Genomic DNA, 57,671 nt, shown 5'->3' with positions numbered 1-57,671 from the left:
GTCAATAGAGGCTCGCCCGAGGATGCCCCGCCCGGGTGTCCCATGCCAGTTTAACCCTGTACTTCCTTCCTCCAGTTGCCGGATAGCCACCATGATTGGGGGCGCAACATGAGAATCTTGCCCTGCGCTGCGATTGGAGACCAGTCCCACAACACCGTACACGTCGTCACTCATAAGCGCTGCTCGCGCAATTGATTCGGTATGAACCGCCCCGGGTTTGGTGGAAGCCCCAACTCTTGTGAATGGAGCCACACCAGAGTCGTGATGGCAGTTTGGCGGCGAAAATGGAAATTACAATCCTTCGCCATCCTATAACCGTTGCGAAACGGCTTATCTAGCGTTAGGAATGTGCGATATCCAGACCGGAAACCTTGTTGCGTCCTGACAGCGGTATGCGATGCAAAGGTAAATTTAATTCGGACTGCGGCGAAGTGACGGATTTATTTCGTTCGAAGTGGAAGCAAAATTGTCAATCCGATCGGCGATTCCCTTCTGCCACGGAGAGTCCGGAGTGACAGATTTTATTTGGCCCATGCTGAGCGCGTCACGGTCCGCTACAGAAAATGGCCGTTAGCAAGAGGGGGACTACTTGATGGATGACAGCGCCGCTGCCGGCCTGGCGCGCGTGCGCTTCTACTGACTCGGTGGGGCCGATCACTACCACGCCATAGGCTGAGTCCGTAACAGGCTGGCCATCTCCCCGTTTGAACAGTGCATCACCGTGTTCATACCCGAGGACGGCGTAGACGCGAAAGCCAAATGCCGTCAGGTTGCTGCCGTGCACCGGTCGAAATGCGTTGACCGAGTTCGCTTCGACGCGCATCGGCTTCGGATCGATGTACTGGTCCTTCAGGAGCGGGGCGATGAACGCGTGTGCGTTCGATCTACAGTCGAGTTGCGGATCGAGCGCGTAAGCGTAGGACGAGACCGGAGGGAGCCCCGCGGCGATAGCAATAAGCGCCGTCACCCAGGCGTGGATTGCGGAAACCTTCATCAGTCTCTCCATTCAATCGAGCTTACTCCGCAGTGTGAGCGAACTCGACCCGGCACCAACATGTTCTGCACCCGCTCCAGTTTCATGGCCAGCGCTCAGATGCGCATTCCAGGTCAGCGTGAAGGTTTCCATGGTGGCGCTCCGGCACCATTTCTTCAAGATGACGAAGACTCCGCGAACAGGCTACCCCGACACTGAAACCAATCGGACTCCTCATTGTTCGCCAGTGCCGATGCCAACACGTGAACAAAACGCTGAAACGCATCGAGCGTTCCATGGACGCTTCGGTACTCGGTGCGACCGATCCTGCCGTCAAGTACGACCAGCATTCCAGCATCCGCCGCCAATTCCAGGATGTTCATTCCGTTCTCCCGAGATCGCCCGACAGCGACCCATCGCTCATGCCGCAAGCGGGTAAGCGCGCATCGCCGGCGTGCTCGCCTTTGCCGGGAACACGTTCCACGAACCGTCATCGTGCCGGAAGAAAACGATGGTCAAACCTTCGTCCGGCCGCATCACGCCGATGCGCACGTAGCGCCTTCGATCCGATGGTGTGCGACTGAACTCCATCACGCGTACCGTCACCACCGCAGAGTGCCCAAACCACTTTGCGACCAGCGATCGCAAGCACATCTTGCCGGAACCCATCTCGCTCTCCTCTCACCGCGGCGCCACCATCGTGTCCCGGCAATTCGTGGCGGGAACATTGCAACGTCTTGTCGGTTACCTTACCGTCAAATATAGGTTATATAACCTATAAAGCAACCTCTTAATTTGGGGGACAGGGGTAAACGATATCGGCCCGTGGAAACGTTGTTTCGTCGGACATTTGGCGTGTCGATGTTTGGCAAAAACCGGTTTTTCAACCTATACTTAAGTCAGGTTAGATAACCTATTAAGTTGAGCGATTTCCGAAGCAGCCGCCGCGCAGTCGCACCGCCAACTCGCCAACGCGATGCCCGGAAAGCGCAGAACCGCAACGTTGATTGTTGTCGCACAAGGCAGGCGCGACCCCACGGGCCGCTGCCAGACGTGAACTTTGCGCGGAACAGCGAGACAGTCGGCGCCTCAGAACGGAGTGCTCGTGAAAAAACTGACCCTCACTTCCGCAGCGATATTTGATCCACGAACCGCGACACCCACGAGACTGCGCGGCAATCGGGAGAGCCGGGTGCCTGAGATCATCGATGTATCGATCAACGTGCTGATCGCGGCGGGTTACGCAGGGTACACGATCAACCGCGTGGCCAATGATGCGGGCATTCGCCTGAGCACGTTACAGCACTATTTTTCGACCCGTGAAGCGCTGTTGCGCGCCACGATCGAGGAGATCGCAAAGCGGTACTTCGAACGCTTTCGAGGCTTTGCCGAAAACAGAAACCGCGCCCCGCTGGCGCGGCTCGAAGCGATCATCGACGACGCTTTCGCCGAGTTTGTCAAACCTGGGTTGCCTGCAGGGATCTTCGAGAGTTGGGGATTGGCGCTGCATGAACCGTTCGCGCGCGATGTCGTCGTAGAGATACAGAAACAGTTCACGAGGCTCTTTGCAAAGCTCGTCGGCGAAATCAATCCGGTACTGTCGATGGAAGAACGCGAATTGCGCGGTGCATTGATCGTGTCCAGTTGCCAGGGCCTGGTTATTTTCCTTCGCTGGAGTGACGACAGCCCCTCGCAACTGCATGCCTTCCGCAAGGCTGTCAAGGTCGTATGGAGTGGCCTCGGCAAGGCTGACGAATGAGCACGCGCGGCGGGGCTTCCAGCTGTAAGCGTTGAAGCCGCGCAAATCGGAACATCGCGCTTAGAAACGAGTTCTACACCCGGTATATTTGGAGATATCGGGTGCGACTCTTATCAATGGGCGAAGCGGCAGAGTATTCGCTCGCGCGTGCAGGCACCGCCGGATCAGTCGACATTGAGATTCCCGCTGAGCCGCGCATGGAACGCTCGGCTGCGTTCATCGAGCCCGATGAATTGAACAGCGATGTCATGCTGCCGGTATTTCATTTCAATCGAATCGAGCGCGGCGACCATCGATGCATCCCAGATCTGGGACTTCGAAAAGTCGATCACGACGCCATGCGGATCGCCCGCATAGTCGAAGCGGTCCACGAGGTCGTTGCTGCTGCAAAAGAAGAGCGGGCCATGCACTTCATAGCGCACGCTCTGCCCATCTGCGGACACGGTGCGAGTTGTGCGGATCACGTGCGCGACGCGTCGCGCGAACAGCACCATCGCCGGCAGCACGCCGCCCACGACGCCGATCGCAAGATTGCCCGTGCAGACGGTCAACGCGACGGACACCAGCATCACCGAGGTTTCCATCAACGGCATGCGTCTGAGCGTGGCAGGACGCAGGCTGTGCCAATCCACGGTCTTCATCGCGACGATCATCATCACCGCGGCGAGCGCGGCCATCGGGATGCGCGCCATGATCGAGCTCAGGCCGGTCATGAGCAAGAACAACGTGAAGGCGGCCGCGAGCGTGGACACGCGCGTGCGCGCGCCGCCGATGCCAACATTCACCACGGTCTGACCGATCATCGCGCAACCAGCGATGCCGCCAAACGCGCCCGCGCAGAGATTACCGAGCCCGAGCGCCCACGATTCGCGCGTCTTGTTTGAGCGCGTTTCCGTGATTTCATCCACCAGCTTCGCGGTCAGCAGGGTTTCGAGCAGGCCAACGAATGCGATGCTGATCGCAGTCTGCCAGACGATCCTGAGCGTGCTCATATCGAATGGCACAGTCCATGCCGTGAGGCCAGGCAGATCCGCCTGCGCAGGATGGTCGCCGCCCACAGTCGGCACGCTCCATTGCAGCGCGATGGCAAGACCTGTCGCGACCACGATCGCGATCAGCGGCGAGGGCACGGCGCGCGTGAAACGAGGCGCGCCCAGCACGATCACGAGCGCGATCGCAAACAGCGCGTAGACCGCAAACGGTTTGTCGATCACATGCGGAATCTGCGCGCAAAAGATCAGAATACCGAGCGCGTTGACAAAGCCGAGCATCACCGAGCGTGGAATGAAGCGTGTGATGCGCGCAAAGCCAAGCAGCCCGAATGCAACCTGAATCAGTCCGCCGAGCAGCAAGGCGGGAAAGATATAGCCCGCGCCATGCGCACGAACCATCGAACCGACGACGAGTGCGACGGAACCCGCGGCTGCGGTCACCATCGCGGACCGTCCGCCGAACAGCGACAGGATGATCAGCAACACCACCGACGCAAGCAACGCTGAACGCGGTTCGACGCCTGAAATAAAGGAGAAAGAGATGACCTCGGGAATCAGCGCGAGGCTCGTCACCACGCCCGCGAGCACTTCGCGCAGCAGTTCGGCGCGCGATGCGGGCAATGCAATGCGCGACGTGGCGCGCGGTGTATCGATCCTGCTCACAGGATGTGTCATGACAGTACTCGTATTGTTGAGCCGTGAGATGCGGCGCACGGATCACGCTCGTACGATGCATCGGAAGCCGATATGACTCGTCGACGTATCGAGCGTCTGGCCCTGACGTGCAGCGGGCCGATAACGCAGGCAATAGCTCGGCGCGCACAAATGCGAGCCGCCCTTGACCACGTTGCGCACATTGGGATCGTCGAGTGCGGACGACGGAATGCAGCACGACTTCGTTTCCTCGACGCCGGGTGCGTTGCCGTAACGCGTGACCGTCCATTCCCACACGTTGCCCGCGACATCGTAAAGACCGTAGCCGTTGGGCGGATACGACCTCACCGGCGAGGTGCGCTCGTAGCCGTCGAATGCCGTGTTCTGCCACGGAAACTCGCCCTGCCACGTGTTCGCCATTTGCCGGCCGTCGGGCGCGAACTCATCGCCCCACGGATACGCCGCGCCATCCAGACCGCCGCGCGCTGCGTATTCCCATTCAACTTCATTGGGCAGCGCCTTGCCGGCCCACGCCGCATACGCGCTCGCATCCGCGAACGACACATGCACGACCGGATGATCCGCGAGACCCGTGAGATCGCTCTGCGGCCCTTGCGGATGACGCCAGTTCGCGCCGGGCACATACGCCCACCAATTGCGGTAATCACGCAGCCCCACGCGGGATGGCGGCTGCGTGAACACCAGCGATCCGGGGCACAGCAGCGCCGGATCGGCATCCGGATAGAGCGCGGGATCGGGCTGGCGCTCCGAGATCGTGAGATAGTGGGTCGCATCGACGAACGCCTTGAATTGCGCGTTCGTCACCGGATGCGCGTCGATCCAGAAATCCGGCGCCGTGGCGGGCCGCGCCGGACGCTCCGCGCGATAGAAAACATCGGAACCCATCGTGAAGTCGCCGCCCATGATCCGCATCATGCCTTCGGTTCGGGCAGTTTCCTTCGATGGAGCCTCGGCTGCGGTCTTCGCGGAAGAGCAGCAGCATGCACGCTTCACGGGTCGTGCGTCCGTCATCGGCGCGCTCATGGCTTTACGAGTTGAAGACCGACTTCGGCACGAATTCGAGCTCGGAGCCCGGCGGGATCAGCTCTTCCTGCTTCACGCTGTCCTCGAACTCACGCACGACGCGATGCGCATGCTGCATCACCCACCACCGCACGTAGCGCTGATTGACCGCCTCGCGTTCCTTAGGGTCTTCCTGCAGATGCGTGATACGCGCGAAACCGAGCGGCAACTCGGGATCATGGAAATGCTGCTGGCGCTTGAAGTTGATCTTGAAGTCCTTCCACTTCACCGCGTGCAGTTCGTCATTGAGCCACACCATGCACGACTCGCGGTTCGACCCTTCCTGTTCGCCGAGGAAGAACTTCGTCTGGTCCTTGCCGTCTATGAGCCGATCTCTCGGTGTTTCTTCGCCAGCGAAGCTCAGCAGCGTCGTGAACATGTCAGTGACGTGAATCATCTCGTTGCTCTCCACGCCCGCCGGAAATGCGGCCCGGCCAGCGCGCGAGCAACGGCGTGCGGATGCCGCCTTCCGCCGAACTGAAATACGAACCGTCGAAGAAGCCGCCCGTGCCGCGGCCCGCGAGATGGTCTTCCGCGCCGTTGTCGCCGCACAGGATCACGATGGTGTCGTCGGCCACGCCCAGACGTTCGAGTTCGTCGAGCAGCACGCCAAAGTCGTGATCGAGCATCAGCAGGCAATCGCCCCATTCGCCGTTGGTGCTCTTGCCGACGAATTCGTCGCGCGGCGACATCGGGAAGTGCATCAGCGAGTGGTTGAAGTAGAGGAAGAACGGCTCGTCGTTTTTCACGCAACGCTGCATGAAGTCGATGCCGCGCTTCTGGTACTCCAGGTCACAGGTCTTTTTGGTTTCCATCGTGAGCTGTTCGTCGAGCAGCGGCTTCGTGCCTTTGCCCTTGAAGCCCTCGTGCATGTGCGAATAACCGTCGCGCTCGGGAACGTAATGCGGGTCTTCCAGCCACATGCATTCGTCATAGGTGCGCAGCGGGCCATACCATTCATCGAAGCCGTGATCAGTCGGAAAGCGGCCGTCTTCCGCCCCGATGTGCCACTTGCCGAGGCACGACGATTTGTAGCCGCCCTTCGCCAGCAACTCCGCAATGGTGATTTCCCACGTAACCAGACCGCCGCCATTGCCGCCGAGCGCGATCGTGTGATTGCCGGAGCGGATCGGGTAGCGGCCCGTCATCAGAGCGGAACGCGTCGGCGTGCACTGCGGTTCGACCACGTAGTGCGTAAGCTTGGTGCCTTCCTTGCAGAACGCGTCGATGCGCTTCGTGTCGGCGCCGCGCAGCTTGCCGCCGCCGTAGCAGCCCAGTTCACCCATGCCCAGGTTGTCGACGTGGAAGAACAGGATGTTCGGTTTCTTGCTCATTGCAAAACTCCATCAGATCGAGAGCGTTATCTCCGCTCCCGGTTAGGGATACGAATAGGTGTGTGTGGTGATACCGGTATGCGCTTTCCGGCGGACTCAGAACATCTCTTCGACGCCGTTCTGGCGCATTTCCATGCTGAAACCTTCGACGCCGCCGGACTCCAGTTCCGAACCCATCGCCGCGAGCGATTCCTCGCGAATCAGACTCTTGAGCCGATGAACCAGTTCGGTGAACTCCGGCATGTCGAACATCGCGGGCGTACGCGGACGTGGCAGCGGCACGCGAATTTCCGCCTTGATGCGACCCGGCCGCGCCGTCATGACGTAGATGCGGTCGGACAGGAACACGGCTTCCTCGATGTCGTGCGTGATGAACAACACCGAGAGCCGGAAGCGCTGCCACATGTTCGTCAGGATCTCCTGCATGACGGTGCGTGTTTGCGTGTCGAGCGCGCCGAACGGCTCGTCCATCAGCAAGACCTGCGGATTCGCAGCGAGCGCGCGCACGATGCCGATGCGTTGTTTCATGCCACCCGAAAGCTGATCCGGGTAGTGGTTCTCGAACGCGAGCAGCCCTGCGAGACCGAGCAGCGTGCGCGCCGTGCCTTCACGTTTGATGCGCGACACGCCCGCCATCTTCAGGCCGAATTCGACGTTCTCGCGCACGCGCAGCCACGGAAACAGCGAGTACTGCTGGAACACCACGCCGCGCTCCGCACCCGGCTTTCGGATGGGTACGCCGTCGAGCGTGGCCGTGCCGCGCGTCGGCTTCGTGAAGCCCGCCACGATGCTCAAGAGCGAAGACTTGCCGCAGCCCGATGGCCCGATCAGAGAGACGAACTCGTGCGGCTCTACTGTGATCGACACGTCCTTGACGGCTTCGGTCTGCGCGTCGCCCGAGGCGAACACGACGCCGATGTTGCGGCAATCGATGCGTCCTTTGTTTGCGTTGCCTCAGCCGCGCTTTTTTCAGCGCGACAACTGACAATCCTCCCGGCATCGCCGTTGTCACGTCGAAAGCCTTCTACGTCGCGGAGCGCGCGTGGACATCCCTGCCCCGTTACGACACCCCTCGTCGTCGAACTGCGTTTTTTCAAACCCCGTTTACCACGCGCAAGACAGGAAACGCCACTAAACAGACCCTTTTGCGCGTCGCAGATTGCCGCGGCGCATCGCAGCCTCCATGCTCGCGCGGCGCACAATTCGCGCCGACCTTAGCGCGTCGTATCGATCAGCACCTTGCCGCGCACGTGCCCGGTCATGCTTTTCATCATCGCCTCACCGGCATGTGAAAGCGGATACACTGAATCGGTTTCCAGACGTAGCGCTCCTGATTCATACAGCGCGGCAATTTCCGCCAGTTGGGCACCATCCGCGCGAGCGGCAAAGTTCTTGCCCGTCGCACCGACTTCCCGCGCGCGCTTCGCGTCAGGAGCACTGACCGTCGAGACAAGCACCCCTCCCTGTTTAAGCACGGCCCACGAGCGCACCTGGGTCTCACCACCGATCAGATCGAGCACGACATCGACATCCGATACGGCCCGTCCAAATTCTTCGTTGCGATAATCCAGCACCCTGGTCGCGCCGAGACTCTCGACGTAATCCACATTGCGTGCCGAAGACGTACCGATCACTTCTGCGCCCGCGATCCGCGCGAGTTGCACAGCAACGCTGCCGACGCCACCCGCTGCGCCATGAATCAGTACCCGTTGCCCTGCCTTGAGATTGGCGTGCTCATGAAACGCCTGCCACGCAGTCAGCGCAACGGCAGGCACGCCACCCGCTTCGAGCGCGCTCAGATTCCGCGGTCTGAGCGCGAAACGGTCCGCTGTTGCGACCACACGGGAGGCATATCCGCCGACGATGCCAATGAAGCCGAATACTTCGTCGCCCACAGCAAGGTTCGTGACATGCTTGCCTCGCGCAACAACGGTTCCGGATGCGTCCACACCTGGCGTGAACGGCAACGGCAGCGGAATAAATGCCTTCATCATGCCGTTGACGATTTTCCAGTCAACCGGATTGACTGACGTACCTGATACATCGACGAGAACCTCATCGTCGCCGGGATGCGGGTCAGCCACGTCGGCTAGCTGAAGCGTTTCAGGACTACCATAAGCGGCAACACGGATTGCTTTCATCAAAATCTCCATGAGGTGTGAATCACGCCACGCTCAGGCATGCTGTGCCTGACACCACATGGCGCGGGAACTGTTCAGGCTGGAATCACAATCCGACGTGGATTTCGGCGATCGGCGCATCGAGTGCGATTGCCGCCTTGATCGGGTCGAAGTACTCGCGCAGATGCGCGATCTTTCCATCGCGAGCCTGCAGGAACACCACGTATTCCTGCTCATAGACACGACCGGTCGGCTTGATCGTGGCGCTCGCCTTCACCTGGGCGACCGCATCATCCGCGTTCGCGCCGGGCATGATCGAGAGATCGAAAAAACGGAAATTCGATACCGCGCCGATGAACCACGACACGTGGTTAATGACCTCAGCGCGTCCGATGAGGCTCGCCGGATGCCCGAGACCCGGCGCATACGGCAACTCCCACACGATATCGTCGGCGATCAGCGAGCGCCAGCGGACGTGATCGTCAACCAGTGAAGCAAAGTGCTGTTTCAACAGTTCGGACGCGGTGGACATGGCATTTCCCAGTCGTTGAAGAGATGAAGGAACAAAGGCGTTGAAACTACTGCGACACGGCCATGCGAGCGACAGACTTGCGGCTGCGGCCGTCAATGCTAAATGCGCCTGCGCCATACGCGACGACCTGAATCAGCCCACCGGCCATTGCCACATTCTTGAGAAAATGGAACATCTGGTTCTGGTCGCCGAGCGCGTGATGAAAGATCAGCGCGGAAACGATCGAGAACGCTGCGAGCGCGGCCGCCGTCAGCCGCGTCCGGTATCCGATCACGAGCAGCGTGCCGCCGGCGAGTTCAAGCGCGAGCGAAGCGAGGTACCCGAGAATCGGCGCCGGCAAGCCGACCGATGCGATATAGCCGATCGTTGCGCCAGGCGCCGCGAGCTTGCCGAATCCGCTAACCAGAAAGATCAGCGCGAGCAGCACGCGCCCGGTGAACGGCAGAAAGGAATCGAGACGATTAGAGGTCGAGATCATGAGAAAACTCCAGTAAGTGATGGAAGATTGATGAATCAAATAGAGCAACGGCAAAGCGCGTGATACGACAGCAAAAAACGGATCGTGCTGAGAGACGGACATCCCCATCCCGCTACCGGATGCGGCCTGCCGAGCGCAATTGCGCGCCAATGCGGGCGATCTCGGCCTCGCCTTTCTGAAGGGCTTCGTCCGACGTGTGCACCGAGTAGTAGCCGAGTGCGAGGTCATGCGGATGCGGAACCGCCGAACCAACGACAAAGTCGGTGTCACCTCGTGCAACGAAGTCGAGCGCGTGACCGCTGGCGTCGAACACAGCCAGCTCGTTAGTCAGCTCAGCGCCGGCCACCGCAAGCGTGCCTTCGTTGACATGCGTCCAGACGACGGCGTGTGTCGCAGGTGGTTGATAACGCCAGCGCTCTCCCGAACGCAGACGGACATGCAGAAGGTTCATCCCCGGTGGCGCAGGAACTGAACTGCGCGCGCCATTCCATTCGCCAATCACGAGCCGCGCGAGACCCTGCTTCGACACGGCCTCCGGCGGCAAATATTCGCTTTGCGGCGCGCCATTTTCGAGCGCACGCGGCAGCGCGACCCAGATCTGATATCCGCGAAAACGGTCGCGGCCTGCGGGGCTCGCGTCGTGCCAGATGCCGTTACCTGCTCTCATCCACTCGATGCCACCGGCGGCCAGCACACCCGATGCGCCCGTGGTGTCTTCATAGCGAAGCTCACCGGAAAGCAGCACAGTGATCGTGGCGATGCCCGAGTGCGGATGCATCGGGAACAATGCTGCGCCGTCCGGCGTGAAATCGAAGTAATCGATGAAGACGAACGGCTTGATCAGTTGACCAATATCGGACGGACTGACCACCCGCGTGACCGGGCCGTGCCGGCGGCCGCTGGTGCGCGCAATGAGGCCGCGCTGCCCATCGAAGGGCATGCCGGTGGCCGTTTCCGGACGTTCGCGGGTTGATTGCTGAGTCATGTGAATCTCCGTTGAGCGATGCGATGGACGAAGATTAGACGCACCCGTTATATCGTGGTAGCCTGTATTTTTCGATTTAATCCATCGCCGGAGTAGATAGATGCTTGATGGCGTATCCATGGATCAGTTGCGCACTTTCATCGCCGCCGCCGACGAAGGCAGCTTTTCCGCCGCCGGGCGCAAGCTGCGTCGCGCGCAGTCGGTGGTGAGCCAGACGCTCGCCAATCTCGAAGGCCAGATCGATGTGCAATTGTTCGACCGCACCGGCCGCTATCCGCAACTGACCGAGCAAGGCACAGCGCTGCTCGCGCAAGCGCGTCTGGTGGTCGACAGCATGGACGGCTTCAAGGCTAAGGCGCGCACGATCGCCGAAGGGCTCGAGCCGGAACTTTCGGTTGTGGTGGATGTGATGTACCCGATGGCGTCGCTAACTGCTGCGGTCGGCGCGTTTCGTGAAGTGTTTCCTCACACACCGTTGCGGCTTTACGTGGAAGCGCTCGGCGCCGTGTTGCAGCCGGTGCTGGATAAAGTCTGCCGGCTTGGCATCAGCGGTTCCATGCCCGCAATACCCGACGCGCTCGACGCGGAGAAGCTGCTCGATGTGCCGATGGTCACCGTGACCGCACCCACCCACGCACTTGCATCGCACCGCCGCGTGATCCGGCTACGGGAACTCAGCGAACACGTTCAACTGGTGCTGACTGACCGCACGTCGCTGACCGATGGCAAATCATTCGGCGTGTTCTCGCCGCTCGTCTGGCGGCTGGCGGATCTCGGGGCCAAACACGCTTTCCTGCGTGCTGGATTCGGGTGGGGACATATGCCGGAGGCGATGGTGCAAGCCGATCTGGAATCCGGTGCGCTCGTGAAACTGCGGATCGAAAGTTTTCAGCCACGCACACCGCCTATCGCGATGTATGCGGTCTATCGAAAGGATGCGCCGGCTGGACCGGCCGCACGGTGGTTCGTGCAACAGCTCCGGCTGAACGAAGCGGATCGCCCTGCGTGAGCGATGCGCAGCCGCACCGGCCAACAGTGCGCCAGCGCGGCAAGCGGCAAGCGTCATCCGCGACAAGTTGCCGCCATCACGGCCTGCGCAAGCCTGTACATTCAGGTGGAATCCATCGCCCGATCAAATAGATTGATAAGGCGCTTCTGGCCACTCGTGCAACGTAATCCCCTCGCGTTGCCTGTATGGCGTGCCACCTCGCGTCGTCAATGTCGGATTCTCACCATCCCAAGCTAGCACCCACGTCAGGCTTTGGATCAGCGCACAAGAAAACTTCCCCCGGAATTTATGTTGACAGACTATTTTTTCGTGACGATAGTGACGACCTGTTTCTGACATATCACCTGTTTTTCAGTAGTTGACAACTCTGCCGCACGGCGCAGGATCCGACAACCCTGCCCGGAAACTTAGCCAAAGGCATTGTGTTGTAGTTTTTTTACATTTGATTAGTTATACAAATTATGTACACCCTGTACGGAACTGTTTCAAATCCGGGCGGGCCTGCACTTACAGGATCTTGCATGTCGGTACAACTCTCTCTACGCAACATTCGAAAATCGTTCTCCAACAAGCTTGGTTCTGTTGAAGTGCTCGGCGGTCTTTCTTTCGACATCAATGAGCGTGACTTCATCAGCATTATTGGACCCTCAGGCTGCGGGAAGACGACCGTATTCAATGTCATCGCCGGCTTGCTGCAACCTGATTCTGGTGAAATTACCTATCGCGGTCAGCGGGTCGATGGGCTTCGGGGAAAGGTTGGGTACATGATGCAGCGCGACCTGTTGCTGCCATGGCGCACCGTGCTGCAGAACGTGCTGATCGGCCCGGAGCTTTCGAACATGCCGCCTGCGCAAGCGCACGACATGGCGATGGAATATCTCAACACATATGGCCTTGCCGGCTTCGAGAACGCGTACCCGCGAATGCTATCGGGCGGCATGCGGCAGCGGGTAGCCCTTATCCGAACCCTTATCAACGACCCCGACATCATCCTGCTCGACGAACCCTTCTCCGCGCTGGACTACCAGACGCGGCTGTATCTCGAGGGGGTGCTGATGGAGGCAGTCGATACGTTCAACAAGACCGTCGTCCTCGTGACGCACGATATCGACGAAGCGGTTGCGTTGTCCAAGCGTGTTGTTGTATTGGGCGGCCGCCCTTCCCAGGTGAAAACGGTCTATGACATCGATATCGCGGCCCGTTCGCCCATCGGGGCACGCAGCGATCCCAATTTCTCGGGTTACTTCCACGCGCTGTGCGGCGAACTCGATATCCAGACGGAGGTCAAGTCGTGATGCCATCCATTTCGTATCATTCCACGCGAGATGTTTCGAAGATCCGGTCGTACAAACTGATGCTCGATAGCGGCTGGGGACGCACGCTGCTGCAACTTGCGTCCGTGATTGTTTTCTTCGCGATTTGGGAAGCGGCGTCGCGGCTTGGCTGGGTGTCGAGCTTTCTGGTCGGATCGCCTGCGAAGATCCTGGATGCGCTTGCGCGGGCCTGCACATCCGGTCAACTTTTCGTCGATACCGGGTACACGCTGTTCGAGGCGATCCTAGGATTCGTGTTCGGCACCGCGGTCGGGTCGGTCTGCGGTCTCGCGCTTTGGTATTCCCCTTTCGTCGCTCGCCTGACCGAGCCGTTTATCGTGGCGATTAACAGCGTCCCCAAAATCGCCTTCGCGCCGATTGTGATTCTGTGGTTCGGCACAGGACTCGTATCGAAGGTCGCGCTGGCTATCTCGCTCACGGCGATCGTCGCGCTGATCGCCGCGTATGAGGCGGCGAAAGACGCCGATCCGGACCTGCAGGCCCTGCTCGTGACGCTCGGCGCAAACAAAAACGATGTGTTCGCCAAGGTCGTCGTGCCATTCACCCTGCCCTATGTCATTTCGACGTTTCGCATCAATGTCGGATTCGGGCTGGTGGGCGCCGTAGTCGGCGAATTCATCTCATCGGAAAAGGGCCTGGGTCACATGATATTCACTGCCTCCAGCCTCTACGACCTGAACACCGTGTGGGCCGGCCTGTTCGTCCTGATGGCAATCGGCTTCGTTCTGTACTTCCTGATCGACCTCGTCGAGCGAAAACTCCTGCCGTGGCGCCAGGCATCGAATACTTCGACGCTCAAGGTCTAGCCGCTCCTTTCCTATTCACTCACCGGAACAAATCGATGAACGCAACCAGAATGCTCGCCGCGCTGAGCACCGCTTTCACTTTCGGCCTGGCAACCATGTCAACGTCGGCGCCGGCCCTTGCAAGCGACGCGAAGGTGACGGTGTCACAAGCCTTTCAGTCGATGCTCTACCTGCCCCTCTATGTCGCCATCGACGGCGGTTTCTTCAAGGAAGAAGGTCTCGAAGTATCGAAGCTGACGACGGGCAGTCCGAGCGCCGCGCTGTCAGCGGTGCTGTCGGGCAGTGCCCAGTTTTCCCTGCATGGCCCGGAATGGACCGCGGTGGCGGCCGAAAAAGGCGCTGACGTCGACATCATCGCGAATGTGGTGAACGGCTCTGCCGTATGGATCGCCACGGCGCCGGACGTAAAGTTCACGAACATCACGGACGTGAAGAATCAGGTCGTCGTGACCGGACAGATGCCCACCACCAGCACCTCGCTGTTCTTCAAGCTATTGAAGGAAAATGGCATTTCCCAGAACGACATCAAGCTTATCCAGGTGCCCGTCGGCTCTGAAATCGGCCCTCTGGTCGCCGGGCAGTCCAAGATCGCGGTGATGTACGAACCGGGCCTCGATCAGGCCGTCGCGAAGGGGATGAAGGTCGTCCTCGGGTTCCCGCAGCTTTACGGCGAATATGCCTTTTCCACCATTTCGGCCAAGCGGAATGTCGACCCAGATCAGGCAGCGCGACTCGTGAAGGGTCTTCAGAAGGCGCTCGTCTACATGCAAACGAATCCCGCCGGTACCCTCGGCATTGCGCGACGGGAGTTCCCTACGCTCGACGCATCTGTTGTCGACGCGGCGGTCAAGCGCATGCTGGCCGAACACGTGTACCCGAAGAGCGTCGACATCACGCCGAAGGCGCTCGCGGCTGCCATGGATACGCAGATTGCGTTGGGCAATCTCAAGACGCAACCGAAGTACGACGCGTTTGTGGTGCGCACTTTTATCCAGCCTGCACTCGCAGCGAAATAATATCGAAGCGTGGGTGATATGAATTCAGTCCTCCAGATTCGCGAAACCATTCGCTCAGGAAAGCGCACCGTCGAGCAATGCATCACGGACGCGTTCAACACCGCCGTCGAATCGCAAGCCCGCTTACGTGCGTTCTGCTATTTGCCGGCCATGACGCCCGTCAACCTCGCTGGGCCGATTGCACCACTGGCTGGCGTGGCGGTCGCCGTGAAGGACATTATCGACACCGCCGACATGCCGACGGAGTTCAATTCCCCGGCGTACAAGGGCCGCCGGCCGGAAAGGGATGCGTGGGTCGTCGCCCGTCTGCGCGCAGCAGGCGCATCCATCATTGGTAAGACGGTAACGACCGAGTTTGCATGGCGCCGCACCGGCCCGACCATGAATCCCTGGAATGCGGAACATACGCCTGGAGGATCCTCGAGCGGATCGGCTGCCGCGGTCGGCGCTGGCGTCATTCCTCTTGCACTGGGCACACAGACGCAGGGGTCGGTGATTCGACCCGCCGCATACTGCGGCGCTGTCGGGTTTAAAGCGACTTACGGCGCGATTGCGCGGACTGGCGTATTACAGCTCGCGGGTTCACTGGATCACCTCGGCATGTTCACCCGCAGCGTTGCAGACGCAGCCCATGTCTTCAACGTTCTGAGAGGCGCCGACGATGCGGATCCGCATGACGCATACGTTTGCCCGTCGGTGAGAATGTCCCGTGGTCGCCGCATCGGCGTACTGTCAAAACAGGTCGGCGGAGCGATTGATCCCGCGCAGCAAGCGGCGCTCGATTCGCTGGCCGCCCGTCTGTCCCTTGACGGCGCACAGATCGTGGAGGTTCGCCTTGCCGACGAACTCTTCAATGCGGCAGATCATGCCCTGACACTGATGGCCGTGGAATCAGCGATTGTTCACGGCGATCTCGTCGATCGCGCGCCGGACCTCGTGAGCCCTGAGATGCAAGCACTCGTGGCGACCGGCCGCAAGATACCCGCTCAGGAATACGCGAAGGCCAAGGAATTGCAGACTTCCATGGCGCACCGCTTTCAGACATGGCTCAAACAAACGGAATCGCTCGACGCATTGCTCGTGGCACCGGCGAGCGGCGAGGCGCCCCGCGGTCTTGAACATACGGGCGACGCTTCGTTTTGTGCCGCCTGGACGTTTCTGGGCATGCCGGCCGTTACCGTACCGGTGAGTTTTGGACCGGCCGGTCTGCCGCTCGGAGCGCAACTCGTCGGTGCAGCCCACGAAGACGAGGGATTGCTAGCGCTAGCGGGATGGGCGGAACGCCGGACAGGTTGGTCCGAAGCGGTACGGCTGCGTAGCGATGCGGTAACCGGATGAAAGGGTAGTCCAAACGCCAGTTGAAGTCGTTCGGACACCCGCCCGTTGAAAGCCTGCGAGAGGCCTCGCCCCTACGAGGTCCTGCGCGGGCCGTAGCTCATTCGATCACGCGTCTGGCTCAGAACTTTGATCGAATACCGACTCCGAATGTATCGCCCGTCGAAATGTGCGTGTATTTGTCGTTGAGATACGCAGCATAAACGTCGGATTAGACTGCGCAGCGTCGTCACGGCACGCGGCAAATCGTGACGGCAACCTGCCTGCACGATCAGCCGCCGCGGGCCGTGTCAGGATTCCAGGGTCGCGCGGGTGAAGGTTTCGACGTTATCGATCAGCCGGTCGAGCGCGTCGCGTGCGGCGTCACGATCGCCTGTCGAAATCGCCGACGCGATGCTCGCATGCAGGCGCGCCGCCTCCGGAAGATTGGCGAATTTCTCGTAATGCGCGTACCAGAAGCGACGCGATAACCCTTGCATCAACTTCATGGCTGACGTCGCATATTCATTGTCCGCGGCCTCCAGCAGCAGGCGATTGAAAGTCCGGTCGAGCGACAGGAACTGATCGCCGTTGTTGTCGCGTCCGGCGGCTTCCATCTGCTCGGCCAGCGCCGCAAATTGGGCGCGATGGACCGCGTCGGCGTTTTTTGCCGCAGCGCCGGCCAGAAGACGTTCGACTTCACGCCGCACTTCCAGCAGCCGCAACTGCTTGCGAACATCGATTTCCGCAACGATGATGCCGAGCTTCGGCATGATGACGACGAGCCCTTCGCGCGCAAGCTGCTGCAGGGCCTCGCGCACCGGCGTGCGACCGAGGCCCAGGAGTTTTGACAAGCCGTTCTCCGACACGATCTGCCCGGGCTTTAACTGCATCGTGGCAATGCCTTCCTCGATGCGGACGTAGGCCTGGTCGGCGAGGCTCTGCTCATCCACATCATCGGGCGAAGGTAACGGAACAGGACCGTTCATTGTCAAATCTCTCTTTCCTTTCGTTGACCCGGCTCGCGCCAGGCTTTACCCGCGCTCGCCGAGAACCGCTCCTTTCGAGAGCGGCTGCACCAGTTGCCGATACATCGCCAGCCAGCCCTTTTCCGACGTCGGCGCCAACGGCGGCAACGCCTCGAGCCGTGCCTGCAATTCCTCCGGCGACAGTTCCAGTGAAATCGTCTTGTGATTCAGATCGATCGCGATCGTATCGCCGTCCCGCACCACTGCAAGCGGACCGCCTTCGGCTGCTTCCGGCATGACCTGCCCGATCGTGATTCCGCTGTTCAGCCCAGACAGTTCGCCGTCGGTCACCACCGCAACCGTTTCGCCCAGACCGGCACCGACGAGCGCTGCCATGAAGCTCGCCGCGAACACGGTGCCGGGGCCGCCTTTCGGTCCCAGCATGCGCAGCACGACCACTGAACCGGCTGCGATTTTACTCCTTTCGATCGCACCGATTGCGTCGTTCTCGTCCTCGAACACGGCCGCCGGGCCGATGAAGCGGCGCACACTCGCGGGCACGGCGGAAAGCTTGACGACCGCGCCATCCGGCGCGAGATTGCCGCGCACGATAATGAGCCCGGGTTCCGCACGGAACGGCCGCGACAGCGGGGCGATGACGGTCTCGTCGGGTGCGGGACGCTCCGCCAGATTGGCTGCAAGCGTGCGGCCGCTGACCGTCAGCACGCTGGTATCGAGCACGCTCTGCAACTGCTGCATCGCGCCGGCGCATCCGCCTGCCGCCGCGAAATCTTCAATCCGGTCCGGACCGTTGGGACGCACTTTGGTGATCTGTCCGACGAGCGATGCAGCTTCCTCGAACTCCTTGATGATGTCGACGTCGCATTCGGATTCGATGGCCGTTGCCAGCAGATGCCGCATGACATTGACCGACGCACCGATCGCCACCGCCGTACGCACGGCGTTACGGAACGCAGCCGCGGTCATGATCTGGCGCGGCCGTAGATCCTGCGCGACAAGATTCATGATCGCCTCGCCGGCACGCGCGGCATAGGCATTCAGTTCGTCGCTGCCCGCGCGGATCGGCGCGTTGCCTGGCAACGCCATGCCGAGCGCTTCGGCCATGCAGTGCATCGAATTCGCGGTCGCGAGTCCGGCGCACACGCCTGGCCCCTTGATCGCGTGACAGGTCATCTCGGTGAGGTTTTCGAGCGTGATCTTCTTTGCCTTGAACGCACCGACTGATTTGTAGACCTCTTCGATATCGACATGATGGTCGCCGCATTGCGAGCCGAGCTGGAAACCGCAGGTCAGGATCAGACTGGGTACGTTCAGCCGGCCCGCGGCCATCAATTGCGCCGGCGTGGTTTTGTCGCATGACGCGAGCAGAACCATCGCATCGAGTTCAGCGCCTTCGACCTGAACCTCGACATCGTTGACGAGCAGATCGCGCGTCGGCATCAGATAGCGGCCCTGCTTGCCCGCACTCGTCACGAAGTCGGACGGCGCCACCGTGCGGATTTCCAGCGGCACGCCGCCTGCCGCACGAATCGCATCCTGCACGACCTGCGAAACGCCATCCAGATGCTGATAACACACTGACAGTTTGCTCGACGAGTTGACGACGGCGATCTTCGGTTTATCGAAGTCTTCTTCCGACAAACCCATAGCGAGCCATTGCGCGCGCCGCACAGCCCAACGCGTGGTGCCCGGAGTGAAATTGCTGCGAAGCTTGCGATCTTCCATCTTGTGTCCTTCAGTTGAGTTGTGCGCCGTCGCGGTTGAGCAACAGGCGGACGTCTTCGCCCGCGATGCGCCGCACGTCGAGATGTTCGTTGACCGCGAGTGCCGCGGCATGGCCGATTGCGTGTCCGTATGAGAAGCATTGCGCCGTCACGCGCGCTGAAGCCACCGCTTCGTGTTCGGCCGACAGGCAGCGTCCCGCGACCAGCAGGTTGTCGCCGTTCTCCGGCACGAAACAGCCGAACGGCACTTCGTAGTAGTCGTTCAGCAGCCATTCGACCCGCGGGCGGCTACCCGAATGCAGCTCGATCGGCCATGGGGAGCGCGCAATGCCATCGGCAAATTTGGCGCCCACCAGAATGTCGGCATTGCGCAGCGTCCTCGCGCCGGCCACCTGGCGCGTTTGACGTACGCCCACCTGGACGCCGGTGTCGTTGACCCAGCTTGCATCGCAGCCGGTCAGGAAATCGCGAAAGAAGCGCGCGTATTCGCGGACCTGCGCGCGCCCTTCGAATTCGGCATCGGTGAAGTCGCGATGCAGAACCGGATTGAGTTCCCTGCCGTCCGCCCCGGTCACACGCGTGCAGTTGCAGAGCAACTCGCCCGGGCGCGTAGTCGGGAACATCCAGATCTTGCCGCGCGGCAAGCGGTATCCGTTGCCGTTGGCCTCGGTAATCTTCGCGCTGACATCGGTCGGCATGATCGTGTCTTGCCCGTAGGCCGCCAGAAAGCGCGCAACGTCGACGCCGCCGAGCCGGAAGATCATCGTCGGATTCTGCACGTGGCCGTCGTCGCCGATGGTGGTCCGCCAGCCCGCCATGGCGACGAGATCGGCGTCACCGCTTGCATCGATAGTGACTGGGGCGAACACGCGCACCTTGCCCTGCTTCGTATAGAGCTGCGCGCCTCTAACCGCTGTCCCCTCAAGCAGGACGTCAGTGACGGTCGCGTGGTAAATCACCGTGACGCCCGCTTCACGCAACAGTGCATCGCCAACTTCGCGCCACACCAGCGGGTCATGCACGAGAGTCCAGGTTTTGCCGTACTTGAGTGGCGCGCCGAGACCGTTTTTTGCCCGCATCATGCGGATGAATTCGTCGACGAAACCATGCACCACCTGCACCGGCCGACCGTTTCCTTCAGTCGCTTCGTACAGGCCGCACACGGTGCCGGACAGACCCGCGACGGCGCCGCCGCCGCAAAAGCCGTAGCGCTCGGCAAGCACGACGCGGCATCCCTGACGCGCCGCCGTGACCGCGGCAGCCAGTCCGGCCGCGCCGCCGCCTGCGACGAACACGTCTGCTTCGATTGTCTCCACCGGCCGGGCGTCGACCGCCCCTGCCTCCTTGTTGTGATCCACGAGCCCTCCAGATGGCCTTGCAGTGTGGTTGACACTGTACATATTCAAACAGTATCCTGTCAACATTCAACTAATATACAAGCAAGATATCGTTTTTATTCATACAGTTGGAGGAGACAAGGAATGAGGAAGGAAATCCCTTATCGCTGGGTTATCGCGATCGTGCTGTTCGCCGCGTACAGCATCCAGTACCTGGATCGGGTCAAAAGCAGCGTGCTCAATCCAGCCATCGCACACGACATAGGACTGAGCACCGCCGACATCGGCACCGGCGCCTTCCTAATGCTGCTGTTCTATGGGCCGTCGCAATACATTTCAGGTCTGTTGACCGATCGCTTCGGCGCTAAACGGGTGTTGATCTTCTCGGTTGTGGCCTGGTCCGTGATGACCATGTATATGGGCCTCATCCAGACGCGCGAGGAATATCTCTGGCGGATGGCGTTGTTCGGCGTACTGGTCGGCACCGAATATGTCCCGTCGGCACGCATACTGATGCGCTGGTTCAACAAAGAAGGACGGGCACGTGCGCAGACGGTGCTGGCTTGGGCGTGGATTCTCACGCCGGCCTGGGCAAGCGTGCTGGCGACACAGTTCGCCGCGCACGCGCATAGCTGGCGCGTGGTGTTCTTCGTCACCGGCGCGCTCGGTGTGATTCCGTTGGCGATGATCCTGCTGATGGTGTTCGATCGCCCGGAGCAGTACCGGCACGTCACCGAAGACGATCTGGAATACGCGTACCGTGATGAAATCGCCGCCGGCACGCTGACGAAGGGCCAGTACGACACCGCACAGCAGACCATCCTCAAAGGCAGTGCGATCAGCTTTTTCGATCTGTTCAGGAATCGCACCTATGTCGCAGTGGTGTTCGTCGACATCGTCATGCAGATCACGTTATACGGCGCCCTCACGTGGATTCCGCTCTATCTTTCGGATACCTTCGGATTCAAGCTGCAGACAATGGGATGGTGGAGCGGGCTTTACTTCGTCGCGGGCGCGCTCGGAAGCTTCATTTCGTCGTATATGTCCGATAAGGTGTTCCGCGGCAACCGCAAGATCATGATCCTCGTCTGCTTCATCGGGCTTGCGCCGTTCGTGGTCCTGCTCGGCTCGCTCCAGCACGCCAACCAGATGCTGCTCGCCGTCGCGCTGTGCGGTATGGGCTTCTTCGGCAACATGGCGTGGGGGCCGTTCCTCGCTTTGCCCGCCGAGATTTTTTCGCCGGAGGTGTACGGCAAGGCGATGGGATTCGTGAACGGCGCCGGGTATTTCGTTGCGGCATTTTCGGCCAAGATCTTCGCCGCGCTGGTGACGGTCGACGCACTCGGCAGGAAGGACTACACGAACGGGTGGTACTTCATCGCGATCTGCGTGGCTGCGGGCGTCATCGCGGCCAGCCGGATCAGGACAGAGCCGCGTGCAGTGAGCCGGCGCAGCGCGCAATCCGCGACGCTGGGATCATAAGCGGGAGAAGTCGGGATCACGCGATTGACGGACGGGCGCGGCGGCCCGTCCGTTACTGAAGCGGCATGTCCCGCAGCAAAAGCCTACTGCCGGGCAGTGCGCGACAGCGGCACAGCAGAGGCATCGAACGTCTCACCCAGCGGGCGAACCCGCATACCGGGCGCGAGATGCCGCCATGGCAGGTCACCCGGATCGGCCAGCATCGCGCCGGGGGCTTTGGCGACGAGCGTCGCGCTCGCAATCGGATCGAAGTCGGCATGGAAGTGCACCGAGCTTTTGTTGACCAGGATGCGCATCTTCTCCGGATCAATGCCGGCTACCCGGTACAGATTGCGATCCATCATCTGCGGCGGCCGCTCGCTGCTCACCACCACGCGCACGTCGTCAATCCTGAGCAAGGCGGTCGGGCCCAGCGTGACCACCATGCCGTTGAGCATCGGTCCGTCGAACACACAGTGCCCTTCGGATAAACGTTCCACTTCGAAGGTGCCGAAAAAACGCGCGCCGCCGGGCGCGCCCGATTCGCCACCGAGTTCGATGTCGATGCGAGCGCCGACACCTGCGCGATGCGCGGCGCTCGCCGCCTCCGGATCGTGCACCACGCCAAAGGCGGCGCGCTGTGCGCGTTGCGCCAGCAGTGCACGCAACATGCCGGTGGTGTTCGATTCGCCGCCAGCGCCAGGATTGTCCTGCGTATCGGCGATCACTACCGGCCTGTTCGCGCCCTCCGACAGCCGCATCGCTTCGGCGACCGCCTCCTCGGGCGCGAGAAAACGCACGGCCCAGTCAGCTTCCGAGTGCATCAGCGAGTCATAAAAGCCGTTGACCACACGTTCGACCGCCTCGGCGTCGGCGCCGTAGCCCCACACTACAGGCCCGCATTCGTCAAAGTCCGCCGCAGGGAAACCCGGCGTAAACGACATCGATGCGAGTCCGCCCCGCTCCGCTGCTTCTAGCCGCTCATAAGCGGGCTGGGCGGGCGGGACCAGCGTGCACATCGCATTGATCGGTATCAGGAATGGCAGGCGGCGCCAGGCGCAGCGCCACCGCTCGCCAGCCAGACGCGCGCGCAGCAGACGCGCCGCCCGTCGGCCCGTTTCCGCCATGTCGACATGCGGATAAGTCCGATAGGCCACGATCGCGTCGGCCGTTTCAAGCATGCGCCGCGTAACGTTGGCGTGCAGATCCACCGACGCCACCAGCGGTACGTCAGGTCCGATCACCGCGCGCACGCGCGCCAGCAGTTCGCCCTCACCGTCGTCCGCCTGTTCGGTCACCATCGCACCGTGAAGGTCGAGATACACGGCGTCCGGGAGGGACGATCGAGAGGCGTCAACGATCTCGCCGGCAATTCTCTCGAATGTTTCGCGCGTCACGTGCGCGGATGGCCCCGCACCGGCCCAGAGCACCGGGATCAGCGTATGACCGTCCGGCTCGATTTCGTTGATGAAGCCGCCGACCGGAATATTGATGTGCCGCAACTCGAGCATCTGCTCGCCGCGCTTCAGCGAAGGAAACGTCTCGCCGTTGACGAAGTTCTGATAATGCGCCTTGAGCGCGACAAAGGTATTGGTTTCGTGCTGGAAGCCGGCAATGAGAATTCGCATGGAAGATGAACGTTCGTGGATCGATGGGTCGTTGCATGGGTCATTGGGTCGAATCGACGGGCAGGCGGTTCGCAATCGTCAGGAGCGCGCCGGCAACCAGCAGTCCGACCATCACGAACAGTCCGGCCGTCATCGTGCCGGTCATGTCTTTGACCCAGCCCATGATGATCGGACTGAGAAAACCGCCGAGCAGCCCAACGGTATTGATATAGGCAATACCGCCCGCAGCTGCGTCGCCCTTCAGGTAGCCAGATGGCATCGCCCAGAACACCGTGATCCGGCTGATGGTTCTGCGTGCGCCGACCTTGGGCAACAACAGGTTGCTCGGAATTTCGAACAGCACATAGCCCAGAAAGAAAATTCCGGCGCCAAGCCCATAAGCCGTATCGGTGAGGCCGATGTCAGACTGCATCTGCAGCTTGGCAAAGCCGATGTTGATGCGGTCCAGATACGCGAACATGTAGCAGATCATCAGAAACGGCAGCACGCGCCATCCTATCTGGCGGTAAAGCGCGGCCTTTTCCATGTTCATTCCGGCGTCGGGTCTCGGCGCGTACAACTGCTTCCCGGTTGTTTCACCCAGTACTTTCATCGGTTCCCTCTTTCAGGCGTGGCGTGGAGCTGGCTACATGGTCGTCATCCAAAAAACGCCATGACAACAGCAAACGTCACCACCCTGCGCTGCCCAAAAGGCAGCACAGGGCGCCTACTTCCTCATTCGGCGCTGGCGCCAGCACGCGATCGGCAATCCAGCTTCGGTCATTAGTTGACTTTATTTTTTGACGCATCTAATTTGCCGACATGTGACATATCAGATGTCGATGGATTGCTACTGTGCGCGGCGCGACACCGTCGCGCTCCGAAAAAAGTCATTGGACAGGAACTCATCATGTCAGTGCGTCGCCCCAACCTGGGTGAAATCCGAAACCTTGCCGAGCAAAATCATTTCGACGTCGGCGCCGACGAGGAGAGCGCTTATGGCGCGCTGTTCGAAAGGGTTCTACAGAATTACGACGCGTTGGCGCAATGGCCGCTCGCGCCCATCCCGCTGAAATATCCACAGCGCAGCGCCGGTGAACGCCCCGCCGATGCCGACAACTTCTGCAACGCGATCGTTCGGCGCTGCTCGGTACGTGGCGCTGCCGCAGGCCGGCTCGCCCAGGTACGCGTCGGCCTCAAGGACAGCATCAGTCTCGCGGGCGTGCCGCTCACCTGCGGTTCGCGCGTGTTCGACTACACGCCGGCGCAGGACGCCACGATCGTCACCCGCATACTCGACGAGGGAGCCAACATCGTTGCGATCCTGAATATGGACAATTGCGCGTTCTCCGGTGCGGGCGACACCAGCGCCTACGGACCGACGTTCAATCCGCACAGTAGCGCGCATCTCGCGGGCGGTTCCTCGGGTGGCTCCGCCGCCGCGCTATTTGCTGGAGACATTGATCTGACCATCGGCTGCGACCAGGCAGGGTCGATCCGCATTCCAGCTTCCTGGTGCGGCGTGGTGGGCATCAAGCCGACCTTCGGACTCGTGCCGTACACCGGCATTCTCGGCTTCGACCTGAGCTTCGATCACACAGGCCCGATGGCGCGCACAGTACGCGAGGTCGCGGTGGCACTCGACGTGCTGGCCGGTAAAGATTCCTTCGATCCGCGCCAGGGCATCGTGCCCCTGCAGCACTACACTCATGCAGCCGGCGCAATCGACCTCAGCGGACTGCGCATCGGCATTCTCGAGCAAGGCTTCGGCACCGACGGAGCGGAAGACGACGTTGACGCGTGTGTGCTCGATGCAATCAACGCGCTGAGCGCGCGCGGTGCTACCGTCGTGCGCGTGAGTTGCCCGGCGCATTCCGCCGCCGGCGCCATCGTCTGGGGGGTGTTTGCCGAGGGCGTCAGCGCGACGTTCCAGAACAACGGCCAGGGACATCACTGGAGCGGCCGCTACGATCCCGACCTCAGCGTTGCGTTCGGCACGGGCATGCAACAACACGCGCAACACCTGCCGATGCAGGCGAAATTCAACCTGCTGCTCGGCTCGTACATGCGCGAAAACTACCAGGGACGCTTCTATGCGAAAGGCCAGTCGCTACGCGCGGCATTGCGGGCCGAATACGACCGGCTGCTGCAGGACGTCGATATCCTGGTGACCCCCACCACGCCGATGAAAGCCCACCGGTACAACCCCACTCTGAATGCGGAGGAACTGGTGGTGGCCGGCTGGAACATGGTCGCCAACACGGCGCCATTCAACATGACCGGCCATCCGTCGCTGAGCGTGCCGTGCGGCGTATCGCAAGGGTTACCGGTCGGCATGATGCTGACCGGCCGCCACTTCGACGATGCCGCCTTATTGCGAGCCGCCGCCGTCGTCGAAGCCGCAACCCGCTAGCCGTATTTCGCAATGCGTGCCCCCTTCTCCGCGCCGGCAGCATGCAGGCGCGTCTCCCGCCTCCCAGGTCCAGAACGCTTTCATATGGAGTCCAAATAATGGATCGTCGTACGTTCATCAAGTCCACCGCCGCAGCCGTCGCATCGACCGCAGGCGCCGGCATCCCATTCGCCGCCTTGGCGGCAGACGAAATCCTGGTGGGCAGCATTCACGACCAGTCTGGAGGAATGGATATCTACGGCAAGCCGATGCTGGATTCCCTGACCCTCGCGGTCGAGGAATGGAATGCCAAGGGCGGCCTGCTCGGCAGAAAGCTGAAACTGCTCTCTTACGATCCGCAGTCGAATCTGCAACTCGCCACCCAGTTCGCGCAGCAAGCCGCCTTGCGCGACAAGGTCGCGGTCGTTCAGGGCGGCATTACGTCCGCATCGAGAGAGGTGATCCGTCCGGTGATGAGGCGCTATCACACGCTCTACTTCTACAACACGCAGTACGAAGGCGGCGTTTGCGACCGCAACACATTCTGCACGGGTGTCACGCCCGGACAGACGACCGCAAAGCTCGTACCCTACGCAATGAAGCAGTGGGGCAAGAAAGTGTATGTGATTGCCGCCGACTATAACTACGGTCAGATCGCGTCGCAATACATCAAGAAATATGTACTCGACAACCAGGGCTCGATCGTCTCCACCGACTTCTTCCCGCTTGACGTGACCGACTTCGGCGCCGTCATCTCGAAGATTCAGGCATCGAAACCCGACATGGTCGTATCGGCGCTCGTGGGCGGCTCGCATATGTCGTTCTACCGGCAGTGGGCTGCATCGGGCATGCACAAGAAGATTCCGCTCGCCTCCACCACGTTTGGCACCGGCAATGAGCAGATCACCCTTTCGCCGGCGGAATGCGACGGTTTCCTCGTCGCATACAACTATTTCCAGAACCTCGACAACCCCGAGAACCGGTCATTCAAGCAGCGCATGCGCGCACGCTTCGGCCAGAACTATACGAGCTTCAGCGAGTTTTCGGTTGCCACGTATCAAGGCTTCAACCTGTGGGCCGAAGGTGTAAGCAAGGCAGGCTCGCTGGACCGGATGAAAATGATCGAGGCGCTCGAATCGGGCATCGGCTTCGCCGGCCCGAGCGGCAAGATCAGCATCGACCCGGCTACTCACCATTGCACGCTCGACGTGAGTCTCGCCGAAGTCAGGGCAAAAGACTTCGACGTCAAGCAGACCTTCCCGCAGCAGCACCCCGGCGACATGAGCGCTGTCTGCAATCTGAAGAAAAATCCTGACGACAATCAGCAGTACGTCATCAAACTCTAATCGTCACGCGCAGCAAGGACGGCCATGGATATCTACCTCGTCTTTCTCGTCCAGATCCTGTATGCGATTGCGTCGCTCGTGATCGTCTCGGCTGGCCTCGCGGTCATCTTCGGCATGATGAAGGTGATCAATCTCGCGCACGGCGAGTTTATGATGCTCGGGGCATACACCACGATCATGGCGACGCGACTGGGCGTGAGTATCTGGCTCGCGATCTTCGTCGTCGCGCCGCTGGCAATCGGCATCGCCGGGATCGTCGTGGAGCGGCTTTTCATCCGGCATCTGTACGGCCGCATGGTCGACACCATGCTCGCCACGTGGGGGCTGTCGCTACTGCTCACCGGCATCATGACCGCAGTAGCGGGCAATACGACAGTGGGGATTTCAGCGCCGCTCGGCAGCGTGTCCATTGGCAGCTATTCGATCAGTCTGTACACGCTGGCGGTGATCGGCTGCGCCATCGTCCTGACGCTGCTGTGCCGCTGGGTCCTGTTGCGCACGCAATGGGGCCTGATTGCCCGCGGCACGATGCAGAACCCGGCCATGGCGGCCGCGCTTGGCATCGATCCGTCCCGTGTGTATTCGCTGACGTTCGCTGCCGGCGCCGCGCTCGCCGGCTTCGCCGGCGCGTTGCTGGCACCGCTCACCGGCGTGGTGCCGACAATGGGCGCGGCATTCATCGCGAAGGCATTCATCACCGTAATCAGCGGCGGACCGGCCGTGCTAACGGGCCTCGTTAGCGCCGCGTCGCTGTTCGGCACGGTGAATCAGCTTGCCACCTTCGGCACGACGCCGGTGCTCGGAGAGGTCGCGCTGCTGGTCGTCGCTATTGTCATGCTGCGGCGGCTGCCGCAAGGCATTACCGGCCGCTTCTTCAAGGGATCACTATGAACTCGTCCGAACCTGTCTCGCTGCCTCGCCCGGGTGCGATGGCACGCTACCGGCAATCGTGGGCTAGCGCCGGCGTGTCCGCCGCCGTGGCCCTCGGATTGATGGTGCTTCTGCCGCGAATACTCGATGACTTCACGCTGATTCAAGCAAGCGTCTATGTGGTGATGTCGATACTCGCGCTCAGTCTCGGCTTTATCTGGGGCTTTGGCGGCATTCTGTGTTTCGGCCAGTCGGCGATGTTCGGCATTGGCGCATATACCTATGCGATAGCGGTCGGCAACCTAGGCGACAGTACGGTGCCATTGATGCTGGCGATCGCGGTGCCCGCCCTGTTCTCAGCCCTGCTCGGCTATGTCATGTTCTATGGCCGCATCTCCGACGTGTATGCGGGCGTCACCACGCTCACCGTCACGCTGATCCTGTTCAATCTGGTCAACTCGACCTCCGGCCCGGAATGGAAAATCGGCAATACGCTGCTTGGCGGCTTCAACGGCATCCCTGGCATCGCGCCGCTGAACTGGCCCGGCCAGCCCGACTCCGTGCTCGAACCGCGTGGACTGTTCGAGTTTGCGATGGGCGCGTTGCTGCTGATCTATCTCGGCCTGCGCGCCCTGTTGCGTTCGAAGACCGGCCGTGTGATCGTCGCCGTGCGCGAAAACGAACAGCGTGCGTCGCTGCTCGGTTACGACACGCGCGCCTACAAGCTGCTGGTCTTTACCATCGGCGGCGCGATTGCAGGGCTGGCAGGATGCCTGTTCGCCACGTGGGGCTCGTTCACCAGCCCCAATGTATTCGGCCTCGCACAGTCCGCGCAGATCATCATCTGGGTCATGGTCGGCGGCGCCGGCACGCTGGTGGGTCCGGTGCTCGGCTGTGTGGCGATCCAGTGGCTGACCGCGCAGATCGGCACGCAGCAGACCGTCAACGCCAGTCTCGTGCTTGGCGCCATCGTGATGGCCACCGTATTGCTGCTACCCAGCGGGATCGTGCCCAGTTGCGGAGCGCTTATCGAACGGATCATCCGCCTGCTCGCCAAGAGACCCACCGCGCACGATGCGGCGCCAGGCAGCACCTCTTCCGCACCGGAGCGCTCCGCATGAACGCTTTACTCGAAACGCGAAACCTCAACGTGCGCTTCGGCGGCGTGCACGCCGCCCGCGATATCAACTTCACGCTGGCCGAAGGCGAGTTGCGCTGCGTGATCGGGCCGAACGGCGCCGGTAAGAGCACGTTCTTCAAACTGCTCACGGGCCAGGTGAAGCCGACCTCGGGTGAGATCCTGTTTCGCGGGCAGAACGTCGCCGGTGCGCAGCCTCACACGCCCGCCGCGCTCGGAATCGGCATCAAGACACAGGTGCCGAGTCTGTTCAACGGCCTGACCGTGTTCGAAAACGTCTGGCTTTCTGTACGCCGCAAGCGTTCATCGGCAGACGCTGCGCGCATCGCGCTCGAGACGCTCGAGCGTGTCGGCATGGCGCCGTATCGCGACGCTGTGACGGGACTGCTCGCGCATGGTCAGCGGCAGTGGGTCGAACTGGCGGTGGTGATCGCGGCCGACCCGCAACTGATCCTGCTGGACGAGCCCGCCGCCGGGATGAGCGATGCTGAAACGGTACGAACCGCCCAGTTGATTCTCGAGATTAACCGGCAGCACGCCGTGATCGTCGTCGAGCACGACATGTCGTTCATCCGACGCATTGCGAAACAGGTGACGGTCCTTCACCAGGGCGCCATCCTGATGGAGGACACGCCGGAGCGCGTGTTCGCGAATCCGCTCGTGCAGCAGATCTATCTCGGCAAGAAATCACACTGACAGGAGCCGGCCATGCTGGACGTTACCGAACTGCGTGCGGGCTATGGACCTATCCCGGTACTGCACGGCATCTCGTTTCAGGTCGCCGACGGCGAAGCCGTAGGCATTCTCGGGCACAACGGCATGGGCAAGACCACGCTGTTGCGCACGATCGTGGGCGCACTGCGCGCCACCCACGGAAGCGTTCTGCTGGGCGGCGAGGACATCACCCGGCTGCCCACTCATTCGCGCGCCCGTCTCGGGCTGGCCTATGTGCCACAGGGGCGCGAAATATTTCCGACCCTCAGCGTGCTCGACAACCTGAATATGGGCGCCGTCAGGCAGGGCCCGTCCAAGGCAGAGGTGCTCGATACCTTGCTGGAAGACTTTCCCCGCCTCAAACCGCTGCTGCAACGGCCCGGCGGTCAGTTGTCCGGTGGCGAGCAGCAGTTGCTGGCGCTCGCGCGGGCGCTCGCCGGCAAGCCGCGCGTGTTGCTGCTGGACGAACCGACCGAAGGCATCCAGCCTTCCATCATCGAAGAGATCGCCGAAACGCTCGTGCGGCTACGCGCGAAAACCGGTCTGTCGATCGTGCTGGTCGAACAGAATCTCGAGTTCATCGTCTCGGTTTCCGAACGGGTGCTGGTCATCAAGCGAGGCAAAATCAGCGCCGAAATTCCGCACGAGCATCTCGGCGATCCGCAGCTCATGAACGAACACGCCGGCGTGCACCTTTGAGTGCTGAACGGGTTGCGAAAAGCCGCGCCCACGCCGATTGAAGCCTTAGCTGCTCACTTGATATACTAGTCGCCGACTCGTTCTATACAGGAAGGCAATCGAATGACATCCAGAAAGGCCGTCCCGGTGCAGGAAGACGATCCAGCGGCCGACCAGCTTTTGACCGATATCGCGTTTTCCCGCATCGAACAGATGATCGTCACGCGCCAATTGCCGCCGGGGCACATGGTGTCCGAAGTGCAGCTGGCCGACGAACTCGACATGGGCCGCACGCCGGTGCGCGAAGCGCTACAGCGCCTTCGTCAGCTCGGCTTTGTCGAAATGCGGCCGCGACGAGGCACCTCGATCTGCAATGTCGACGTACGCCAGCAACTCGAATTGCTCGAAGTACGCCGACCGCTGGAGGAACTGATTGTCCGGTGCGCCTGCATGCGGGTCACGCCCGCCGAACGCACGGAACTGAAACGCCTGGCGAAGCGGATCGTCGATGCAGCAAAACGCAAGAACGTCGACGAGTATTTCCAGGTCAACCGCGCCATTCACGACGCTCAGGTACGCGCCACGCACAACGCGATGTTGTCGCATACGATGCTGGCGATCCACGCGCAGTCGCGGCGCTTCTGGTATCAGACCGTCGAAGAGGCCGATGCATTTCTCGAAGCGGCCAAATTGCATGCTGCCGTGCTCGAAGGCATTGCCGCCGGTACGACAGCGGAGGCCGTCGCTGCGTCCGCCGACCTCATGTCGCTACTCGACCGGCTGACGCGCTCGGCGCTCGATTCCTTCTCCCTCGCGCAGTGATAAAAACGCCGTGCGGGCCGGCGCTCGTGCGTAGTGGAACTGGCGCGGAAAGTGCTACAGGACGCGCAGCGCCTGGCGCCGCGCGAGCATGTTCCTACGCCAGTTCGGGTTGCGAAAGCCGTGCAGACGCGGGAGCGGGATCGAACAGCCGCGCATCCATCAGCGGTAGCGGATCGAGAATACGGGCAGGCGGAAAACTCATCAGACGCAGTATGTCGTTTTGCAGATCGGCGCCCGGCGCGATCTCGATCAATACAAGCCCCTCCGGCGTGACCTCGAACACCGCACGCTCGGTGACGACCAATGCGCTCTGCCCACGCCGGACCCCTTCGGCTACCGAATAGGTAATGCTCTGCGCGTCCGCGACGAACTTGCTTACCTTGCCCTCCTGAACGATTGACATGCGGCCGTCCCGATAGGCGATGTCCAGACCGCCGGTGGTAAAAGTGCCCGTGAAAACCAGACGCTGCGCATTCACCGCGATGTCCGTGAATCCACCGGCACCAGGATTCGCACGCCCAAATTTGCTGACGTTGACGACGCCGCGCGCATCGAACTCGGCAAACGCCAGCGCAGCGAAGCGGCATAGGCCTCCGTCGATCGCGTCGAACTGGGACAGTCCGTCCATCAACGCCTGTGGATACAGGTTCGCGGAGAACTGCCAGCCGTTCATCACGACCCCGCCGTATGAGCCATGCTCGGTGGTAAACCAGTAATCGTCGGGCGCGTTGACGAGATCGATCTCGCCTTGCTCCAGCAAGACGAGCGGCACGTCGGCGGCCGCGCCGAAGCCGAAGATCGACAACTCGCGTTTGCGGACTTCCTGAGCCGCGCGCCGCGCGATCACCTTGTCCGGGCCGAACGGAATGTCGGGAAGCCGGGCGGTCCCATTGCCCGCCTGCAGATAGGCCGGATCGTAGGGCGTATCCGTGCTCATCATCATGTCTTCATCGACGACCAGCGCATCGACGAACATGCCGGGCAATCTGACCTCCGTGGCCACGCGTACCCCTCGCGGGACGATCCGGCGTACCTGTGCGATCACGCGCCCGCCGCTGGCTCTGGCAGCCAGTGCGAGCGCCAGACCGGCGGAGACGAGGGGTTCGTCCTCGAACGACAGGTTGCCGAATTCATCGGCGCTGGAGGCACGAATGATTGCTACATCGATGTTCCATGCCGGATAGAACAGCAGCGTTTTCCCTTCGAAGTCGACCTTGCGGATCAGATCGTCGCTGCACCGCTCCGTAAACTTTCCGCCGCCGTGATCGGGATCGGCATAAGTGCCGATCCCAATACTCGTGAGGTAGCCAGGGCTCTTGCGCGCCACTTCGCGTAGCCAATGCATCGACGCACCGATTGGCCACGAATACGCCTCCACCTTGTTCGCGCGAATCAGCTCCATCAACGCCGGCCGCTCGCCCGTAGCCGGATTGACAGGGTTGATGTAGGAGCCCGACACGATCCGCTTCATCAGACCTTCCTGCGCCACATGATCCATGCCGCGGATGCCGACCGCGTCACCCGTACCGCAGGGAAAATAGAACGTCAGGTTGCGGGGCGAACCGGTCTGCTGGAAGCGCTCTCCCAATGCCTTCAGCGTCGCGTCGGGCACGACCCAGCCGATGACGCCGACCGAGGCGACGGTCTGGCTGTCGGCAATCGAGGCTACGGCATCGCTTGCGGAGATCACTTTGCTCATGACTTGCTCCCGAAGCGTGACAGCGTGGCCTGTGCCTGCGGTGCTGCGCAATTGCGGGCGAAATGCTCGGCTGCCAAACGATCCAGCCGTTCACCATCCAGACTGACGAACGGTTCGAAGAAACGCTTGCATGAGCGCACCGCATCGCTGGGCAGCGCGGCCAGCCTCGACGCCAGCGCCAACGCTGCCCCGTCGACACCGCCCTGCTCCGCCAGGTAGTCCGCGACACCGAGCCGGTGTGCTTCGGCACCGTCGATCGCATCCGCGCCCCACGTCAGCAAGCGCGCCTTGACCGGACCCACGCGCGCGATCAACGCCTGCAAACCCCACGGCGGCAACCAGCCGTTCGGCACTTCGGGGAGATGCCAGCGTGTTGCAGGCGCGGTGACCACGACGTCACACGACACGGCAAGAATGAAACCGCCGCCCAGCGCGTATCCGTCCACCGCGGCGATCACCGGCTTCGACATCGCTGCGATGAATCGGGCAACACGTGCCGTTTCGAGTTCGTGATCGCACATGCCGTCGATCGACAAGGTGCCCAGTTCCTTCAGATCGCTACCGGCACAGAACGCCGGCGGCTCCGCCGACAGAACGATTGCGCCGACAGTTTCGTCCCGCTGCGCGTCGCGCAAGCCCGCCTCGAATTGGCGGATCGTCTCCGAGCCGAGTGCGTTGCGGCGTTCAGGCCGATCCAGCATGAACTGCCGCACGGCCCCCGTTTGTGTTGCCTGCATGTTGACCTCTTCAATGTAATCAAGCGTCAGCCGGGGAACAGGCGCAAAAGTATGCATATGCCTGCGACGGCGCACGTCGCAGTTGCGCGCAAACATCGACACCCGATTAGTCGACCACTGACATATCAGACGACGACAGAATAGTGTGGCCGCTTCTCCGCTGTCAAGCGGGTATGTTGCCCATGCAGAACAGCTGAACGATCGACACGATTCCTACTATTCGCGGCTAATGTGCGTTTTTTTTGCGCCGAAGAAACGATGCAGACATAGAGACATTGGCTGAACGCGCTTTATTGCTGCGAATTCTGTTCATGATACTCTTCTACCATTCTTCTGACATATCAGAATGCACGTCGATCAACCAGAATGACTGGGGCGTGACAAATGTCTGCGCCGATGTCGCCTGATGCCGCCTTGTTCCAGCGAGCGAGGAAGCCGCCAGCGCGCACTCCGGGTCGGCCTCTTCGCCGTAGTCTCGCCTAGAAGCGGTGGCGGATGCCAGACATCACAACGACTTGGCGGCTGTTCGACGAGGCACCGGCAACGGCGATTGCGGCAATCTTCTGGTAGGAACCATTACGCAGCGTGCTTGCGTCTCCGGCGGCGATCTGAAATCCGCCGGACACGTAGAGCTCGGTGCGCTTGCTCATCAGATAATCGGCGCCAAGCGTGAACTGGTGCCACTGTGGATGAAGCGACGCTCCATTCGTCTTCGGGAGACCGCTTGCATGACCGTCGGTGAACACATAGTCCGCATCCAGTTGCAGCGGCGTGCTGATCCGGTAACGCACGCTGCCCTCGTAGTTGTTCAGCCGCCGCGACGCGCCGTCGTTATAGTCGAGTTGGACGTGGCTGAAACTGAGGGCAGCAATCAGCGCTCCGCTTGTGAAGCTACCACCCGCGCCGGCGATCTGCTGGCGCGCCACGCCGCCGTCGATACCGTAGAAAAAGACCGTGCTGTAGTCGTCGCCGTTCGTGGTCGACGCCCCGCCCACTGCGCCACTCGTATTGGTCGTCGAATTCGGATGATTCAGCAACTGATAGCCGGCGCCGACCGAGAACGGACCATTGACATAGTTTGCCGCGACGCTCCACGCACGGTTGTTTGCGAAGCCGCCGGTACCGCCGGCCGCCTGATTGCTGAGCGCATACATGCCCTGCATGGTGAAGCCGTAAAGCGTTGGCGAACGATACTTGATCGAGTTGTTGATGCGCACGGATCCGTCGAAGTTATCGCTGTCGCCGATATGCGTGGCCGGCACCCACCATCCCGATGCGGAATACGGTGCGGCAAGCTCGGTCGGCGCGTCGTACTGCCGGCCGAACGTCAGCGTGCCGTAGCGGCTGGTGCTGAGCCCCACCAGCGCCTGACGGCCGAACATCCGCCCTGCCTGTCCAAGTGCGCCGTGACAACGGCATGAGCCGAGCGAGGAAGTCCCGCAGATTCCGTAACTTCGGCGCTATGCTCGCCAGCCAATAAAATCCTCTGCAACAGCAAAATCAGGCTATTTGCGCTGCCGACCTGGCAGCGCCGGGAGAATCAGATGGGCATTCGCGAAATCAACCAACGCCGCCTGCGTTACTTTTACGAGGTTCTGTCCAGAGGATCGATACGCGGCGCAGCCGATGCGCTCAACACGGCTTCGTCCGTGCTGACGCGGCAGTTGCGTCTTCTGGAGGATGAGGTCGGCGCGCCCCTGTTCGAGCGCGGCAATCGCGGCGTTTCTCCCACCGAGGCCGCGCATGCGCTGCTCGCGTACTGGCGTGGCTGTCAGTCGGAGCGCGAGGCGCTCGAAAGCACGCTGCAGGATCTCAAAGGACTGCAGATGGGCAGCGTCAGAATCGCGACGAGCGAGGGCTTTGTCGAGTCGCTGATGGATGACGTCCTCACCCCCTTCATCAACGACTATCCGAAGCTCGATGTGACGGTCAGCGTGATGCCGGTGAACGACGTCGTGAGCGAGGTCGCGAACGATGTCGCCCATATCGGGCTGGCATACAATCCGCCGCCGGCCCCGCGCGTGGTGCATCGGGCGAGTGGATGGAATCCCGCCAGACTGGTCGCGTCGCGTGAGCACCCGCTCGCCGCGCGCACGGTGCCGCTACAACTGGCGGAGGTCGAGGCGTGGCCGCTCGCACTCATGACGTCGGCATTCGGGCTGGGGCAGATCGTGCGCATCGTCGCGGACATGGAGCATGTGCGGCTCACGCCCACCCTCACCTCAAACTCCGTGACCGCCTTGAAGCGGTTCGTACGCACGGGCCGAGGCCTGACCTTTCTCGGCAGGTCCACGACGCTGCTCGCGCCGCTCGACCAGGATCTGACGGCGATCGACCTCGCCCATCCCCTGTTCAACTCGACTTATGCGCGAGTCCTGCTCCGCGAGGAACGCCACCTGTCGAAAGCAGCGGCAGCGCTGCTCGAGCTCATCGTCGAGCGCATGCCGATTTTCAGCGCTACGCCGCATGGCGAGCGCTGAACCGATATGGCCGGCCCGCGACTGCGGAACTACTGCGCGTAACCGGACTGTTCGAATCGCCAGGCGGCGGCCAGTAGCGTGGCTTCGTCGAAGCGCCTGCCGACCAGCATCATCCCGACAGGCAAACCGTCCAACGTGCCGCACGGCATGCTCAATGCCGGATGGCCCGATACGTCGAAGGTCGCGGTGTTGTTCATCATGTTGAGCGCAGTGCCGAGATACGTATCGAGAGAGCCGTCGGCCTCGAGCGGCGTCGGCAATTGCGGCGTGGTCGGCATGACCAGCACGTCGACATCCCGGAGTACCGCATCGTATGCAGCGCGCAGCGTGCGGCGCAGGTTCTGCGCCCGCCCATAGTGAATGCCGCCGTCCGTTTCGTGCAGATAGGCGCCGAGCAGAATCACGCTTTTGACCGTGGCAGAAAAGTCCGACGCCCGCTCGCGGCGCGCGCGAGCATAGTGAGCAATCAGACCGACGTCCTGAAAGCCGGCCGGCCCGTGGCTGACCGAATTGTCACGCACCATCGTGCCCCATGCGCCCTCTGTCGCGATGCCGGTCCAGATGTCGAGCCCGTGCCGATGCAGCGGCACCGAGACGTCGTAGACCTCACACCCGGCACCGCGCCATTTTTCCGCCGTCTGCCTGACGAGCGCATCGACTTGCGGATTCGACACGCCTTCCCAGCCGAAGCCTTCCTGCAGGATGCCGATCCGCAACTTTCGCCCGGGCTCATTCAGGCCCGCGCTGTACGACGGTCGTTCAAACGGAACGTCGATCTGGCGCGAATCGAGCCCGTCCCGCCCCGCCACCACATCGAGCAGGCACGCAATATCTTCGACCCGTGTGCCCATCGGCCCAAGATGATCGAGACTCGGCTCAATCGGGAACGCCCCGGTATAAGGGATCAAGCCCCACGTCGGCTTTAGGCCGATGATGCCGCACCACGAAGCGGGAATTCTGACCGAGCCGCCCTGGTCTCCGCCGATCGCCATGTCGCATTCGCCGCTCGCAATCAGCGCCGCACAACCGCTGGACGATCCTCCCGTCATATAGCCAGGCGCACGCGGATTCTCGACGTAGCGCGGATAGGATGTGTGGGACCCGCCCGAAAAGCAGAGGTTTTCGCACACGGCCTTGCCGGCGACCATCCCGCCCGCCGAGAGGATGCGCGACACGACCGTCGCATCCTCTTGCGGCACGAAACCTTCGAGCAGCGCACTGCCGTTCAGCATCGGCGCGCCGGCCACCGCGACATTGTCCTTGATAACGATGCGCTTGCCGGCGAGCGGTCCGGACGTTGCACCTTGCAGCGACATCTTCCAGGCCCAGCCGCCGTGTGGATTGTCGGCATCGGCAGGCCGCGCGCCCTCGCGCATTGGCGACGGCGTAGCCGCTATCTCGCCATGCAGCCGCTCTATCTGGGCGTATGCCTGCAAACTCTCGTCAATCGATGCCGCATACACACCCAGTTCTTCAGGCGATATCTGAAATCCATACTCGTCTGCAATTCGCAGCAACTCGCTCGCTTCCGGCACTTCCGGCATTCCTGACATGACACTGCGCTCCTGTGACATCGTGAAATGGAAGGTGCGACGCAGCCACGGGAAATATTCTGTCGTCGATTACCATCCGATTAACATATCACGCAGATATCAATATCACAATCGCGATGTGTCGCTCAGACGCGCAGCTTTCCCTGAGGAATCACCCGCTGCGCGACCGTCTCGCAGATCCAGTCGACGAACACCCGGACCTTGTTCGCAAGATGCCGGTTGGACGGCCACGCAACGTGCAGCGGGACAGAGCCGCTCGACCATCCCGGCAACACCTTTACCAAGGCGCCTGAATCAAGATGAGCCTGTGCAAGAAATGCATACGTCGTGACGATGCCGAGCCCCGCCAGGCCGGCAGCAAGCGCTGCGTTCGCATTGTTCACCGATATGCAGTGCTGGCCCGCGATCTCGATGCGATCATCGTCACGACTCAGCTCGTACACGAAGTGTCGGCCCGTACGAGGCGACGCCACCTGCACCAGCGAGTGCTCCATCGCAAGGTCCTGCGGATGCGAAGGCATGCCCTGACGCTCCAGATAGTCGGGCGACGCACACGTGACGAGCGGCAGATCGCCGAGATGCCTCGCGATCAGCGAGTCGCTCAGTAGCGGACCCACGCGCAGCACGCAGTCGACGTTTTCCGAAATCAGGTCGATGGACCGGTTGTTGATGCCGATCTCCAGTTGAATCTCCGGATAGCGTGCGAGGAAATCCGGCAGCGATGGAATGACCGCCATCGTCGCCAGCCAGTCCGGAGCCTCGATCTTCACCTTGCCTTGCGGCGTCGCGGAAGCGAGCGCAATGCCGGAGTCAAGCTCGCTGAGAGACTCCATCAACCGGACCGCGCCTTCGTAGTAAGCGGCTCCTTCCTGGGTCACGGTGAGCCGGCGGGTTGTACGGTGCAGCAGCTTGACCTTGAGTTCGCTCTCGAGTTGCTGTACGAGACGTGTCACGGTGGACTTCGGCATGTCCAGGAGGTCGGACGCCTTGCTGAAGCTGCCGGAGTCCACCACGCGTATAAACGTTTGCAGAGCCGTGAATTTATCCATCTCGATCGCTTAAAGGCATGTGGGAATGATCGACGCGGAAACCGGAACACACGCCATTGTTCCAGCCAGGGAATAGTGTTTTCGGCCGTCCCCTGTTTTTCCCGCGGGCTGTCCGCGTCACTATGGCGCCATCGCATCGTTCGAAAGACAGGATGGACCAAGTCATGACACAGACACTAAGTTATCAGATCGGCAACGCAACCGTCACCCGTGTGACCGAGCTCACGCTTGGCGAAGTGCCGCCCTCATTCGTTTATCCGGCCTGGAATGACGATGTGGCGAACGAGCACGGCGGGTGGCTGATCCCGGGCAACATGACCGCCGACCGCCAACACCTGATCCAGAGCATCCACACGTGGGTGGTCAAGACGGACCGCCACACGATCCTGATCGACACGGCCTCGGGAAACGATAAGGAGCGGCCGCTCAATCCAATCTTTCACCGGCTGCACACGCCTTACCTCGAGCGCCTACGCGAAGCCGGCGTCGCCCCCGAAGACGTCGACTTCGTGCTCCTTACGCATCTGCATGTCGACCACGTGGGCTGGAATACGGTCCTGAAAGACGGTCAGTGGGTGCCGACCTTTCCTAATGCGAAGTATGTATTTTCGAAGGCTGAACACGAGTTCTACTCAAACCCGGATAACGTTCAGGAGCCCAGCGCCGGGGTCTTCGAAGACAGCGTCAAGCCAGTGGTGGACGCAGGCCTGGCGATCATGATCGACGCGGACGGCAGCGAATTCATCGACGGTCTCGCGTTTCACAAAACCCAGGGACACAGCTTCGATCATCTGTCGATCAGCCTGTCTTCCGGCGGCCACGAAGCGCTGTTCGGCGGAGACGTGATGCACCACCCGGTCCAGGTCGTGCGACCGCAATGGAACTCCGTATTCTGCGAGTTCCAGGACGCGGCCCGCGAATCCCGCAAATGGGCGCTCGATTACGTCGCCGAGCGGCGCGCCATTTTCTTCAGCACGCATTTCGCCGAATCGTCCGCGGGCCTCGTCACGCGCAAAGGCGAACAGTTCTCGTGGCGTTACTGCTAAGGCGCCCCCGATCAACCGAACCAAACGGACTTCAGCATGAAAGACGCCAATCGCATCATCAAGGACGAGTTCCTGATTCCGAGCGATACGCCGGACATCAAACTCCATATCATCAACAAACGCCTCGCCGACGTGAAGGAATTCGGCGAACGGCGCACGGTTCTGATGGTTCACGGCGCGACCTATTCGTCGGGCAGCCTGTACGACGTACCGCTTGGCGGATATTCGTTCATGGACTACCTGGCGCAACAGGGTTTCGATGTCTATGCCGTCGACGTCAGAGGCTATGGCGGCTCGACGCGCCCCGTGGAGATGGACCGCCCGCCAGCCGGGAACGCGCCGCTCGTGCGCACGGAGACAGGGGTGCGCGATTTCTCGAGCGCGGTGAGCTTCGTATTGCGTACCCGCAATCTGCACCGGCTCAACGTCATCGGCATGTCGTGGGGCGGCAGCGTCGCCGGCGCCTATGTGAGCCGCAACGCCGACAAGGTCACGAAGCTGGCGCTTATCGCGCCGCAATGGCTCAGCAACAAACCAGTGCCAATCGACACGGGCGGGCAACTTGACGCTTACCGGATCGTGCCGGTGGCCACCACGAAAGAACGCTGGCTCAGCGCCGCGCCGGCGCACAAGCGCGCAGCGCTGCTGCCCGACGGCTGGTTCGAAGCCTGGTCGGCGGCGACGATCAGGACCGAGCCCGACGCGGCGCTGCGCGACAAGCAGTCGATCCGCGCCACCAATGGCGCGATCCTCGACATCCGCGAATTCTGGACAGCGGGCAAGCCGTTCTACGATCCCGCGGATATCGAAGTGCCGGCACTGCTCGTGCACGGCGAATGGGACCAGGACGTGCCGCTCGACCTCGCACGTGCGTATTTCGCCGAACTGCGCGGCGCACCGTACCGGCGCTGGGTCGAGATCGGCGAGGCAACGCATATGGCCGTCCTCGAGAAGAATCGCCGGCAGGTGTTCGATGCCATCGCCGGCTTCTTCGAAGAAACATTCGACGCGCCTTCTTCAGCCAGTTGATCGGATCGTGCCATGCGGCACGGTCGCCGCTCCGCATGGCAGAAGAAATCCGCTTATCGAGTTACGTGGCGGCACATTCATCCGCAAAGCCCGGGACGTCTCGCGCACTTTTTCAACCAGGAGAACTTCAAAGTGGAAAAAACAATTGCTCTCATTACCGGCGCCAACAAGGGCATCGGTTTCGAAACCGCACGCCAGCTTGGCCGCGCAGGCATGCATGTGATCATCGGCAGCCGCCGCGCACAAGCCGCCGCTGATGCCGTCGCCCAACTCGATCGCGAAGGCATCAGCGCCGAAGCGCTCCAGCTCGACGTCACCGACGACGCGTCGATCGCCGCTGCCGTCGCCGCGGTCAGTAGCCGGCATCCCCATCTCGACGTGCTCGTGAACAACGCCGGCATCATGCTCGACGCGTTCGACAAGGCACCATCGGCACAGCCGCTGGACACGTGGCGCAAGACATTCAACACCAATCTTTTCGGCCTCGTTGCGGTCACCAACGCATTCCTTCCGCTCGTCAGAAAATCGGCGCGCGGACGGATCGTCAACGTGTCAAGCATCCTTGGATCGATGGCAGCCAACGTGGATCCCGCATCGACGTTCTACAACTTCAAGATCCCGGCGTACAACGTTTCGAAATCAGCGGTCAACGCGTGGACGGTGCACCTTGCGTATGAGTTGCGCGACACTGCGATCAAGGTCAACGCGGCCCATCCGGGGTTCGTCAAGACCGATCTTCATGGCGTCGACGCACCGTTGTCCGCCGAAGAAGGCGCGCGCACCAGCGTGCAACTGGCCACGCTCGCAGACGACGGCCCAACCGGCACGTTCTATCACGACGGCGAAGTGCAGCCGTGGTAAGTCTTGTGCGACATGCCGCTGCAAATTTTCAGACAGCGCATCGAACGTGACCCAGTCATGAACGAAATCACCACTCGGAACGGCTTGCCACAGACACTCACCGAGCAGACCAGTTTCGGTATGAGCGAAACGCTCGCGGGTCGACGTCGCGGGCCACGAGCGATGCTGTCGTTTGCAGGGCCGGCAGTGGTCGCGTCGATTGCGTACATGGATCCCGGCAACTTCGCGACCAACATCCAGGCGGGTGCCGGCTACGGCTATACACTACTGTGGGTCGTGGGTCTCGCCAACCTGATCGCGATGTTGTTCCAGTCGCTGTCGGCCAAGCTTGGCCTCGTCACAGGCCGCAATCTCGCGGAGCTTTGCCGCGAATCGTTGCCACGTCGATGGGTGATCGCGATGTGGGTGATAAGCGAAATTGCCGCGATGGCGACCGACCTTGCCGAGTTCGTTGGTGGGGCGGTCGGCTTATCGCTACTGCTGCATCTGTCGATGATGGCGGGCATGCTAATTACCGCTACCGTCACGTATGCGCTACTGCAGCTCGAGAGAAAGGGTTTCCGCCCGCTTGAGCTTGTGATAACCGCCCTCGTCGGCGTGATCGGCCTGTCGTATCTGGCTGAACTGTTGATCGCTCCAGTTCAGTGGCCCGAGGTCTTTCGCCATACCTTTACGCCACGCATGGCAGACGGTAACGCATTGACGATATCGGTTGGCATCATCGGCGCAACAGTGATGCCGCATGCCCTGTTCCTGCACTCGGGCCTGACGCAGAATCGCGTGAAGCCGCGCAACGACCGCGAACGCTCGAAGCTGCTCGCGTTCTCAAACATTGAGGTCGCAGTTGCGCTCGGGGTGGCGGGATTGGTCAACATGGCGATGGTGATCATGGCATCCAGCGCATTCCATCAGACGCACCCGGAGATTGCGAGCATCGAAACTGCCTGGCACACGCTGACGCCACTGCTCGGCGGCGCTGCGGCTGGCCTGTTCCTCGCGTCGCTGATCGCCTCCGGTATGTCGAGTTCGGTGGTCGGCACGATGGCCGGCCAGATGATCATGCAAGGCTTCGTCGGCTTTCGCATCCCAGTGTGGACTCGGCGGCTCGTCACGATGATTCCGGCCTTCGCCGTAGTGGCGTGGGGAGTCGATGCCACCCGTGCGCTCGTGCTGAGCCAGGTCGTGCTGAGCGTCGCGTTGCCGATACCGATGATCGCGCTGGTGTGGTTCACTTCGAGCGGTAAACTGATGGGCCGCCACCGGAACAGCCGTCTGACGACCATCTCGGCAGTGACGAGCGCCATCGCCGTGCTGGCGCTGAACCTGGTGTTATTGCTCCAGATTGCGGGCATTTCCGTCTCCCCGTGAGACCGGCGCACCGGTGGAAAGCTTCTTCCACGCGCAAACGCAAACCAACCCTTCACACGCTCTGTCAGGTGCTGTGAACATGGTCGATGGCATGCGGCCAGCGCCTCCGCCTCAACGAGGGCGCTAAACAACTTTATTTTGAAGTCTTCCAAACCAGCAACGATCCGCCATCGTGCTCGGCCGCATCCCATGCCCCATACAACACATTGTGAACCGTTGAGGTCGGAGGCCGGCTCGCGAGATCTCACACTCCATCAATCGCGTCGATGCTCAGATTATTGGCCTCGATTGGATCTCCCACGCATAACCCTTAGGATTACCAATATGCAAGTCAATCAAGCACGTCAAATCGTGTTGATATTACCTCTTCAATTGAGTTGTTCGCTATGGAGGTTGTGTGATGCGAAGATTATTCGCAGGCTTAACGTTGTCGGTTGGATCGGTTTGCGCTTGGGCTCAGTCATCGGTATCCGTCTACGGGATCATGGACTCCGGACTCTACTATCAGAGTAAATCCAGCAAAGCCAGTGGCAGCAGTTTTAGCGCGCTCGATGGTGCATGGGCGCCGTCGGTCTGGGGGTTAAGGGGAACGGAGGACCTCGGTGGCGGGTACAGCACAGAGTTTAAACTTGGCAGCGGCTTTTCAACGACAAACGGCGGCTTTGGCAATTCGAATGGCAATCTGTTTGGATGGAACTCGTACGTTGGCGTGAATGGTCCCCTCGGTCAGATACATGCCGGGGTCCAGTTCTCCCCGTTTTTCATGTCCCTCGTCAACGCCGACGCGCGCGGCGGGCCTCAATATGCCAGCCATGTCTCCGTCTATTTTGACCATTTCGGCGGAACAGGATTGTTCGATAGCAATTCGGTTATCTACACGTCGCCGACCATCGGTGGATTGAGCGGATCGGTGGAGTATGCGTTCGGAAACGTCGCTGGAAGTGTCGCGACTGGGCGCCATGTAAGCGCCGCGCTCAATTTCAGCCGCGGGCCTGTCAGTGCAACTCTGGCGTATTTTCAGGCAAACAATCCGAACACATCCGACACGGCATTCATCGGGGAAAACGCCGGAGTTGGCTACGCGATTGGGCCACTAACGTTTCATCTTTCCTACACCAAATATAGAAACCAGCAACTGACCGCCTGCAACGACGTAAATGTTTACGCGGGTGGCCTTCAATGGACCGCTTCACCATTCCTGGTATTCAATGCGGCGGTGTATGTCAACCATGACGTGCGCGACGCGGCAAACGAATCGATCCTGGTCGGCGCTGGCGCACAATACCTGCTCTCGAAGCGCACCACGCTATACACGCAATTGGGTGTGGTCAATAACCGGGGTGCCATGCGTACTTCGATCGCATCGAACGCCCCAGCGTCATTCCTTCCTGGTCAGGGCACAACGACCGGTGTAACTCTCGGCATACAACATCTTTTCTAAGCAGACGTACCTGCTGAAACTAAACTGGGACGGGAGCCTCAACTTCCGTCCTGACGAGGCTCGAAAGCATCTCCCGAATCTGCGCACGCAGCCAGTCAAGGGCGCCTTCGCCCACAGACTTGGCGTGCCAGACGGCCCACGTGGGAAATTTCCCCATCGGCAATGGAACCGGAGCTATCGAAAGGCGGAACTGCTTTGCGTACTTCATGGCAAGGCGGGTCGGCAAGGTACACAGCACCGGCGCAACGCTAGCCATCGCGAGAACTGCAAGATAGTTCGGCGCAGTACATTTAACATTGAGCCTGACGCCGAGGTGCGCTAGGGAGTCTTCGAAACATCCATGGAGCTTGGTGTCGAAGGATGCCAGAACGTGGGGCAGTTCAAGATACGTACCCTCGCTGATAGGGGGCGTCAGGCCAAGCAGGTCGCTGTTGAAGCAACACGAGACAGTCTCATCGAACAACAGCTCTTTGCGGTGCCATGAATCGAACTCGCTGAAACAGCCAATTGCGAGATCGACTTCACCGCTATTCAGTAAGCGACGCGCTTGCGAGCGCTCGGCAACGCCTTGCGTAAGAATGCGAAGGTCAGGTGCAATGCTCTCAAGATGCGCCAACAACGAAGGCAACAGCAGCACCTCGAGTTCGCCAGTGAGCGCGAGACGAAATGTCCGACTCGACGTGGATGGGTCGAAAAGTTCAAAGGACCCCAAAGTTGTCTGCGCTTGCCGGAGGATATCGCTGACGCGTGCGGCCATGGCTGCAGCACGCGCCGTTGGCTCCATTGCCTGTCCGACGCGAACAAAGAGTTCGTCACCAAGCAGCATGCGCAGGGTTGCAAGCGAATGGCTCATCGCTGGTTGCTGCACGCGCAGACGCGCCGCCGCGCGCGTCACGCTTCGCTCCTGAATCAGTGCATCAAACGCTACGAGGAGGTTCAGGTCAAACGTTCGAAGATTGAAATGATCGATGGGCGCCACGATTGATCCCATTTGATTGCCGACAACGAAGTTTGGCCGGTCCGGTTTGCGGTAGGCCAATACGGCCACTACTTTGAAAGCGGTCTCAACATAGCCCGCCAGATTTCGATAGGCAATTGGGTCGACTGTGGAGAACGCTCGCCCCCTCAGACGGCCTCGCCAAACTGTGAAATCGGCAAACGGCCATCTGCAAAGGAGTTTCAAGGCGCCAGTCGTCGGCCTGCCTCCATTGTTGCGGGGATGGAAGAGTGTTTTCGTCCAGAGACGATGTGGCGCGGCTTTGTCGCATTGCCTCGACGGCCGGCTAAAGATGACGTGGTGCTGGGCGTGGTCAGTCGCCGCATCGTCGGATGAGGCGATGGACGGCCGTCTGCGCTCGATGCGTGGCGTGATTCACAATTCCGTCCAGGGCTGCCAAGGCGGATTCAACGCCGGCTTGACACCGGCATCGCGAACACGCGGACCGACTGGCAAACTAAATATCCCGAGGCAGACGTCGCGGCGGTCGTGGAACCCGTCGGCCAGCCTTGGCCGCTTCGGACTTGGCTTTTGCTGTGCGGATTGCCTGATCAAAGTCGCTATCCGTGGACAGGTGTTGATGGTCTACGGATACGAGCCAGCAAGCGCCGGCACGGCACCACCGGATGCGTGAATCTTGCACAAGCAGTGAAAACCAGCGCCAAAGTTCCCCATCCTCGGCGTTGGCCCGCGCCTTTGCTTCACACCGGATTGCTGCCATTGTCCGTAACGCTCCACCCTAGCTCCGCTCCGATTGCCCTTAGGAGTCTAACGCTCGGACTAGTTCGGGGACGTGCATGAACAGGTCGCCCACCAAACCGTAATCGGCGACGTTGAAGATCGGCGCTTCTTCGTCCTTGTTGATCGCGACGATCACCTTTGAGTCCTTCATGCCAGCCAGATGCTGGATCGCACCCGAGATGCCGACCGCCACATACAGCTGCGGCGCGACGATCTTGCCGGTCTGGCCGACCTGATAGTCATTCGGCACGAAGCCCGCGTCGACTGCTGCACGCGATGCGCCCAGCGCTGCGTTCAGCTTGTCCGCCAGCGGTTCGAGTACCTTCGTGTAGTTCTCGCCGCTCCCCAAACCGCGACCACCCGAGACGATGATCTTCGCCGACGTCAATTCCGGACGGTCCAGCTTCGTCACTTCACGGCTGACGAACGACGAGGTGCCGCTGTCCGCTGCCGCTTCGATCTTCTCGACTGATGCGCTGCCGCCTTCGGCTGCCACTGCATCGAAACCGGTCGTGCGGACCGTGATGACCTTGATGGGGTCAGTCGATTGCACGGTGGCGATGGCGTTGCCAGCGTAGATCGGACGCTCGAACGTGTCGGCGCTATCCACTGCGATGATGTCGCTGATCTGCGCGACGTCGAGCTTCGCTGCGATACGCGGCGTGGTGTTCTTGCCGTAAGCGGTGGCTGGCGCGAGGATGTGCGAAAAGTCCTTCGCGATGTTCAGCACCGTTGCTTCGACGTTTTCCGCGAGGCCCGCTTCGAGTTGCGGCGCGTCGGCCAGCAGCACTTTGCTAACGCCGGCAATCTTTGCCGCTGCATCCGCTGCGGCCTGTGCGTTGTGACCTGCGACCAGCACGTGAATATCGCCGCCGATCTTCTGCGCCGCTGCAATCGTGTTCAGCGTCGCGGCCTTGATCGACGCGTTGTCGTGTTCCGCTATTACCAGATTCGTCATTTGTTCCGTCTCCGCGTTTTACTTAAAGCACCTTGGCTTCGGTCTTCAGCTTCTCGACCAGCGTCTTCACGTCCGGCACCTTTACACCGGCGGAGCGCTTCGGCGGCTCGGCGACTTTCAGCGTCTTCAGGCGCGGCGTGACGTCCACACCCAGGTCTTCCGGCTTGATCGTTTCCAGCGGCTTCTTCTTCGCCTTCATGATGTTGGGCAGCGTCACATAGCGCGGCTCGTTCAGGCGCAGGTCGGTCGTAACCACTGCGGGCAAGGTCAGCGACAGCGTTTCCGCACCGCCGTCCACTTCGCGCGACACGGTTGCCTTGCCGTCAGCGACGACAACCTTCGAAGCAAATGTTGCTTGCGGCAGATTAGCCAAAGCAGCCAGCATCTGGCCGGTCTGGTTCGAATCGTCGTCGATCGCCTGCTTGCCGAGGATGATCAGCTGCGGCTGTTCCCTGTCGACCAGCGCCTTCAGCAGCTTGGCCACCGCCAGCGGCTGCAGCTCTTCGCCCGACTCGATCAGGATCGCGCGGTCCGCGCCGATCGCCAGCGCGGTGCGCAGCGTTTCCTGCGCCTGCGTCACACCCGCCGACACGGCGATCACTTCGGTCGCCACGCCCGCTTCCTTCAGACGCACGGCTTCTTCAAGCGCGATTTCGTCGAACGGGTTCATCGACATCTTCACGTTCGCAATGTCGACGCCCGTACTGTCCGACTTCACCCGGACCTTCACGTTGTAGTCGACTACTCTTTTTACACCAACCAAGATTTTCATTTGGGATCTCCAGTCAAGCGTCTGATGAGAGTTCGCGAGCGATGATGAGTCGCTGAACTTCGCTTGTGCCCTCTACGATCTGGAGAACCTTCGCCTCGCCCAGCAGCCCCGAGACCTCGTAGTCCTCGAATACACCGTAACCACCATGCACCTGGAGTGCAATCGCCGCCGCTTCAGACGCGAGTTCGGTTGCGAAGAGTTTCGTCATCGAAGTCTCCATACGAAATGCACGGCCCGCGTCCGTAAGCATTGCGGCATTTCGGATCATCAAGTCTGCCGCGTGTGCCTTGGTCATGACATCGGCGAGAGGAAAAGTCAGGCCTTGATTTTCAAAGATGGGCTTGCCACCAACGCGTCGGCCATTTCCGTAGGACCGTGCGAGGTCAAGACATTTCTTCGTGACACCCAAGCCTGCGGCTCCCACCAGAATTCGCCCGATACTGAGGGTAGTCAGAATCTGCTTCAGTCCATCTCCGCGATTGCCGACCATGTAACTCTTCGGAACCCTGCAGTTGTCAAAGTAGAGCTCGACCGAGTTCGCGATTCGCCAACCAACTTTCGATGCCGCCTTGCCGACCGAAAACCCAGGTGTACCGACGGGGACGATGAACGTTGACAGTCCTTTGGCACCTTTGTCAGGATCGGTCACCGCGATCACGGTGGAAAGCCCATGCATCGGCGTGCCGGCATTCGTCGAAAAAATCTTGGAACCATTGAGAACGAAGAAGTCCCCATCCTCTTCAGCCCGCGTCTTGATGCTTGCGACGTCCGACCCGCCCATCGGTTCGGTAACCCCGAACGACGCGATCATTTCGCCAGCGCAAAGTGGCGCGAGCCACTGCTGCTTAATTTCCGGGGTGCCGTACCGCGAGATGACCGTCATCGGCGCGCTATTGCAAAGATAGATGGCTGCGAAGCCAGGCTCCACTCTTGCGAGCTGTTCGGTGACAAGTGCCGCTCCCTGCACTCCAAAACCACCGCCTCCATACTCGGGATCGTAGGCCGTACCCATAAATCCGAGCTGAGCAAACTGCTTGACCAGATCGGTCGGAAACTGGTGCCGCTCAACGAACTGTCTGACAGATGGCCGAAGCGCTCGCTCCGCAAAATCGGTCACGCTTTCGAGCAGCATTTTTTCGTCTGCGTTCAGATCCATCAACATGAGGTCACCTTGCATTAAATTAGATCAAGCACTGAAAAGAGTCGCGTCCATAACCTTCAGGTCTTGCGCCACCGCTTTTGGCGCAAAGTCCATCTGGCCGAGCACATCGCGCTCAAGGTCCACGCCGGGCGCGATTTCCTGAAGCACCAGGCCATCGCCGTCGACACGGAAGACCGCACGTTCGGTTATCAGCAACGCCGATTGACCACGCTTCTGTACGCCATCTAGTAATGGGTAGGTGATCTGCTCGACGCGCTTCACGAACTTGCGGGACTTACCTTCCCGTTCGATTACCAACCTGTTGCCCTCTGTAGACACTTTCAGACCACCTGTCGTGAACGTGCCAGTGAAGATGAGCCGCCGCGTGTTGGCGGCGATGTCGATAAAGCCACCGGCACCCGGATTAAACGATGCGAACTTGCTGACGTTCACGTGTCCACCCTCGTCGAACTGCGCAAACGCGAGCGCAGCAAAGTCACAGTTTCCTCCGTCAATGAAGTCGAACTGGTATGCGCCATCGAGCAGTGCCTGAGGGAACATGTTTGCGGAGAACTGCCATCCGCTCATCACGACACCACCGAAAACCCCATGCTCCGTGATATGCGGATAGCGCCATATGCCATCGCCGTCGAACTGCCCCGCTTCAGCCATCACTAGAGGAATGTCAGAGGACGCTCCGAAGCCGAAGATGGTGACTTCACCCTCGCGCACCTCCGCAGCGGCTCGCCGGGCAATGATGCGGTCGGCACCGCCTGGACTGGGAGGTAGAGCGCTCGCCGCGTAGTCTCCACCCAGATAACGTTCGTCGAAGGGAACGTCGGTGGTCATCATCGCCTCAGAATCGACTGTCACGTAGTCGACGAGCGGCGAGGGAATGCGCATCTGGTGAGCCTGCAGTTGCCCCCGCGGCACAATCTTCCGGACTTGCGCAACCACTTTGCCACCGGACCCCTTGGCTGCCAGTGCCAAAGCAATCGCCGATGACTGCAGTGGTTCATCGTCGAACGAGAGGTTTCCGTTCTCGTCGGCGGCACTCGCCCGGATAAGGGCAACGTTGATGTCCCAGGAGGGATAGAACAGATATTCCTCGCCGTCAAACTCACGGACCTGCACGAGTTGCTCGCGCGTCGCGGCGTTCAAACGCCCGCCTTCCTGCCGAGGATCGATATAGCTTCCCAGGCCCACCTTCGTCAGGTATCCGGGGCTACGACGGGCGACTTCCCGGAGCCAATGCATCGAAGCTCCGATCGGCCACGCGTATGCCTCGACTTCGTTAGACTGGATCAGACGCATCAGCGCCGGTCGTTGCCCGGTTACGGGATTGACAGGGTTGATGTAGTTGCCGCAGACGATACGCTTCATAAGACCAGGGACCGCTACGTGGTCCATACCGCGAATGCCTTGCGCGTCTCCTGTTCCAACCGGGAAATAGAACGTCAGGTTGCCCGGTCCAGTTTGGTCTCGATAGGCCTTTGCGATTTGCTTAAGCAGGCTGTCGGGAGTCAGCCAGCCAATAACACCTGTGCTAGCGACTACATCGCCATCGCGAATGCAACGAAGGGCTTCAGCGGCCGAACAAACCTTGCTCATTTCGCCCCCCCTTTCCGCTTGCGCTCGAAAGTCTGCTGCGCAGCCGGTTCGCGACAATTCTCGAGAAACAATCGATTAGCTTCGAAATCAATCGCCTCTGCGTCCTTCAGCATCTGGCCCGAGAAGAAGCGCTTTGTCGCCGAGACTGCGGGCGCGGGCAAAGCAGCGAGCTTCTGTGCAGTCGAAAGCGCGAAAGCCTCGACGTCGTTATCGTCGACAGCATAGTCGACCAAGCCGATTTTCTCCGCTTCGACGCCACTCAGTTCTTCAAGGCAGTAGCAAAGCTTGCGCGCCTGAACATTGCCCACTCGTTCAATCAGCGGCTTCAGGCCCCACGGTGTAAGCCAACCGAGCGGCACTTCAGGCATGCTCCACCGCGACATTTGTCCTGCAACGACGATGTCGCAGCATGCGGCCAGTGTAAAACCACCGCCGATCGCAAAACCCGAAACCGCGGCGACGACCGGCTTTGAGATGAATCCAATCAGTCGACCCACGTCGCCGCACGCCTGCTCGAACCGCCCCATCTCTTCAAGCGTGAGGTTTGAGATGAACGCGAGGTCGCTGCCCGCACTGAACCCCCCTGACTGCCCTTTCAGAACCAATGCCTTGACCTCGGGATTGCGATCCGCATCCCAAAGCGACTCGCGCAGCGCATCGACCAAAGCTTGATCCATCGAGTTTCGGCGAGCAAACCGATCGATGGTGAGCACCAGAACCCCGCCTTCCATATGCACGCCCAACACGCGCGTCCCTTCATTTGACATCTTCACGCTCCTTCGCCAAAACCGTTCGCAAATCGCCAGCTAGGTTGTAATATATTACTGATGTACACAAAAGTCATCGGTGTTAACCCATATACGCAAGGATTTGCGCTGGAAAACTCTGCGCTGCATGTGGTACGGTTGCGCTATATAATTCTTGTAATATATTTCAAATGTTTTAGGAGACCGACAATGGCATCTGATCGATACTTCCCGTCATGGGAGACGATTCACCACACTGTGTCCTTCGGAGATGTGCCCGTACTTGCGGAGGTTGACGTATGCGTCGTAGGTGGTGGCGCGGCCGGTGTGGCTGCCGCGACTACTGCAGCCGAAGCTGGTCACTCCGTGATGCTGATCGAACGCTACGGCTTCTGCGGCGGGGCAGCCGTTGCTGGTATGTCCGGCACCATTTGCGGAATGTATCTCGCTAGCGACAAGATCCGTACGCCGGAGCAGGTTGTGTTTGGCTTCACTGAGCGCTTTCGTAAGCGTTTGAGCCAGCGTGGCGGACTCACCGCTCCTCAGATCTACGGCAAGACATGGACTGTCACCCATGATCCGCTCGTGTGGCGCGAATCGGCCGATCAGTTCCTGAATGAGGCCGGGGTCCGCATCCTGTACCACACCGTCGTAACCGGCGTGCTCATCGACCAAGGGGCTTATCGGGGCCTGCTGGTCGAATCGTCCGCTGGCCGTAGTCAGATCCACGCGAAAGTCGTGGTCGACGCATCGGGCGACGCGTCTGTCGTTGCTCGGGCGGCCGGCAGCTACACATTCGGGGACAACGGCAAGATTCAGAATCCGACGATGTTCTTCCGCCTGGGCAACGTTGACACAAAGCGGTTTGCCGAGGCTTGGGGAGCTGATACGATTTGCTCACCAGAAATCAGCGAACGCATCCGCGATGGAAACGCACAGGGGCGGTACACGTTGCCGCGCGAAAAAATCTGGGTGTTCCCGACTCCCCGTCAGAACGAACTGCTCGTAAACGCCACGCGACTTCAGGCAAAAGACGGGAGGATGCTGAACGTCATCGACCCCGAAGACTTCACACAGGCAGAAGTTCTCGGCCGTCAGCAGGTCCGGGAATATGCGAAGTTTTTTGTAGAAAACGTCGTAGGGTGCGAGGACAGCTACGTGATTGATACTGGAGTTGAGGCCGGTATCCGACAAACGCGCTCCATCGTTGGTGTGGAAACGCTGCGCAATACAGATGTGCTTGACTGCCGCAAGCGTCCCGATGGAATTTGCCGCGTACCTTGGCCCATCGAACTCCACGTCGGCGAGCGTCCCAAACTTCACTGGTTGCTTGACGACTATTATGAGGTGCCGTTTCAGGCGATGGTTCCTGCGGTAGGCGAGAACATTTTGGTTGCAGGTCGCTGTCTGAGCGCGGAGCATGAAGCCCTTGCCTCGGCTCGGGTCACAGCGCAGTGCTTTGAGTACGGGCAAGCCGCAGGCCTTGCCGCCGCGTATTCAATTGAAAACCGACTGCAGGTTCGCGATATTTCAGGTGAGACCGTGCGCGACCTCATGCGATCGCACGGAAGCGCTCTTTAGCCTCATCCCCGACCTACTTCCCGCATGAAAACCATGCGGGTGAAATTTTCGATGTTCTCCATCAATGCCATTGCGGCCTTTGCAGCCAGGTCCGAATCGCCCATAGCGACTGCGCGCGCACGATCCGCGTGCAGTCGCGAAACTTCGGAAAGGTTCGCAAGTTCATCGTGGTACATGTAGTAAAAGCGTCGGGAGAGCCCAAACAGCGGTGCTATGGCCGCCGCCACGAAGGGATTGCGAGCGCATTCGGCGATGTACTGGTTGGCAACGAAGACTGTGCGCAGGTATGCATGAACGTCATCGCGCTTGACTGCATCTTCAAATGCTTTTGCCATTTCAAGGAGCTGATTGCGCTCGGCGGGCAGAGCGCGTTTTGCAGCCCAGGACGAAATGAGACGTTCAAGGTCCGAACGCAGTTCGACGACTTGCAATTGCTCGTAGAGATCAATTTTCGACACGCGAACGCCATGCCGCGGCACCGTCTCCAGAAGACGACATGCTTCCAGCCGCTTGACTGCCTCTCGCACCGGCGTGCGCCCGATTCCGACGAGATCGCTCAGAGCGAATTCGCTGAAAGTGCTACCAGGCGGAAGCTCGAGCGTGACGATTAGCTCTTCCAGCTTGCGGTGAGCCTGGTCAGCGAGTGACGGGTTTGACTTTGGAACTTGCAACATTTTTCCCTCGAAATGGCGAGCTCGTAGGCAGCGCATCCATGAAATATATCAGAAGTTTTTTTCAGGATGGCTACACAGCTGGACTTGCATAAGGGTTTTCTACCATGTCGTCGGCCATTCGCCGCGTAATATATTACTGATGTCCATAAGGATTCTTGTTTGACGCCGCTCTGATGTCGTCGACCAGGACGATTTTCTGTTTATATTGTCTAGGAAACCTAAGTATGAAAGCTGAAAATTTCACTGGAGCGGTCAATGTCGCGGGGCGCCTCGAACGGCTCCCGATGACCGGCTATCAGCGCGGCATTTTTCTTATCATTGCCACGGCGTGGCTGTTCGATTCGATGGATCTTGCCGCTATGACGTTCGTCCTCGGCTCGATCAAAGCGGAATTCGGAGTGACCACCGCGCAAGCGGGGCTGGCTGCCAGTTCCAGCTTCCTCGGTATGTTCGTCGGCGCAGCGCTCGCCGGTGTCGTTTCCGATCGGATCGGCCGGAAACCGGTGTTCCAGGTAAGCATGATCATCTGGGGAGTGGGAAGCTTGCTCTGCGGTCTCTCGCATAGCTTCAATCAACTGGTCGGCGCGCGGGTGCTTTTGGGCGTTGGTATGGGTATGGAACTGCCGATCGCTCTCGCGATGGTTTCGGAGTTCCTGCCGACCCAGTATCGCGGGAAGTACAGCGCCATTCTGGAAGGCTTCCTGCCAGTCGGTTTCGTGGTGGCGGGCGTCTTAATCTATTTCCTTCTGCCCGAAATCGGCTGGCGCGGCGTGTTCATCGCATTCGCGATCCCATCCGCATTTTTGCTCATCATTCGCCGTCTGGTTCCTGAATCGCCACGATGGCTTGAGGCAGTGGGCCGCAACGTTGAGGCTGAGAAAGTGGTTGCGTCCATTGAAAACAAGGTTCGCCGCGCCACCGGCACCGAGTTGCCCTCCATTCCGAAAGTCGCGGCTGTCGGCGAAACGACGAAGCGAGGCGTGTTTGCCATCTTTGCCGAGCTATGGCGAGCTCCGTATGCTGTGCGCACTCTGATGCTCTGGGTTGTCTGGTTCTTTACCCTGCTCGGATATTATGGGTTGACGTCCTGGCTGGGCGCCCTGCTCCAGGCTGCTGGTTATCAGGCAACAAAGTCCGTCTTTTATACGATTATCATCTCCACGGCAGGTATTCCAGGCTTCTTCTTCGCAGCGTGGTTGCTGGAGTCCTGGGGCCGAAAGAAGGCTGCGATTTTCATGCTGCTAGGTAGCGCGTTGACCGCGTATATCTATGGACAATGCGCCGCTCTGCACCTGCCCATTGCTCAGGTCGTAATGGCTGGTCTCGCCATGCAGTTCTTTTTCTTCGGCATGTGGTGCGTAATCTACGCCTACACTCCTGAGCTTTATCCAACACGCGCGCGCGCAACGGGTTCAGGCATGGCCTCTTCTGTTGGCCGGCTTGGCTCCATCATTGGTCCGTATGCTATTGGAGTAGCTCTTCCGGTTACCGGACAAAGCGGCGTCTTCGCCATGGGGGCCATCTGTTTCCTCATCTCAGCAGTGACCATCGCCGTATTAGGCCAGGAAACCAAAGGAGTCACTCTTGAAGAGGTTTCTAGCTAACGCGTGAGGCCGAGTTCAGGCATTATCTCGCACACGGTGCCGCACACTAGATGCTATGGGAGGGCTGTGAAAGTAAGCCCGCTGGAGTAAAACGGGATTTCCAGACTCGTTTTCTCCGAAGGAGCATGCAAATGAATGAGTCCAACACAGCCCTTCAGGGGCAGGACACGACGGTGGCCGCCCGGCTGTACATGGTTTTTGAGCTCGGCGAGAAGAACTGGAAGCTGTCGCTGGGCGACGGCGTACGCGCGCCGAGCCGGTGTACGGTAGCCGCAGGTGATACCACGGCGCTCCTCAGCGCCATCGCGAGCCTGTCAGAATTTTAGTGTGCCGAGGTCATGAGACGATAACGGAAACAACGTCCTATGACCGAAGCAACTGTGACTAAGAAGATCAAGAACCCGAAGGCGCCGAAGCTGTTCCCCGATGAACTGATCGATCAACTGCTGGCGCAGATTCAGAACAAGGATGCGGAGTCGGTTCTCGGCGAATCGGGCCTGGCCGGGCAACTGAAGAAGCAACTGGCTGAGCGCATGCTGGCGGCGGAGCTAACGCATCACCTGGAGAACGAGGCGGAGCAAGGCAAGGCCGGCAACCACCGCAACGGCACGAGCCGCAAGACGGTCATCACGCCCAACGGCGAACTGAATCTGGACATTCCGCGTGACCGGCAGGCGACATTCGAGCCGCAACTGGTGGGCAAATATCAGCGCCGGCTGCCGGGTTTCGACGATCACGTCATCAGCATGTACGCGCGCGGCATGAGCGTGCGCGAGATCCAAGGCCATTTGCTGGAACTGTATGGCCTGCAGGTGTCGCCCGATCTGATTTCGACTGTCACCGATGAGGTGCTGGCCGAGGTCGAACAGTGGCAGCAACGCCCGCTTGAGGCAATGTATCCGATCGTGTATTTCGACGCACTTCGGCTGAAGATCCGCGACGAAGGCACGGTCAGGAACAAGGCGGTGTATCTGGCGCTGGGCATTCGCGCCGACGGCCGCAAGGAAGTGCTGGGTTTGTGGATCGAGCAAACCGAGGGAGCCAAGTTCTGGCTGAAGGTCTTCAACGAACTGAAGAACCGTGGCTTGCACGACATCCTGATCGCCGTCGTCGATGGCTTGCGCGGTTTCCCCGAGGCGATCGAAGCGGTGTATCCAGCCGCGCAGATCCAGACGTGCATCGTGCACCTGATCCGCAATTCGCTGAATCTGGCGAGCTGGAAGGACCGTAAGCCGCTGGCAACCGCGCTCAAGCCGATCTATCAGGCTGCCACGGCCGAAGCGGCGGCAGTCGCCCTGCAAGCCTTCTCTCAAGGCGAGTGGGGGCGCAAATTCCCCACCGTGGCCGCGATGTGGCAGCGCCAATGGGAGCAAGTCATCCCGTTCTTCGCCTATCCGCCGGAAGTACGCAAGATCATATACACGACCAACGCGATCGAGAGCATGCATATGCAGCTGCGAAAGATCGTCAAGAACCGCGGTCACTTCCCCAGCGACGAAGCCGCCAGCAAACTGCTGTACCTGGCCTTGCGCAACATCGAAAAGGATTGGAAGATGCCACCTATTACCTGGCGGCAAGCAGTCAATCAGTTCGCCATTCTGTTCGGCGAGCGCTTCACCGCCGCCATCAGCTGAGATTTTTAACCGACCTCAGCACACAAAATTCCTGACACCTCCTTCGAATCACACCGCGCGGCCGAAGCCGGCTCTTGGGCTATCTGCCCCAAGACTGGTTCCGCGCCCAACCCAAAGTCAGTTCTCTTCAGAGTGAGCGCTCGGAACCTCCGCGTTACCTCATTTAGCGAAGCCACCGCTTTTGCCGCGAAGTTAGTCAACCGGTTTTACCTAATCAACTCTGTTTTACCTCGGGCGCGGGGATATATATATCGCGCCAGCGCGGATCATCGAACGTCGTCGCCGCACGCCCGGACTGGCGGACAAGCGCCATACGAGTGCCACGCCGGTTTGCCGCGATAAGCGGGTTTATCGCGGCAACGTTCCTTATTCCCGGCCCGAAAACGGTTTTCTGGCGTTAGCACTGTGCGTAATCTAGACTGAAATTTCCCGTCTGCGCCCGCTGGTATCGGCCTTTCCTCCCCGGGTGCGCTGGAGTCCTG

At 60.6% G+C, this 57,671-nt stretch carries 52 protein-coding genes and 2 pseudogenes; 24 read left to right on the top strand and 30 right to left on the bottom strand.

Annotated features, from left to right (window positions below):
• Positions 1-544 precede the first annotated feature (544 nt).
• The 3 genes from AC07WT_RS26520 to AC07WT_RS26510 form a co-directional block, all read right to left on the bottom strand.
• Positions 545-994, bottom strand: a complete 450-nt coding sequence (locus AC07WT_RS26520; protein ID WP_494949213.1) for a hypothetical protein — start codon at positions 992-994, stop codon at positions 545-547.
• Between the two features lie 155 nt (positions 995-1,149).
• Complete coding sequence (locus AC07WT_RS26515) at positions 1,150-1,356, bottom strand: hypothetical protein (RefSeq protein WP_494949212.1); 207 nt, start codon at positions 1,354-1,356, stop codon at positions 1,150-1,152.
• Between the two features lie 37 nt (positions 1,357-1,393).
• The gene (locus tag AC07WT_RS26510; RefSeq protein WP_494949211.1) at positions 1,394-1,642 is read right to left on the bottom strand and encodes a hypothetical protein; all 249 of its coding nucleotides are present in this window, start codon (positions 1,640-1,642) and stop codon (positions 1,394-1,396) included.
• 430 nt (positions 1,643-2,072) lie between these two features.
• Here AC07WT_RS26510 and AC07WT_RS26505 point away from each other — a divergent pair, with 430 nt between their 5' ends.
• Complete coding sequence (locus AC07WT_RS26505; RefSeq protein WP_494949210.1) at positions 2,073-2,732, top strand: TetR/AcrR family transcriptional regulator; 660 nt, start codon at positions 2,073-2,075, stop codon at positions 2,730-2,732.
• Between the two features lie 164 nt (positions 2,733-2,896).
• On the opposite strand, the gene AC07WT_RS26500 is transcribed toward AC07WT_RS26505, so the two are convergent.
• From AC07WT_RS26500 to AC07WT_RS26460, 9 genes are all read right to left on the bottom strand, one after another.
• Positions 2,897-4,399, bottom strand: a complete 1,503-nt coding sequence (locus tag AC07WT_RS26500) for a SulP family inorganic anion transporter (RefSeq protein WP_494949209.1) — start codon at positions 4,397-4,399, stop codon at positions 2,897-2,899.
• A 42-nt stretch (positions 4,400-4,441) separates the two neighbouring features.
• A complete protein-coding gene (locus tag AC07WT_RS26495) occupies positions 4,442-5,410 on the bottom strand; it encodes a formylglycine-generating enzyme family protein (RefSeq protein ID WP_494949208.1) in 969 nt (322 codons plus the stop codon).
• Positions 5,411-5,426: 16 nt separating this feature from the next.
• Positions 5,427-5,858: a hypothetical protein gene (locus tag AC07WT_RS26490; RefSeq protein ID WP_494949207.1), complete on the bottom strand. Its 432-nt coding sequence runs from the start codon at positions 5,856-5,858 to the stop codon at positions 5,427-5,429.
• Positions 5,842-6,795: a sulfatase-like hydrolase/transferase gene (locus AC07WT_RS26485; RefSeq protein WP_494949206.1), complete on the bottom strand. Its 954-nt coding sequence runs from the start codon at positions 6,793-6,795 to the stop codon at positions 5,842-5,844. Before AC07WT_RS26485 ends, AC07WT_RS26490 begins: the two co-directional genes overlap by 17 nt.
• A 96-nt stretch (positions 6,796-6,891) precedes the next feature.
• A complete protein-coding gene (locus AC07WT_RS26480; RefSeq protein WP_494949205.1) occupies positions 6,892-7,704 on the bottom strand; it encodes an ABC transporter ATP-binding protein in 813 nt (270 codons plus the stop codon).
• Between the two features lie 305 nt (positions 7,705-8,009).
• A complete protein-coding gene (locus AC07WT_RS26475) occupies positions 8,010-8,936 on the bottom strand; it encodes an NADP-dependent oxidoreductase (protein WP_494949204.1) in 927 nt (308 codons plus the stop codon).
• Between the two features lie 85 nt (positions 8,937-9,021).
• Complete coding sequence (locus AC07WT_RS26470) at positions 9,022-9,447, bottom strand: nuclear transport factor 2 family protein (RefSeq protein WP_492596219.1); 426 nt, start codon at positions 9,445-9,447, stop codon at positions 9,022-9,024.
• A 46-nt stretch (positions 9,448-9,493) separates the two neighbouring features.
• Positions 9,494-10,027: a DoxX family protein gene (locus tag AC07WT_RS26465; protein WP_494949203.1), complete on the bottom strand. Its 534-nt coding sequence runs from the start codon at positions 10,025-10,027 to the stop codon at positions 9,494-9,496.
• 10 nt (positions 10,028-10,037) lie between these two features.
• Entirely contained in the window at positions 10,038-10,910 is an 873-nt protein-coding gene (locus AC07WT_RS26460) for a pirin family protein (protein ID WP_492596217.1), read from the bottom strand.
• 100 nt (positions 10,911-11,010) lie between these two features.
• Here AC07WT_RS26460 and AC07WT_RS26455 point away from each other — a divergent pair, with 100 nt between their 5' ends.
• The 5 genes from AC07WT_RS26455 (at position 11,011) to AC07WT_RS26435 (ending at position 16,413) form a co-directional block, all read left to right on the top strand.
• Positions 11,011-11,919 carry a LysR family transcriptional regulator gene (locus AC07WT_RS26455; protein ID WP_494949202.1) on the top strand — a complete coding sequence of 303 codons (909 nt, stop codon included), beginning with the start codon at positions 11,011-11,013 and terminating at the stop codon, positions 11,917-11,919.
• A 521-nt stretch (positions 11,920-12,440) separates the two neighbouring features.
• Positions 12,441-13,214, top strand: coding sequence for an ABC transporter ATP-binding protein (locus tag AC07WT_RS26450; RefSeq protein ID WP_492596215.1), 774 nt, complete (start codon positions 12,441-12,443; stop codon positions 13,212-13,214).
• Positions 13,214-14,059 carry an ABC transporter permease gene (locus AC07WT_RS26445; protein ID WP_492596225.1) on the top strand — a complete coding sequence of 282 codons (846 nt, stop codon included), beginning with the start codon at positions 13,214-13,216 and terminating at the stop codon, positions 14,057-14,059. The genes AC07WT_RS26450 and AC07WT_RS26445 overlap by 1 nt, the downstream gene beginning before the upstream one ends.
• Positions 14,060-14,094: 35 nt before the next feature.
• Complete coding sequence (locus AC07WT_RS26440) at positions 14,095-15,075, top strand: ABC transporter substrate-binding protein (RefSeq protein WP_492596214.1); 981 nt, start codon at positions 14,095-14,097, stop codon at positions 15,073-15,075.
• A gap of 18 nt (positions 15,076-15,093) precedes the next feature.
• The gene (locus AC07WT_RS26435) at positions 15,094-16,413 is read left to right on the top strand and encodes an amidase (protein WP_494949201.1); all 1,320 of its coding nucleotides are present in this window, start codon (positions 15,094-15,096) and stop codon (positions 16,411-16,413) included.
• A gap of 118 nt (positions 16,414-16,531) precedes the next feature.
• On the opposite strand, the pseudogene AC07WT_RS26430 reads toward AC07WT_RS26435, so the two are convergent.
• From AC07WT_RS26430 to AC07WT_RS26415, 4 genes and pseudogenes are all read right to left on the bottom strand, one after another.
• Positions 16,532-16,621, bottom strand: a pseudogene (locus AC07WT_RS26430) (porin); the annotation flags it as partial.
• Positions 16,622-16,700: 79 nt separating this feature from the next.
• Positions 16,701-17,378: a GntR family transcriptional regulator gene (locus AC07WT_RS26425; protein WP_494949200.1), complete on the bottom strand. Its 678-nt coding sequence runs from the start codon at positions 17,376-17,378 to the stop codon at positions 16,701-16,703.
• Positions 17,379-17,423: 45 nt separating this feature from the next.
• Positions 17,424-19,103, bottom strand: coding sequence for a dihydroxy-acid dehydratase (ilvD, locus tag AC07WT_RS26420; RefSeq protein WP_492596211.1), 1,680 nt, complete (start codon positions 19,101-19,103; stop codon positions 17,424-17,426).
• A 10-nt stretch (positions 19,104-19,113) separates the two neighbouring features.
• A complete protein-coding gene (locus tag AC07WT_RS26415) occupies positions 19,114-20,460 on the bottom strand; it encodes an FAD-dependent oxidoreductase (RefSeq protein WP_494949199.1) in 1,347 nt (448 codons plus the stop codon).
• Positions 20,461-20,583: 123 nt separating this feature from the next.
• Between AC07WT_RS26415 and AC07WT_RS26410 the strand changes: the two genes are divergently transcribed.
• Complete coding sequence (locus AC07WT_RS26410) at positions 20,584-21,921, top strand: MFS transporter (protein ID WP_494949198.1); 1,338 nt, start codon at positions 20,584-20,586, stop codon at positions 21,919-21,921.
• Between the two features lie 83 nt (positions 21,922-22,004).
• On the opposite strand, the gene AC07WT_RS26405 is transcribed toward AC07WT_RS26410, so the two are convergent.
• Together AC07WT_RS26405 and AC07WT_RS26400 are read right to left on the bottom strand one after the other, a co-directional pair.
• Positions 22,005-23,528, bottom strand: a complete 1,524-nt coding sequence (locus tag AC07WT_RS26405; protein WP_494949197.1) for a M81 family metallopeptidase — start codon at positions 23,526-23,528, stop codon at positions 22,005-22,007.
• Positions 23,529-23,778: 250 nt separating this feature from the next.
• A pseudogene (locus AC07WT_RS26400) lies at positions 23,779-24,060 on the bottom strand (MFS transporter); the annotation flags it as partial.
• A gap of 357 nt (positions 24,061-24,417) precedes the next feature.
• Here AC07WT_RS26400 and AC07WT_RS26395 point away from each other — a divergent pair.
• From AC07WT_RS26395 to AC07WT_RS26365, 7 genes are all read left to right on the top strand, one after another.
• Complete coding sequence (locus tag AC07WT_RS26395) at positions 24,418-25,920, top strand: amidase (protein WP_494949196.1); 1,503 nt, start codon at positions 24,418-24,420, stop codon at positions 25,918-25,920.
• 98 nt (positions 25,921-26,018) lie between these two features.
• Positions 26,019-27,245, top strand: a complete 1,227-nt coding sequence (locus AC07WT_RS26390) for an urea ABC transporter substrate-binding protein (protein WP_492591364.1) — start codon at positions 26,019-26,021, stop codon at positions 27,243-27,245.
• Positions 27,246-27,269: 24 nt separating this feature from the next.
• On the top strand, positions 27,270-28,136 hold the full coding sequence (locus AC07WT_RS26385) for a branched-chain amino acid ABC transporter permease (protein WP_494949195.1): 867 nt from the start codon (positions 27,270-27,272) through the stop codon (positions 28,134-28,136).
• Complete coding sequence (locus AC07WT_RS26380; protein ID WP_494949194.1) at positions 28,133-29,236, top strand: branched-chain amino acid ABC transporter permease; 1,104 nt, start codon at positions 28,133-28,135, stop codon at positions 29,234-29,236. Before AC07WT_RS26385 ends, AC07WT_RS26380 begins: the two co-directional genes overlap by 4 nt.
• Entirely contained in the window at positions 29,233-29,949 is a 717-nt protein-coding gene (locus AC07WT_RS26375; protein ID WP_494949193.1) for an ATP-binding cassette domain-containing protein, read from the top strand. Before AC07WT_RS26380 ends, AC07WT_RS26375 begins: the two co-directional genes overlap by 4 nt.
• Positions 29,950-29,961: 12 nt before the next feature.
• On the top strand, positions 29,962-30,666 hold the full coding sequence (locus AC07WT_RS26370; protein WP_492591368.1) for an ABC transporter ATP-binding protein: 705 nt from the start codon (positions 29,962-29,964) through the stop codon (positions 30,664-30,666).
• 102 nt (positions 30,667-30,768) lie between these two features.
• Positions 30,769-31,467 (top strand): GntR family transcriptional regulator, encoded by a 699-nt coding sequence (locus tag AC07WT_RS26365; RefSeq protein WP_492591369.1) that lies wholly within the window; start codon positions 30,769-30,771, stop codon positions 31,465-31,467.
• A 94-nt stretch (positions 31,468-31,561) separates the two neighbouring features.
• Here AC07WT_RS26365 and AC07WT_RS26360 read toward each other — a convergent pair whose 3' ends face one another.
• The 3 genes from AC07WT_RS26360 to AC07WT_RS26350 form a co-directional block, all read right to left on the bottom strand.
• A complete protein-coding gene (locus AC07WT_RS26360) occupies positions 31,562-33,166 on the bottom strand; it encodes a CoA-transferase (protein WP_494949192.1) in 1,605 nt (534 codons plus the stop codon).
• Complete coding sequence (locus AC07WT_RS26355) at positions 33,163-33,903, bottom strand: enoyl-CoA hydratase/isomerase family protein (RefSeq protein ID WP_494949191.1); 741 nt, start codon at positions 33,901-33,903, stop codon at positions 33,163-33,165. The genes AC07WT_RS26360 and AC07WT_RS26355 overlap by 4 nt, the downstream gene beginning before the upstream one ends.
• 479 nt (positions 33,904-34,382) lie before the next feature.
• Complete coding sequence (locus AC07WT_RS26350) at positions 34,383-35,285, bottom strand: porin (protein ID WP_494949190.1); 903 nt, start codon at positions 35,283-35,285, stop codon at positions 34,383-34,385.
• Positions 35,286-35,453: 168 nt separating this feature from the next.
• On the opposite strand from AC07WT_RS26350, the gene AC07WT_RS26345 reads away from it, so the two are divergent.
• Positions 35,454-36,383: a LysR family transcriptional regulator gene (locus tag AC07WT_RS26345; RefSeq protein ID WP_494951049.1), complete on the top strand. Its 930-nt coding sequence runs from the start codon at positions 35,454-35,456 to the stop codon at positions 36,381-36,383.
• Positions 36,384-36,412: 29 nt separating this feature from the next.
• On the opposite strand, the gene AC07WT_RS26340 is transcribed toward AC07WT_RS26345, so the two are convergent.
• Positions 36,413-37,936 carry an amidase gene (locus AC07WT_RS26340; RefSeq protein ID WP_494949189.1) on the bottom strand — a complete coding sequence of 508 codons (1,524 nt, stop codon included), beginning with the start codon at positions 37,934-37,936 and terminating at the stop codon, positions 36,413-36,415.
• 125 nt (positions 37,937-38,061) lie between these two features.
• On the bottom strand, positions 38,062-38,985 hold the full coding sequence (locus tag AC07WT_RS26335) for a LysR family transcriptional regulator (RefSeq protein ID WP_492591373.1): 924 nt from the start codon (positions 38,983-38,985) through the stop codon (positions 38,062-38,064).
• A 164-nt stretch (positions 38,986-39,149) separates the two neighbouring features.
• Between AC07WT_RS26335 and AC07WT_RS26330 the strand changes: the two genes are divergently transcribed.
• From AC07WT_RS26330 to AC07WT_RS26310, 5 genes are all read left to right on the top strand, one after another.
• The gene (locus AC07WT_RS26330) at positions 39,150-40,031 is read left to right on the top strand and encodes an MBL fold metallo-hydrolase (RefSeq protein ID WP_494949188.1); all 882 of its coding nucleotides are present in this window, start codon (positions 39,150-39,152) and stop codon (positions 40,029-40,031) included.
• Positions 40,032-40,067: 36 nt separating this feature from the next.
• Positions 40,068-41,060: an alpha/beta hydrolase gene (locus tag AC07WT_RS26325; RefSeq protein WP_494949187.1), complete on the top strand. Its 993-nt coding sequence runs from the start codon at positions 40,068-40,070 to the stop codon at positions 41,058-41,060.
• Positions 41,061-41,192: 132 nt separating this feature from the next.
• On the top strand, positions 41,193-41,921 hold the full coding sequence (locus AC07WT_RS26320) for an SDR family oxidoreductase (RefSeq protein ID WP_494949186.1): 729 nt from the start codon (positions 41,193-41,195) through the stop codon (positions 41,919-41,921).
• Between the two features lie 120 nt (positions 41,922-42,041).
• Positions 42,042-43,289 carry an Nramp family divalent metal transporter gene (locus tag AC07WT_RS26315; RefSeq protein ID WP_494951048.1) on the top strand — a complete coding sequence of 416 codons (1,248 nt, stop codon included), beginning with the start codon at positions 42,042-42,044 and terminating at the stop codon, positions 43,287-43,289.
• A gap of 400 nt (positions 43,290-43,689) precedes the next feature.
• Positions 43,690-44,730 carry a porin gene (locus AC07WT_RS26310; protein WP_492591377.1) on the top strand — a complete coding sequence of 347 codons (1,041 nt, stop codon included), beginning with the start codon at positions 43,690-43,692 and terminating at the stop codon, positions 44,728-44,730.
• A gap of 19 nt (positions 44,731-44,749) precedes the next feature.
• On the opposite strand, the gene AC07WT_RS26305 is transcribed toward AC07WT_RS26310, so the two are convergent.
• The 6 genes from AC07WT_RS26305 to AC07WT_RS26280 form a co-directional block, all read right to left on the bottom strand.
• Positions 44,750-45,913 (bottom strand): LysR family transcriptional regulator, encoded by a 1,164-nt coding sequence (locus AC07WT_RS26305; RefSeq protein WP_492591378.1) that lies wholly within the window; start codon positions 45,911-45,913, stop codon positions 44,750-44,752.
• A 574-nt stretch (positions 45,914-46,487) separates the two neighbouring features.
• Complete coding sequence (locus AC07WT_RS26300) at positions 46,488-47,426, bottom strand: electron transfer flavoprotein subunit alpha/FixB family protein (protein ID WP_494949185.1); 939 nt, start codon at positions 47,424-47,426, stop codon at positions 46,488-46,490.
• Positions 47,427-47,448: 22 nt separating this feature from the next.
• Positions 47,449-48,198 carry an electron transfer flavoprotein subunit beta/FixA family protein gene (locus tag AC07WT_RS26295; protein ID WP_494949184.1) on the bottom strand — a complete coding sequence of 250 codons (750 nt, stop codon included), beginning with the start codon at positions 48,196-48,198 and terminating at the stop codon, positions 47,449-47,451.
• Positions 48,199-48,211: 13 nt separating this feature from the next.
• The gene (locus AC07WT_RS26290; protein ID WP_494949183.1) at positions 48,212-49,360 is read right to left on the bottom strand and encodes an acyl-CoA dehydrogenase family protein; all 1,149 of its coding nucleotides are present in this window, start codon (positions 49,358-49,360) and stop codon (positions 48,212-48,214) included.
• Positions 49,361-49,384: 24 nt separating this feature from the next.
• Complete coding sequence (locus tag AC07WT_RS26285; protein WP_492591382.1) at positions 49,385-50,950, bottom strand: acyl CoA:acetate/3-ketoacid CoA transferase; 1,566 nt, start codon at positions 50,948-50,950, stop codon at positions 49,385-49,387.
• Complete coding sequence (locus AC07WT_RS26280) at positions 50,947-51,717, bottom strand: enoyl-CoA hydratase/isomerase family protein (protein ID WP_492591383.1); 771 nt, start codon at positions 51,715-51,717, stop codon at positions 50,947-50,949. Before AC07WT_RS26280 ends, AC07WT_RS26285 begins: the two co-directional genes overlap by 4 nt.
• A 237-nt stretch (positions 51,718-51,954) precedes the next feature.
• On the opposite strand from AC07WT_RS26280, the gene AC07WT_RS26275 reads away from it, so the two are divergent.
• Positions 51,955-53,277, top strand: coding sequence for an FAD-dependent oxidoreductase (locus AC07WT_RS26275; protein WP_494951047.1), 1,323 nt, complete (start codon positions 51,955-51,957; stop codon positions 53,275-53,277).
• Between the two features lie 2 nt (positions 53,278-53,279).
• Here AC07WT_RS26275 and AC07WT_RS26270 read toward each other — a convergent pair whose 3' ends face one another.
• Positions 53,280-53,951, bottom strand: a complete 672-nt coding sequence (locus AC07WT_RS26270; protein WP_494949182.1) for a GntR family transcriptional regulator — start codon at positions 53,949-53,951, stop codon at positions 53,280-53,282.
• A gap of 224 nt (positions 53,952-54,175) precedes the next feature.
• On the opposite strand from AC07WT_RS26270, the gene AC07WT_RS26265 reads away from it, so the two are divergent.
• The 3 genes from AC07WT_RS26265 to AC07WT_RS26255 all read left to right on the top strand — a co-directional run bounded on the left by AC07WT_RS26265 (position 54,176) and on the right by AC07WT_RS26255 (position 57,189).
• Positions 54,176-55,555 (top strand): MFS transporter, encoded by a 1,380-nt coding sequence (locus tag AC07WT_RS26265; RefSeq protein ID WP_494949181.1) that lies wholly within the window; start codon positions 54,176-54,178, stop codon positions 55,553-55,555.
• 131 nt (positions 55,556-55,686) lie between these two features.
• The gene (locus AC07WT_RS26260) at positions 55,687-55,881 is read left to right on the top strand and encodes a hypothetical protein (RefSeq protein WP_494949180.1); all 195 of its coding nucleotides are present in this window, start codon (positions 55,687-55,689) and stop codon (positions 55,879-55,881) included.
• A 39-nt stretch (positions 55,882-55,920) separates the two neighbouring features.
• Positions 55,921-57,189: an IS256 family transposase gene (locus AC07WT_RS26255; RefSeq protein ID WP_492596521.1), complete on the top strand. Its 1,269-nt coding sequence runs from the start codon at positions 55,921-55,923 to the stop codon at positions 57,187-57,189.
• The last annotated feature ends 482 nt before the right edge of the window (positions 57,190-57,671 follow it).

It is taken from the genome of Paraburkholderia sp. GW821-FHT02A12, from assembly GCF_059422005.1.
The sequence above is the reverse complement of the archived record's forward strand: the minus strand, read 5'-3'. Positions and strand labels throughout refer to the sequence as shown.

Coding starts and splice junctions, on each gene's coding strand:
- AC07WT_RS26520 (WP_494949213.1), bottom strand. CDS start 994: ATGAAGGTTTCCGCAATCCACGCCTGGGTGACGGCGCTTATTGCTATC.
- AC07WT_RS26515 (WP_494949212.1), bottom strand. CDS start 1,356: ATGAACATCCTGGAATTGGCGGCGGATGCTGGAATGCTGGTCGTACTT.
- AC07WT_RS26510 (WP_494949211.1), bottom strand. CDS start 1,642: ATGGGTTCCGGCAAGATGTGCTTGCGATCGCTGGTCGCAAAGTGGTTT.
- AC07WT_RS26500 (WP_494949209.1), bottom strand. CDS start 4,399: ATGACACATCCTGTGAGCAGGATCGATACACCGCGCGCCACGTCGCGC.
- AC07WT_RS26495 (WP_494949208.1), bottom strand. CDS start 5,410: ATGACGGACGCACGACCCGTGAAGCGTGCATGCTGCTGCTCTTCCGCG.
- AC07WT_RS26490 (WP_494949207.1), bottom strand. CDS start 5,858: ATGATTCACGTCACTGACATGTTCACGACGCTGCTGAGCTTCGCTGGC.
- AC07WT_RS26485 (WP_494949206.1), bottom strand. CDS start 6,795: ATGAGCAAGAAACCGAACATCCTGTTCTTCCACGTCGACAACCTGGGC.
- AC07WT_RS26475 (WP_494949204.1), bottom strand. CDS start 8,936: ATGAAAGCAATCCGTGTTGCCGCTTATGGTAGTCCTGAAACGCTTCAG.
- AC07WT_RS26470 (WP_492596219.1), bottom strand. CDS start 9,447: ATGTCCACCGCGTCCGAACTGTTGAAACAGCACTTTGCTTCACTGGTT.
- AC07WT_RS26465 (WP_494949203.1), bottom strand. CDS start 10,027: ATGTCCGTCTCTCAGCACGATCCGTTTTTTGCTGTCGTATCACGCGCT.
- AC07WT_RS26460 (WP_492596217.1), bottom strand. CDS start 10,910: ATGACTCAGCAATCAACCCGCGAACGTCCGGAAACGGCCACCGGCATG.
- AC07WT_RS26455 (WP_494949202.1), top strand. CDS start 11,011: ATGCTTGATGGCGTATCCATGGATCAGTTGCGCACTTTCATCGCCGCC.
- AC07WT_RS26450 (WP_492596215.1), top strand. CDS start 12,441: ATGTCGGTACAACTCTCTCTACGCAACATTCGAAAATCGTTCTCCAAC.
- AC07WT_RS26445 (WP_492596225.1), top strand. CDS start 13,214: ATGCCATCCATTTCGTATCATTCCACGCGAGATGTTTCGAAGATCCGG.
- AC07WT_RS26440 (WP_492596214.1), top strand. CDS start 14,095: ATGAACGCAACCAGAATGCTCGCCGCGCTGAGCACCGCTTTCACTTTC.
- AC07WT_RS26435 (WP_494949201.1), top strand. CDS start 15,094: ATGAATTCAGTCCTCCAGATTCGCGAAACCATTCGCTCAGGAAAGCGC.
- AC07WT_RS26425 (WP_494949200.1), bottom strand. CDS start 17,378: ATGAACGGTCCTGTTCCGTTACCTTCGCCCGATGATGTGGATGAGCAG.
- ilvD (WP_492596211.1), bottom strand. CDS start 19,103: ATGGAAGATCGCAAGCTTCGCAGCAATTTCACTCCGGGCACCACGCGT.
- AC07WT_RS26410 (WP_494949198.1), top strand. CDS start 20,584: ATGAGGAAGGAAATCCCTTATCGCTGGGTTATCGCGATCGTGCTGTTC.
- AC07WT_RS26405 (WP_494949197.1), bottom strand. CDS start 23,528: ATGCGAATTCTCATTGCCGGCTTCCAGCACGAAACCAATACCTTTGTC.
- AC07WT_RS26395 (WP_494949196.1), top strand. CDS start 24,418: ATGTCAGTGCGTCGCCCCAACCTGGGTGAAATCCGAAACCTTGCCGAG.
- AC07WT_RS26390 (WP_492591364.1), top strand. CDS start 26,019: ATGGATCGTCGTACGTTCATCAAGTCCACCGCCGCAGCCGTCGCATCG.
- AC07WT_RS26385 (WP_494949195.1), top strand. CDS start 27,270: ATGGATATCTACCTCGTCTTTCTCGTCCAGATCCTGTATGCGATTGCG.
- AC07WT_RS26380 (WP_494949194.1), top strand. CDS start 28,133: ATGAACTCGTCCGAACCTGTCTCGCTGCCTCGCCCGGGTGCGATGGCA.
- AC07WT_RS26375 (WP_494949193.1), top strand. CDS start 29,233: ATGAACGCTTTACTCGAAACGCGAAACCTCAACGTGCGCTTCGGCGGC.
- AC07WT_RS26370 (WP_492591368.1), top strand. CDS start 29,962: ATGCTGGACGTTACCGAACTGCGTGCGGGCTATGGACCTATCCCGGTA.
- AC07WT_RS26365 (WP_492591369.1), top strand. CDS start 30,769: ATGACATCCAGAAAGGCCGTCCCGGTGCAGGAAGACGATCCAGCGGCC.
- AC07WT_RS26360 (WP_494949192.1), bottom strand. CDS start 33,166: ATGAGCAAAGTGATCTCCGCAAGCGATGCCGTAGCCTCGATTGCCGAC.
- AC07WT_RS26355 (WP_494949191.1), bottom strand. CDS start 33,903: ATGCAGGCAACACAAACGGGGGCCGTGCGGCAGTTCATGCTGGATCGG.
- AC07WT_RS26350 (WP_494949190.1), bottom strand. CDS start 35,285: ATGTTCGGCCGTCAGGCGCTGGTGGGGCTCAGCACCAGCCGCTACGGC.
- AC07WT_RS26340 (WP_494949189.1), bottom strand. CDS start 37,936: ATGTCAGGAATGCCGGAAGTGCCGGAAGCGAGCGAGTTGCTGCGAATT.
- AC07WT_RS26335 (WP_492591373.1), bottom strand. CDS start 38,985: ATGGATAAATTCACGGCTCTGCAAACGTTTATACGCGTGGTGGACTCC.
- AC07WT_RS26330 (WP_494949188.1), top strand. CDS start 39,150: ATGACACAGACACTAAGTTATCAGATCGGCAACGCAACCGTCACCCGT.
- AC07WT_RS26325 (WP_494949187.1), top strand. CDS start 40,068: ATGAAAGACGCCAATCGCATCATCAAGGACGAGTTCCTGATTCCGAGC.
- AC07WT_RS26315 (WP_494951048.1), top strand. CDS start 42,042: ATGAGCGAAACGCTCGCGGGTCGACGTCGCGGGCCACGAGCGATGCTG.
- AC07WT_RS26310 (WP_492591377.1), top strand. CDS start 43,690: ATGCGAAGATTATTCGCAGGCTTAACGTTGTCGGTTGGATCGGTTTGC.
- AC07WT_RS26300 (WP_494949185.1), bottom strand. CDS start 47,426: ATGACGAATCTGGTAATAGCGGAACACGACAACGCGTCGATCAAGGCC.
- AC07WT_RS26295 (WP_494949184.1), bottom strand. CDS start 48,198: ATGAAAATCTTGGTTGGTGTAAAAAGAGTAGTCGACTACAACGTGAAG.
- AC07WT_RS26290 (WP_494949183.1), bottom strand. CDS start 49,360: ATGTTGATGGATCTGAACGCAGACGAAAAAATGCTGCTCGAAAGCGTG.
- AC07WT_RS26285 (WP_492591382.1), bottom strand. CDS start 50,950: ATGAGCAAGGTTTGTTCGGCCGCTGAAGCCCTTCGTTGCATTCGCGAT.
- AC07WT_RS26280 (WP_492591383.1), bottom strand. CDS start 51,717: ATGTCAAATGAAGGGACGCGCGTGTTGGGCGTGCATATGGAAGGCGGG.
- AC07WT_RS26270 (WP_494949182.1), bottom strand. CDS start 53,951: ATGTTGCAAGTTCCAAAGTCAAACCCGTCACTCGCTGACCAGGCTCAC.
- AC07WT_RS26265 (WP_494949181.1), top strand. CDS start 54,176: ATGAAAGCTGAAAATTTCACTGGAGCGGTCAATGTCGCGGGGCGCCTC.
- AC07WT_RS26260 (WP_494949180.1), top strand. CDS start 55,687: ATGAATGAGTCCAACACAGCCCTTCAGGGGCAGGACACGACGGTGGCC.
- AC07WT_RS26255 (WP_492596521.1), top strand. CDS start 55,921: ATGACCGAAGCAACTGTGACTAAGAAGATCAAGAACCCGAAGGCGCCG.